At 69.3% G+C, this 55150-nt stretch carries 41 protein-coding genes; 31 read left to right on the top strand and 10 right to left on the bottom strand.

Translation table 11 applies throughout. The features are described from left to right. On the top strand, nt 1–1986 hold a 1986-nt coding region (locus L978_RS08640; RefSeq protein WP_047522388.1), incomplete at its 5' end, for a DEAD/DEAH box helicase. Nucleotides 1987–2124: 138 nt separating this feature from the next. Here L978_RS08640 and L978_RS08645 read toward each other — a convergent pair. Genes L978_RS08645 through L978_RS08655 form a run of 3 tightly spaced genes read right to left on the bottom strand, consistent with a single transcriptional unit; the run spans nt 2125 to nt 4007 of the window. After that, nucleotides 2125–2664, bottom strand: coding sequence for a YaeQ family protein (locus tag L978_RS08645; protein WP_047522390.1), 540 nt, complete (start codon nt 2662–2664; stop codon nt 2125–2127). 59 nt (nt 2665–2723) lie between these two features. Further along, nucleotides 2724–2933, bottom strand: a complete 210-nt coding sequence (locus L978_RS08650) for a hypothetical protein (protein ID WP_047522392.1) — start codon at nt 2931–2933, stop codon at nt 2724–2726. Nucleotides 2934–2960: 27 nt separating this feature from the next. Continuing rightward, nucleotides 2961–4007, bottom strand: coding sequence for an Rv2578c family radical SAM protein (locus tag L978_RS08655; RefSeq protein ID WP_047522394.1), 1047 nt, complete (start codon nt 4005–4007; stop codon nt 2961–2963). A gap of 74 nt (nt 4008–4081) precedes the next feature. Between L978_RS08655 and L978_RS08660 the strand changes: the two genes are divergently transcribed. The 11 genes from L978_RS08660 to L978_RS08710 all read left to right on the top strand — a co-directional run bounded on the left by L978_RS08660 (nt 4082) and on the right by L978_RS08710 (nt 15953). Next, entirely contained in the window at nt 4082–5011 is a 930-nt protein-coding gene (locus L978_RS08660) for a M15 family metallopeptidase (RefSeq protein WP_047522396.1), read from the top strand. A gap of 152 nt (nt 5012–5163) precedes the next feature. Then, on the top strand, nt 5164–6327 hold the full coding sequence (locus L978_RS08665) for an acyl-CoA dehydrogenase family protein (protein WP_047522398.1): 1164 nt from the start codon (nt 5164–5166) through the stop codon (nt 6325–6327). Nucleotides 6328–6670: 343 nt separating this feature from the next. Next, nucleotides 6671–7486, top strand: a complete 816-nt coding sequence (locus L978_RS08670; protein WP_047522400.1) for a GntR family transcriptional regulator — start codon at nt 6671–6673, stop codon at nt 7484–7486. Nucleotides 7487–7524: 38 nt separating this feature from the next. Beyond that, a complete protein-coding gene (locus L978_RS08675; protein WP_047522402.1) occupies nt 7525–8544 on the top strand; it encodes an NAD(P)-dependent oxidoreductase in 1020 nt (339 codons plus the stop codon). After that, a complete protein-coding gene (locus L978_RS08680) occupies nt 8541–10136 on the top strand; it encodes an FGGY family carbohydrate kinase (protein WP_197055636.1) in 1596 nt (531 codons plus the stop codon). The genes L978_RS08675 and L978_RS08680 overlap by 4 nt, the downstream gene beginning before the upstream one ends. A 21-nt stretch (nt 10137–10157) precedes the next feature. Beyond that, nucleotides 10158–11048, top strand: a complete 891-nt coding sequence (lsrF, locus tag L978_RS08685; protein ID WP_047522404.1) for a 3-hydroxy-5-phosphonooxypentane-2,4-dione thiolase — start codon at nt 10158–10160, stop codon at nt 11046–11048. Beyond that, a complete protein-coding gene (locus L978_RS08690; RefSeq protein ID WP_047522407.1) occupies nt 11045–11419 on the top strand; it encodes a cupin domain-containing protein in 375 nt (124 codons plus the stop codon). The genes lsrF and L978_RS08690 overlap by 4 nt, the downstream gene beginning before the upstream one ends. 41 nt (nt 11420–11460) lie before the next feature. Beyond that, nucleotides 11461–12786 (top strand): ABC transporter substrate-binding protein, encoded by a 1326-nt coding sequence (locus tag L978_RS08695; protein WP_047522409.1) that lies wholly within the window; start codon nt 11461–11463, stop codon nt 12784–12786. Between the two features lie 29 nt (nt 12787–12815). Beyond that, nucleotides 12816–13721 (top strand): carbohydrate ABC transporter permease, encoded by a 906-nt coding sequence (locus tag L978_RS08700; protein WP_047522411.1) that lies wholly within the window; start codon nt 12816–12818, stop codon nt 13719–13721. 2 nt (nt 13722–13723) lie between these two features. Next, the gene (locus L978_RS08705) at nt 13724–14662 is read left to right on the top strand and encodes a carbohydrate ABC transporter permease (protein WP_052193445.1); all 939 of its coding nucleotides are present in this window, start codon (nt 13724–13726) and stop codon (nt 14660–14662) included. 142 nt (nt 14663–14804) lie between these two features. After that, entirely contained in the window at nt 14805–15953 is a 1149-nt protein-coding gene (locus tag L978_RS08710; protein ID WP_052193446.1) for a serine hydrolase domain-containing protein, read from the top strand. A gap of 39 nt (nt 15954–15992) precedes the next feature. Here L978_RS08710 and L978_RS08715 read toward each other — a convergent pair whose 3' ends face one another. From L978_RS08715 to L978_RS08730, 4 genes are all read right to left on the bottom strand, one after another. Beyond that, a complete protein-coding gene (locus L978_RS08715; protein WP_047522413.1) occupies nt 15993–16811 on the bottom strand; it encodes a siderophore-interacting protein in 819 nt (272 codons plus the stop codon). A 9-nt stretch (nt 16812–16820) separates the two neighbouring features. Further along, a complete protein-coding gene (locus L978_RS08720; RefSeq protein ID WP_047522470.1) occupies nt 16821–17606 on the bottom strand; it encodes an energy-coupling factor transporter transmembrane component T in 786 nt (261 codons plus the stop codon). 74 nt (nt 17607–17680) lie between these two features. Further along, complete coding sequence (locus L978_RS08725) at nt 17681–19375, bottom strand: ABC transporter ATP-binding protein (RefSeq protein ID WP_047522415.1); 1695 nt, start codon at nt 19373–19375, stop codon at nt 17681–17683. 101 nt (nt 19376–19476) lie between these two features. Beyond that, nucleotides 19477–20022, bottom strand: a complete 546-nt coding sequence (locus tag L978_RS08730) for an ECF transporter S component (protein ID WP_047522418.1) — start codon at nt 20020–20022, stop codon at nt 19477–19479. Nucleotides 20023–20210: 188 nt separating this feature from the next. On the opposite strand from L978_RS08730, the gene L978_RS08735 reads away from it, so the two are divergent. Together L978_RS08735 and L978_RS08740 are read left to right on the top strand one after the other, a co-directional pair. Next, nucleotides 20211–23393 (top strand): S8 family peptidase, encoded by a 3183-nt coding sequence (locus L978_RS08735; protein ID WP_052193447.1) that lies wholly within the window; start codon nt 20211–20213, stop codon nt 23391–23393. A 171-nt stretch (nt 23394–23564) separates the two neighbouring features. Next, nucleotides 23565–25181: an acyl-CoA dehydrogenase family protein gene (locus L978_RS08740; protein ID WP_052193448.1), complete on the top strand. Its 1617-nt coding sequence runs from the start codon at nt 23565–23567 to the stop codon at nt 25179–25181. A gap of 16 nt (nt 25182–25197) precedes the next feature. Here L978_RS08740 and L978_RS08745 read toward each other — a convergent pair whose 3' ends face one another. Beyond that, entirely contained in the window at nt 25198–26115 is a 918-nt protein-coding gene (locus L978_RS08745; RefSeq protein ID WP_047522422.1) for a pirin family protein, read from the bottom strand. After that, nucleotides 26112–26456, bottom strand: a complete 345-nt coding sequence (locus L978_RS08750) for a GNAT family N-acetyltransferase (protein ID WP_047522424.1) — start codon at nt 26454–26456, stop codon at nt 26112–26114. The genes L978_RS08745 and L978_RS08750 overlap by 4 nt, the downstream gene beginning before the upstream one ends. Nucleotides 26457–26543: 87 nt before the next feature. Between L978_RS08750 and recQ the strand changes: the two genes are divergently transcribed. From recQ to L978_RS08780, 6 genes are all read left to right on the top strand, one after another. Next, nucleotides 26544–28586 carry a DNA helicase RecQ gene (gene recQ, locus L978_RS08755; protein WP_052193450.1) on the top strand — a complete coding sequence of 681 codons (2043 nt, stop codon included), beginning with the start codon at nt 26544–26546 and terminating at the stop codon, nt 28584–28586. A gap of 86 nt (nt 28587–28672) precedes the next feature. Next, a complete protein-coding gene (locus L978_RS08760) occupies nt 28673–29014 on the top strand; it encodes an ArsR/SmtB family transcription factor (RefSeq protein ID WP_047522429.1) in 342 nt (113 codons plus the stop codon). Nucleotides 29015–29017: 3 nt separating this feature from the next. Further along, a complete protein-coding gene (locus L978_RS08765) occupies nt 29018–29491 on the top strand; it encodes an SRPBCC family protein (protein ID WP_047522431.1) in 474 nt (157 codons plus the stop codon). Beyond that, nucleotides 29491–30111 (top strand): dihydrofolate reductase family protein, encoded by a 621-nt coding sequence (locus L978_RS08770; protein ID WP_047522433.1) that lies wholly within the window; start codon nt 29491–29493, stop codon nt 30109–30111. The genes L978_RS08765 and L978_RS08770 overlap by 1 nt, the downstream gene beginning before the upstream one ends. Nucleotides 30112–30912: 801 nt before the next feature. After that, the gene (locus tag L978_RS08775; protein WP_047522435.1) at nt 30913–32976 is read left to right on the top strand and encodes an acyl-CoA dehydrogenase family protein; all 2064 of its coding nucleotides are present in this window, start codon (nt 30913–30915) and stop codon (nt 32974–32976) included. 398 nt (nt 32977–33374) lie between these two features. Next, nucleotides 33375–33944 (top strand): DNA-3-methyladenine glycosylase I, encoded by a 570-nt coding sequence (locus L978_RS08780; protein WP_047522437.1) that lies wholly within the window; start codon nt 33375–33377, stop codon nt 33942–33944. Nucleotides 33945–33962: 18 nt separating this feature from the next. Here L978_RS08780 and L978_RS08785 read toward each other — a convergent pair whose 3' ends face one another. Next, nucleotides 33963–34709, bottom strand: coding sequence for a GntR family transcriptional regulator (locus L978_RS08785; protein ID WP_047522439.1), 747 nt, complete (start codon nt 34707–34709; stop codon nt 33963–33965). A gap of 205 nt (nt 34710–34914) precedes the next feature. Here L978_RS08785 and L978_RS08790 point away from each other — a divergent pair, with 205 nt between their 5' ends. The 11 genes from L978_RS08790 to L978_RS08840 all read left to right on the top strand — a co-directional run. Next, nucleotides 34915–37722, top strand: a complete 2808-nt coding sequence (locus L978_RS08790; RefSeq protein WP_047522441.1) for a metallophosphoesterase family protein — start codon at nt 34915–34917, stop codon at nt 37720–37722. A 201-nt stretch (nt 37723–37923) separates the two neighbouring features. Then, nucleotides 37924–43980 carry an Ig-like domain-containing protein gene (locus L978_RS08795; RefSeq protein ID WP_231555031.1) on the top strand — a complete coding sequence of 2019 codons (6057 nt, stop codon included), beginning with the start codon at nt 37924–37926 and terminating at the stop codon, nt 43978–43980. A 36-nt stretch (nt 43981–44016) separates the two neighbouring features. Continuing rightward, on the top strand, nt 44017–44988 hold the full coding sequence (locus L978_RS08800; protein ID WP_047522445.1) for an AAA family ATPase: 972 nt from the start codon (nt 44017–44019) through the stop codon (nt 44986–44988). Beyond that, a complete protein-coding gene (locus tag L978_RS08805; RefSeq protein ID WP_047522447.1) occupies nt 44988–46250 on the top strand; it encodes a DUF58 domain-containing protein in 1263 nt (420 codons plus the stop codon). The genes L978_RS08800 and L978_RS08805 overlap by 1 nt, the downstream gene beginning before the upstream one ends. Beyond that, complete coding sequence (locus tag L978_RS08810; RefSeq protein WP_047522450.1) at nt 46247–48643, top strand: transglutaminase-like domain-containing protein; 2397 nt, start codon at nt 46247–46249, stop codon at nt 48641–48643. Before L978_RS08805 ends, L978_RS08810 begins: the two co-directional genes overlap by 4 nt. Further along, complete coding sequence (locus tag L978_RS08815) at nt 48640–49899, top strand: RDD family protein (RefSeq protein ID WP_047522452.1); 1260 nt, start codon at nt 48640–48642, stop codon at nt 49897–49899. Before L978_RS08810 ends, L978_RS08815 begins: the two co-directional genes overlap by 4 nt. Then, on the top strand, nt 49896–50714 hold the full coding sequence (locus L978_RS08820; protein WP_047522454.1) for a PP2C family protein-serine/threonine phosphatase: 819 nt from the start codon (nt 49896–49898) through the stop codon (nt 50712–50714). The genes L978_RS08815 and L978_RS08820 overlap by 4 nt, the downstream gene beginning before the upstream one ends. Beyond that, complete coding sequence (locus L978_RS08825; protein ID WP_047522456.1) at nt 50714–51910, top strand: FHA domain-containing protein; 1197 nt, start codon at nt 50714–50716, stop codon at nt 51908–51910. Before L978_RS08820 ends, L978_RS08825 begins: the two co-directional genes overlap by 1 nt. Beyond that, on the top strand, nt 51907–53535 hold the full coding sequence (locus L978_RS08830) for a serine/threonine-protein kinase (protein WP_047522459.1): 1629 nt from the start codon (nt 51907–51909) through the stop codon (nt 53533–53535). The genes L978_RS08825 and L978_RS08830 overlap by 4 nt, the downstream gene beginning before the upstream one ends. Nucleotides 53536–53549: 14 nt before the next feature. Further along, a complete protein-coding gene (locus L978_RS08835; protein ID WP_231555032.1) occupies nt 53550–54260 on the top strand; it encodes a hypothetical protein in 711 nt (236 codons plus the stop codon). Next, a partial coding sequence (locus L978_RS08840; protein ID WP_047522463.1) for an RDD family protein occupies nt 54257–55150 on the top strand: 894 nt, incomplete at its 3' end. The genes L978_RS08835 and L978_RS08840, both read left to right, overlap by 4 nt.

The following is a 55150-nucleotide window of genomic DNA, read 5'->3' on the forward strand; positions in this document are numbered from 1 at the left end:
AGCGCCGGCCACCGCGGCTACCGTCCGGCCGAGGCCGAGACGGGTGCGCCCAAGCAGCGCTGGAGCGCATCCGAGCGCGCGGGCCGCGATGAAGCCCGCGGCATCCGCAACCGCGCCGAGTCCGGGCGTCGCGAGGCCCCGCACCACCGCAACGAGCGCCCCCGCTTCGACGAGCGCTCCGACCGCCCGCGGTACAACGACCGCCCCAGCTCCGGCGGACGGTTCGACGACCGTCCGCGGCGTGACGACCGTGGCGGACAGCGCCCCACCGGTCCCGGAACGTACCGCGACGACCGCGGCGGTGACCGTCCGCGCCGTGACGACCGCGCAGGCACTCAGCGTCAGGGCTTCCGTGACAACGACCACCGCGATGGTGGGCGCCCTGGCCGCGACGACCGCCGCGGTGCCGAGCGTCCCCGGTACAACGGCGACCGTGGCGCCGAGCGTCCCCGGTACGACCGTGACGAGCGTCCGCGCCGTGACGACCGTGGAGCCGAGCGCTCCTATGACGCCGACCGCGCACGCCGCGCCTTCGACCGCGACCGCACGCAGCGTTCGTACGAGGGCGGCCGCGATGAGCGGTCGCGTCCGTCGACCGGTGGCGCCTACCGCACCGAGCGTCCGCGCCCGCTGACCTCGGACACGCGGGGGCGTCCGGCGCGCAATGAGCGTCCGAGCCGCAACGACTGGAACGCCACCGGCCGCCCGGCCTCCACCGGAGCCAAGTTCGCGCCGGGTGACGACGTGGTGCATGAGCGCCTCGAGGCGAAGTCCGTCGCGGCGGTCGAGGTCGACGGTGTGACCTTCGGCGACCTCGGTCTCGGCTCGAACATCGTCGAGACCCTCGCCGGCATGGGCGCGGCCACGCCGTTCCCGATCCAGGCGGCCAGCATCCCGGCCGTGCTCGGCGGTCGCGACGTGCTCGCTCGCGGGCGCACCGGTTCGGGCAAGACCATCGCCTTCGGTGCCCCGCTCGTCGAGCGCGTGCTGCAGTCGCAGGCCGGCAAGCGCCGTGAGTTCGGACGGTCGCCGCGCGCGATCATCCTCGCGCCGACGCGCGAGCTCGCGCTGCAGATCGACCGTACGATCCAGCCCATCGCCCGCAGCGTCGGCCTGTTCACCACGCAGATCTACGGTGGTGTGCCGCAGGGCCGCCAGGTGGGCGCGCTCAAGAAGGGCGTCGACATCGTGATCGGTACGCCCGGTCGTATCGAAGACCTCATCAACCAGGGCAAGCTCGACCTCTCGGACTGCCGCATCGCGGTGCTCGACGAGGCCGATCACATGTGCGAACTCGGATTCGTCGAGCCCGTGCAGCGCATCCTGCGTCACACTGCGGACGGCAGCCAGAAGCTCCTGTTCTCGGCCACGCTCGACCGTGAGGTCGCGGCGCTCGTCGACGAGTTCCTCGTGGACCCCGCCGTGTACGAGGTCGCCGGGGAGGACCAGGACTCCAGCACGATCGAGCACCGGGTGCTCGTGATCGAGCACCGTGACAAGGCCGACATCCTCACGTCGCTCGTCGACCGCGCGGGCAAGACCCTCGTCTTCGCTCGCACCCGTGCCTACGCCGACATGCTGGCCGAGCAGTTCGACGATGCCGGCATCCCCGCGGTCTCGCTGCACGGTGACCTGAACCAGGCGAAGCGCACGCGCAACCTGGAGCGTCTGACCTCGGGCCGCGTGAACGTGCTCGTCGCGACGGACGTCGCCGCCCGCGGCATCCACGTCGACGACATCGACCTGGTCGTGCAGGCCGATGCCCCGGACGAGTACAAGACGTACCTGCACCGTTCGGGTCGTACCGGGCGAGCGGGTCGTTCGGGCCGCGTCGTCACGCTGATCACGCGTCAGCGCCAGCGTCGCATGACCGAGCTGCTCGACCGTGCCGAGATCGACGCGCCGTTCGAGAACGCGCGCCTCGACGACGACATCATCGAGGAGATCGCCGGCCGCGTGCCGACCGCGGCCGACCTGACTGCCTGAGTCGGGGCGGTCGCGAGCCGTGGCCGTTCACAACTCCGCAAAAACACGCCGAAAGGCCCCGGGAACACGGTTTCCGGGGCCTTTCGGCTTCATTCTTCCTGAGTTGTGAACGGCCGAGCGGCGAGAGCGACGGCGGAGTCAGGCCAGCTCGTGCACGTGCACGGTCGAGGTGAGGTTCGTGCCGTTGAGGTCGAGGTAGAGGACGCCCTCGGTCACGGTCAGGGTCATCGTGTTCCGGCGCTCGATCAAGGTGGCCGCGGTGTCGATGAAGCCGGGGTCGAAGCTGTGGACGCGGAGGTCTTCTCGGCGGTGGATGCGCTTGTCCGCCCACGGTGCCATCACTTTGGCGGGGTCGCGGTGGGTGTACACGACGGTGCGCTCGGCGAGTCTGCTGCCGTAGTGAAGTCGTTCGGCGTCGGGCGCACCTATCTCGACCCAGGTGGTGATGAGGCCGGTGAGGTCGCGCACGAGAACGGCGGGCTCCTCGGTCGATGAGATGCTGCCGCCGAACGCGATGCCCTCCGCGAACTCGAGCCCGTAGGCGAGCACGCGGGTGAGCATGTACGCGTCGGTCTCGGACGGATGCCGCGCCACGCGCAGGGAGTAGTCCTCGTAGACGCCGCGATCGGTGTCAGCGAGCTGCACCTCGAATGTGTGGACTGTGGAACCGATCGCCATGATCACCGAGCCTACGCGGGTGGGAGCGGGGGCCCGACCGTGACCCCCGGCGAAGGCGGTCAGCGCGAGGCGTCGACCTTCTCGGGATGCCCGGCCCGCTGCTGGTCGCGGTCGCGGAGCAGCACGATGCCGATGAGTACCAACGATGCTCCGAACGCCGCGGCTCCCAGCAGCGACAGAGTGGTGCCTCCGCCGAGCGGGAGGACAGTTCCGACGACCGCGGCTGCCAGACCGCCGACGAACAACAGGGCCACGAATCCACGGAACATGCGTCCACCGTAGCGCGGGTGCCTCCCTCAGAAGAGCATCGGCTGCGGCGCGGGTGCGGCTGTCCTGGCCGGTGACGGTGTGAACGTCGGGCGGTCGCGCCGGGGATAGTCGTCTTCATGACGGCCGTCGAGCCCGTGCATCCGGATGAGTGGACGCGCGCGCTTGGCGAGCCACTGCCGGTACGGCTTCGGCGCCTCGACGGAGGCCCCCGGATAGAGGCCGCGATACGAGGAGACCAGGTCGGGCCGGTGAGTGTCGAGCCACTGGAAGAACCACGGCTTCACGCCCGGGCGCAGGTGCAGGGCGCCGTAGACGACCCTGCGAGCCCCGGCCTCCTTGATGCGCAGGAGCGCGTTGTCGATTGCCTCGAGTGAGTCGGTCATATGCGGCATGATCGGCATCAGGAAGACGGTGACGCGGAAACCGGCCTCCGTCAGCGCACGCACCGTGTCGAGACGGGCCTGCGTGGTCGGGGTTCCGGGTTCGATCGCCTTCTGCAATTCATCGTCGTACATCGCGATGGACATCTGCACGTCGACGGGCACCCGCTCAGCGGCCTTCACGAGCAGGGGGATGTCGCGGCGGATCAACGTGCCTTTGGTGAGGATCGACATCGGCGTACCCGAGGCGGCGAGCGTCTCGATGATGCCCGGCATGAGCTTGTATCGCCCTTCGGCGCGCTGATACGGATCGGTGTTGGTGCCCAGGGCGACGGTCTCGTGCTCCCAGCTCCCCTTTCGCAACTCCTTCTCGAGCACCTCCACCACGTTGACCTTGACGACGATCTGCGAGTCGAAGTCGGAGCCGCCGTCCAGGTCGAGATACTCGTGCGTGCCGCGGGCGAAGCAGTAGACGCAGGCATGACTGCATCCGCGGTAGGGGTTGATCGTCCAGGCGAAGGGCATCCGGGAGGCACCGGGCACGTGGTTCAGGGCCGACTTCGACAGCACCTCGTGAAACGTCATGCCCGCGAACTCGGGAGTCGTCACCGTGCGCAGCACGTTGCTGCGATCTTCCATCCCCGGCAGCGCTGAGGCATCCACCTCTCCGAGTCTCTGTCCCTGCCACCGCATTCCTCTATTCGAACAGAATAACGAATGCAATGCAAGACACTCTGCGACTTATCTTCGAATGAGACAATGGGGTAATGCCCGTTCTGCCGCACGCTCAGCATGCGGCGCCGCGGTCCCCGATCCGGGGTCCTGCACTGCCGATCGGGGTGGCGGTGACCGCGATCGGCGTGCTGCTGTCCATCGGGTCCCTGCCGTCGGCGTCATCGGACGCCGTCCCCATGCCGGAGCCGGTCGCGGTGCTGCAGGTGCCGACCGTGCAGGTGGGGGCGACGACGGCTGCGGACCCGTGTGCGGACCCGACCGTGCAGCAGGCGGTCGCCGACGGTGACGATGTGGCCACGATCGCGGGCTTCGGGGGTGGACGGGCTTTTCGCGATGCGGTCGTCGCGGGCAACGCTCCCTGCGTCTCGCTCACCGACCCGGCACGTCTCTGGGTCGTGGTGAACAAGTCGCTTCCGCTGGACCCACCCGCGTACGAGCCCTCGGATCTCGCCTCCGTGCCGCTGCAGATGACGACGCCGTCCGGTCGGGTGCGCACCGAGGTGGCCGCTGCCGTCGGCGCGATGGCGGAGGCGGCGGTCAAGGCAGGGGTCGGCCGCATCGGCGCGAACAACGGCTACCGCTCGTACGGACTGCAGGTGTCGACGTACGACTCGCACGTGCGTGCGCAGGGTCAGCAGGGTGCGGATGCAGGGTCGGCCCGCCCGGGGCACAGCGAGCATCAGACGGGTCTGGCCATCGACGTGGTGGCCTGCGGTTCCGGCTGCGGGGGCCTGGACGGGTTCGGCGGGACGGCGCAGAGCGACTGGGTCGCCGCGCACGCCTGGGAGTACGGGTTCATCGTCCGCTACGAACAGGTCGGCACGCCGGTGACCGGTTATGCGCCGGAGCCCTGGCATCTCCGCTACGTCGGCGTCGACCTCGCGGCGGCGTATCACGATGGCGGATATCACGCGCTGGAGGAGTTCTTCGGGCTCCCGGCGGCCCCCGATTACGGGCACTGAATCAAGGCCATCCGCGGTCGTTGCGGCATCCGACAACGGCGATACCCAGTGTCACGATATATGGGATGCATTCTCACAACGTGCTGTCTCACCCGCCTGCGGGGACGTAGAATCTCCGGAGCAACGATGCATGAGACGTTCAGGAGGACGGCATGGAACGCGACATCTACGACGAGGATCACGAGGCATTCCGAGACCTGGTCAAGGACTTCGTCAAGCGCCACGTGACGGGCGAAGCGATCGAGCGGTGGGATGCCGCGGGGGAGATCGACCGGGCCACGATGCTGGCTGCCGGCGAGGCGGGTCTGATCGGATTGTCGGTCCCCGAGGAGTTCGGCGGCGCCGGGATGCTGCAGGACTACCGTTTCCGCACGATCGTCATGGAAGAGGTCATCGCCGCCGGTGCGGGTTCGCTGGCAGGGGCCTTCGGCATCCAGGACGACCTGGCCGTGCCTTACCTCGTGCACATGGGGACCCAGGAGCAGAAGGAGAAGTGGCTGCCGCGCATGGCCACGGGCGAAGTGCTCGGTGCGCTCGCCATGACCGATCCCGGAGCGGGTTCGGATCTGCGCGGCATCAAGACGAACGCCAAGAAGGTCGACGGCGGCTACATCCTCAACGGCGCGAAGACGTTCATCTCCTCGGGCACCACGGCCGACGTCGTCGTGACCTTCGTGAAGACCGGCGAGGGCAACCGTCCCGACGCGTTCAGTCTGCTGCTCGTGGAGAAGGGCATGGAGGGCTTCGACCAGGGGAAGAAGCTCAGCAAGATGGGCTTCCACGGCTGGGACACGGCCGAGCTCAGCTTCACCGACGTGTTCATCCCCGAAGAGAACCTCATCAGCGGCAAGGAGGGTCAGGGCTTCATCCAGCTGATGCTCAACCTGCCGCTCGAGCGTCTCTCGATCGGTGTCGCGGCCGCCGCCGCCGCGCAGGCCGCCCTCGACTGGACCGTCGCCTACACGAAGGACCGCGAGGCGTTCGGCGAGCGCATCGCCGACTTCCAGAACACCCGCTTCCGCCTCGCCGACATGTCGGCGACCACCGATGCGATGTGGGCGTACATCGACCGCGCGCTGCTCGCCTACAAGGACGGCACGCTCACCGCCGAGGACGCCGCCAAGGTCAAGTTCTGGGCGACCGAGCGCGAGTGGGAGGTGCTCGACACGGGCGTGCAGCTGCACGGCGGGTACGGCTACATCATGGAGTACCCGATCGCCCGCGCCTTCACCGATGCTCGGGTGCACCGCATCTACGGCGGCACGAACGAGATCATGCGCGATCTCGTCGGCCGTCAGATCGCCGGCAAGCGCTGACACTTCCTCGCGCGGGATCAAAAACGCACCTCCGGAATGCTCCGGGGGTGCGTTTTTGATCCCGCGAGCGCGGTCGGACCGCGCGAAGCGGGGCAACTTGTATCGACGATCGGCCGAGGATGGGCGGTAGCGCGCGCCGCATCCGGCGTGGGCGCGCGGCAGGAGTCGGCGTGAATCCCCGATCAGAGCGCATATCTTCGCAGCGATGAAGCGCGCGGATCATTCTCCTGACTTGTCTCTTCATGGGATACATGTCCTGCACCATGATCGATACATGTCGGATACGAGATGTCCGACTCGGGGAACGACGAAGTCCCCGTACCCGCTCATCGAAGAGGCCGGAATGTCCACGCTCACCATGCCGCTGCTCGACCGTACGTCGACCGCCCCGATCTGGTTCCAGATCATGCGCGCCATCGAGGGCGAGATCGCGCAGGGGACCTGGGCGCCGGGTGACCGGCTGCCGAGCGAGAGCGCGTTGCGCGACCACTTCTCCGCATCTCGCACCTCCGTTCGCGATGCCCTGTCCCGGCTCGAGAGCGCAGGCATCATCTCCCGTCAGCAGGGCAAGGGCGCATTCGTCGAGCGGGCGCAAGGTCCCTCGGCGTGGACCCTGCCCTCGGCGCCGAGCCTCCTCGGCGAGTACAGCGAGGACGGACGCAGCGCACTGAGCTCCGAGATCCTCCGCGCCGGCATCGAACCCCTCCCGTCCTGGGCGGCGGCGGTCGTCGGCCGTGACTCGCCCGACGGTATGGGATTCGTGCTCGAACGCGTGCGCGCCGTGGGAGCCCGGACCGCCGTGCACGTGATCAACTACCTGCCGTCGCGCTTCGCCGGTGTGCTGCCCGATCTCCGCGACCCGCGCGCGAGCCTCTACGCCGCGATCCGGAACGTGGCAGGGGTCCGCATCGCTCGCATGCACCGCACGATCGAAGCCGTCGCCGCGGACCGAGCGTTGGCGAGTCTGCTCGAGGTCGAGCCCGGGCATCCGATCGTCGTGGTCGAAGCCGTCGCCTACGACCAGGCCGGACAGCCCATCGACTTCTCCCGCGCTTCGGTGCGGACCGACCGCCTGCGCGTCAGCGTCGACACCGGTTTCGACGCCGCAGGCATCTCCACCGAGACCGCATCCGGCCGCTATCCGACCGTCCTGCGCTGACCCCGCACACCCATCGAATTCCCCCGGGAGCCCTGCACATGAGCGAACACCGCATCCTCGTCATCGGCGACAGCTACATGACCGCCGAGATCTTCACCCGCGCGTTCGCGCAGCGGGGCATCGACGTCGACGAGGCGACGATGACGATCACGACGCCGACGTGGGACACGTCTTCGATCCGGGAGTACGAGGGCGACCCGGCGGAGGTCGCACGCCTCGGACGCGGCTACGACATCATCGCCTTCCATGCGGCACCGGTCACCGCTGAGGTGCTCGCTGCACTCCCTGACCTGCGTCTGATCGGCTGCGCTCGCGGAGGACCCGTCAACGTCGATGTCGATGCCGCGCGTGAGCGGGGGGTGCGGGTCACCACGACGCCGGGGAAGAACGCGGATGCCGTGGCCGACCTCACCATCGGCTTCCTGATCTCCCTGGTGCGCAACGTGCCGGCGTCTTTGCGTGACGTCGACGAGCGGGTGGCCGATGGACGCCCGCTCGCCGAGTCGACCTTCGAGGGTGCGCGGTGGTTCGGCCGCGAGGTCAAGGGCCTCCGGCTGGGACTGATCGGCTACGGGAACGTCGCGCGGCTCGTCGCCGCCCGCGCCCGGGCCCTCGGGGCGACCATCACCGCCTACGATCCCTTCGTCGATCCGGATTCGGTGACGGATGCCACGATCGTCTCCGATCTCGACGCGCTGCTCGCTTCCAGCGACGTCGTCAGTGTGCACGCCCGGGCCACGGCGGAGAACCGCCACATGATCGGTGCCGCGCAGCTCGCCCGGATGCCCGAAGGATCGTTCCTCATCAACACGGCCCGGGAGTCCCTCGTCGATGAGGGGGCTCTCCTCGATGCCTTGCGCAGCGGCCGACTCTCCGGTGCCGCGCTCGACGTCAACGAGCCGGACGGGCCCTGGCGCGAGCTCGTCGCCGAGCCCTCTCTCATCCTCACCCCGCACCTCGCCGGGGCCACGAACGAGACCCTCGCCCGCGGCGCCGACATGCTCGCCGCCGAGGTCGAGAGCTTCCTGACGGACGGGAGCCTCCGATGGGAACGATGACCGATGTCTTCCTCGCGATCGATGCGGGCACGGGTTCGGCGCGGGCGCTCGCCTTCGACATCGAAGGGCGCCTCGTCGCGCGCGCCGCTCGTGAATGGACGCACACGGCCGTGCCCGGCCACCCCGGCGGCACCGTCTTCGACACGGAAGGCGGATGGAACGCCATCGCGGACGCCGTCACCGAGGTGGTCGCGCGGCTCGGCGATCGACGCGTCGCCGCCGTCGCCGCGTCGAGCATGCGGGAGGGGTTCGTGCTCTACGACGCCGGGGGACGCGAGCTCTGGGCCTGCCCGAACACCGACGGTCGGGCACGGATCGAGGCCGACGAACTGGTCGCCGAAGGGGTCGCCGACGAGGTGTATCGCACCGCAGGCGACTGGGTGTCGATCACGGCGCCCGCCCGGTTGCGCTGGATCGCCCGGCACCAGCCCGACCTGTTCACGCAGGCCCAGCACCTCGGCATGCTGAGCGACTGGGTCACGACGCGCTTGACGGGCGAGTTCGTGACGGAGCCGACCAGCGGCTCGAGCTCGGCGCTGTTCGATCTCCGCGCGCGGAACTGGTCCGACGAGTTGGCAGGCCTGGTCGGGGTGAACCGTCGCATCCTCCCTCCCGTCGTCGAGTGCGGAGACGTCGTCGGTGCGGTCACGCCCGCCGCCGCTGCCGCGACCGGACTCGCCGTCGGGACCCCGGTCGTCGCGGGAGGCGCTGACACCCAGCTCGCCCTGCACGGCATCGCCGCCAGGGAGGGGGTGCCGACCATCGTCGCCGGAACCTTCTGGCAGACGACCGCCGTCGTGTCCGAACCGCTCATCGATCCGGAGCGTCGACTGCGCACGCTCTGCCATGTCGAGCGCGGCAGCTGGATGGTCGAGGGCATCGGCTTCCTCTCCGGGCTCGCCATGCGGTGGTTCCGCGATGCGATGTGCCCCGATGCCGCAGATCTCGGTCGTGCAGCCGGTACGTCGGCGTTCGCGGTGATGGAGGGCTGGGCCGCCGAGGTGCCCGCGGGCTCGAACGGTGTGGTCGCGACCATGGCGAACGTCATGCAGGCGGACGCCTGGCATCATGCGGCGCCCGCCTTCGTGGGCTTCGACATCAATGACGCCGCGCACTCGTCGCGGGGCGCGTTCATCCGGGCGATCGAGGAATCGGCCGCCATCGTCGCGAACGCCCACCTCGGCATCCTCGCTTCGCTCACCGACGGTCGAGCCCTCGCCGAGGGGACCGTGACCTTCACCGGTGGTTCGAGTGCCGGTGCGCTCTGGCCGCGTGTGATCGCGGGGGTCACCGGACTCGACACCCGGGTGACCCCGGCGCCGGAGGCCACCTCCTACGGGGCGGCACGTCTGGCGGCGCGCGGAGTGGGTGCGGACCTGCCCCCGATGGCTGACCCCGATCGTGTCGAGCACGTCGACCCGCAAGAGCACGAGCGGTATCGCGCCGTGACCGAGCGCTGGCATCGCGTCTACCGGGATGTGCTCTCGATCTCGGGGCCCGACCTGCATCCGCTCTTCACCCCTCCCGGGGCCGCCCGCGCCCCACACGACCTTCCTCCCACCCGACTCTCGCACGCCGGCCACGCCGGCTGACGACCACCAGAAGGAGACACCATGGCAGACCTCGAAGGCAACGCCGCAGCGAAGAAGTTCCACGTCGAGACGCCGGCCGCCCGGTTCACCCAGAACATCCGCGGCGCGGCGAACCTCGACTGGGGCATGCAGAACCGCCTCTCACGCATCCTCGACCCCCAGACCGGACGCACGGTCATGCTGGCGTTCGATCACGGGTACTTCCAAGGGCCGACATCCGGCCTCGAGCGCATCGACCTCAACATCGCACCGCTCGCCGAACACGCCGATGCCGTCATGTGCACCCGCGGCGCCCTGCGCACCTCCGTGCCGCCCGCGACCCGGGCCGGGCTCGTGCTGCGAGCCTCGGGCGGACCGTCGATCCTCAAGGACCTCTCCGACGAGTACACGGCGATGGCGATGGCGGATGCCGTGCGCATCAACGCCGATGCCGTGGCCGTGCAGGTCTTCGTCGGAGGCGAGCACGAGAGCCGCAGCATCCGCAACCTGACGACGCTCGTCGACGACGGGTACGCGGCCGGTGTGCCCGTGCTCGGTGTGACCGCGGTCGGCAAGGAGCTGGTGCGCGACGCCCGCTACCTGGGCCTCGCCACCCGCATCATCGCCGAGCTGGGAGCGCAGCTCGTCAAGACCTACTACTGCGAGGAGGGATTCGAGGACGTCGTCGCCGGTTGCCCGGTCCCGGTGATCATGGCGGGCGGGAAGAAGCTGCCCGAGCTCGAAGCCCTCACGATGGCCTCGAACGCGGTGCGTGCGGGGGCCGCCGGTGTCGACATGGGGCGCAACATCTTCCAGAGCGCCGACCCCGCGGCCATGATGCTCGCCGTCCGTGCCGTCGTCCACGACGACGTCGATCCCGCGGATGCCCACGAGCTGTTCCGCGAGGCGACCGAGACACGGGTGCCCGCATGAGCGCCGAGGTGCTGCGGGCCGCGGAGGCCGACCTGCGTTTCGGCGACTGGGGGCCCGGCTACCTGGCGCAGGACGAGGACGCCGCGTTCGGCGTGGTCGTGCTCCGTCCGGGAGACGTGTTCGCCAACCATCTTCACGAACACCACACCGAGTCGTTCGTGGTTCTCGAAGGACGTGCGGAGATCTGGCTCGACCGTCGCACCCGTCGCGTCGTCGAAGCCGGAGACGTGCTGCGGGCCGCACCGCACGAGGAGCACCTCGTGCGGAACCCGTTCGACGAGGTCTTCCGCGCCGTGTTCGTGAAGACGCCGTGGATCGACGGCGACAAGGTCGATCGACCCTGGACCCCTGCCGCACCACCGACCGTCTGACTTTTCCTCCCCCACCCGAAGAACATCGAAAGGACAGCACCATGAGTGTGCAAAGACGCTCCTCATCATCCGCTCGCCTCACTCGGCGCGCTCTGCCCGTCATCGCTCTGGCATCCACGTTGGGCCTCGTGCTCGCCGGATGCGCCGGCGACTCCGGCGGCTCCTCCGGCGACGGCGGCGACAAGACCCTCAAGGTCCTGATCGCCGCCCCGCAGGAAGGCGCGGGCAAGATCCTCGAGGCCGACTTCGAGGCCGAGACCGGCGTCGAGATCGAGGTCGAGGTCGTGCCCTACGACCAGATCCAGACCAAGGCGATCCTGGACGCCCAGTCCGGGACGAACAACTACGACGTCATCCAGTACTGGTACACGTCGGTCGGCGCGCTCGCCGATGCCGGTGCGCTCGCCGACATCACCGACTGGGTCGATTCCGACGAGGACATCGATTCCTCCGACTTCATCGAGGCGATCTTCGGGCCGTACACGCAGTACGAGGGCGCGACCTACGGGCTGCCGATCGACGGCGACACGCACGTGCTGTTCTACAACAAGGCGATCTTCGAGCGGAACGGCGTCGAGGTCCCGACCACGTGGGACGAGTACGTCGAGGTCTCGAAGAAGATCACGGATGCCGAGAAGGCGAACGGCGTGTACGGCAATGCGCTGCTCGGCTCCAAGAGCGCCTTCAACATCGGCTCGACGTTCTTCAACCGTCTCGCCACGATGTCGCCCGATCCGATCGACCCGCAGATGCCGCAGCTCGACACGGAGTACGCGGTCGCGGCCGCGCAGTCGATGCTCGATGCAGCGCCGTCGGCGTTGCCCAGTCCGCTGGAGATCGGCTTCGAGCAGGCCCTCCCGCAGTTCCTCTCCGGCTCCGTCGGCATGATCGAGTTCTGGACCGATCTGGGCGTCTTCGCGCAGGACCCCGAGCAGTCGAAGATCGTCGACGGCTGGGGCGTCGCGCCCCTCCCCGTCGGACCGGAGGGCAAGGTCTCCGGAGCCCTGAACGCGGGGTGGGCGATGGGCATCAGCCCCAATGCCGGCGACGAGGACCTGGCCAAGCAGTTCGTGGCCTTCGCATCGTCGAAGGAGACCAACGAGAAGCTCATCACCACGACGGGCTCCGGCGTCGACCCGACCCGCACCTCCACTCTGGAGAGCGCGAAGTACATCGAGTTCGCCCCTGAAGTGTCGGCCGTCGCGGCGCAGGTGCTTCCCAACGCGCAGTCGTGGCCGACCTCGCCGCAGGCGCCGGAGATGATCCAGTCGTTGAGCGACAACCTGGCGCTCATGCTGCAGGGCGGCCTGACCGCCGAACAGGCGATGCAGCAGACCTGGGACTCCTGGCAGTCCTTGGCCGACTGACCTCTCGTCGAACCCGGAAAGGACCGCTCATGTCGCAACCCGTCGCAAGCCGTCGCGTCGTCCGACGCGGGTCGTGGACGGGGCGCGCCCTGCTCGCGCCCGCCGTCATCGCGATCGTGATCATCGCGATCTACCCGCTCGCGTACATCATCGCTGCCTCCTTCTCGGAGTCGTCGCTGGGGCGGCCGTTCTCGGAGTGGGTCGGGTTCGACAACTTCGCGGCGATGCTGGGGGACGGGGTCACCATCCCGTCCCTCGGCAGGTCGCTCCTGTTCGCCATCCCGTCCGCGGTCATCGCGCTCGTCGCGGGTCTCGCGGTGGCACTCTCGCTCGATGCGGCCGTCAAGGGCGGTCGAATCATCCGGGTGCTCCTGCTGCTCCCGCTGATGACACCGCCCGTCATGGCGGGCGTCATCTGGAAGCTCATGCTCGCGCCCACCGGTGGCCTGCTGAACAACATCGGGCAGTCGTTCGCCCCCGGGTCGGATCCGTTCCTGTTCCTCGGTTCGAGCCCTGCCGCGATGATCTCCGTCATCTTCGTGGATGCGTGGCAGTGGACGCCGTTCTGCGTCCTCCTGGTCTTCGCGGCGCTGCAGACGCTCCCGACGGAGGTCTACGAGGCATCGCAGGTCGACGGCGCCGGTGTGTGGCAGACATTCTGGCGCATCACCTTCCCCCTGGTGCTTCCGAGCCTGATCACGGTGCTGCTGCTGAAGCTCGTGGTCTCCTTCAAGGTGTTCGACCTCGTCTTCATCATGACCAGCGGCGGACCGGGCTTCGACACCACCGTCAGCAGCTTCGAGATCTACCGCACCGGCCTGCAGACGTTCGACGTGGGAGCGGCGGCGGCGCAGACCATCGCCTTCCTCGTGCTCGTCACCATCGTCATCCTGCCGCTCAACGCCGTGCGACAGCGCCTGCACAAGGAGAGCTGATCATGTCCCTCACGCTCCGCGTCCCCGCCCGCACCGAGGAGAGCGCGACGCAAACCCTCGTCGTCCCCGACGCGCGTCGTCGTCGTCGTCCGAAGGTCCGCACCTCGAGCACGTCGCGTCCGGGGCGTCCGTCCGTCGTGGTCACCGCCGTCAAGTGGGTCGTGATCGTCGTCTCGATCTCTCTGGCCCTGTTGCCCGTGCTCTACATGGTCGGAATGTCCTTCAAGAGCCCGGACGACATCCTGTCGACGCGAATCCTCCCCTCTCGCCTCGCCGTCGAGAACTGGGTCGCCGCGTTCGAGAACTGGCCGATCCTGACGTACCTCCGGAACTCGTTCGGCGCCGCGATCGTGGCGGTCCTGGTGGCGCTCCTGGTCTCGATCCCCGCGAACTACGCGATGGCTCGACTCCGCGTCGGAGGGAAGCAGGCTCTCGGGCTCATCGTCTCGGCCTACGTCGCTCCGCCGGTCGTGGCGATCATCCCGCTCTTCGTGCTGGTGCGCTCTGCGGGACTGATGGACTCCGTGCTGGGCCTCGGCATCGTCGAGGGACTGTTGCTCACGCCGGTGGCCGTCTGGTTGCTCGACGGTTTCTTCCGCGCCATCCCCTTCGAGGTCGACGAGGCGGCTCAGATCGACGGCTGTGGCCCGCTCCGCGCACTCTGGTCCGTCATCCTGCCGCTCACCGCACCGGGGATCGTCGCCGTCTCGATCATCGTCTTCATCCTCGCGTACAACGACTTCCTGATCCCGCTGCTGCTGACCCAGAGCATCGACTCCCAGACGCTCCCGGTCGGGATCGCCCTGATGCAGGGCGGCCGTGAGGTGATGTTCGGGCAGATGGCCGCGGCGAGCCTGTCCGGCCTGATCCCGATCTACCTGTTGGCGCTGTTCCTGCAGAAGTGGCTCGTGGGCGGTCTCACTCAGGGCAGCGTGAAGTAACTCGCCGCGTTGCAGCGTCGCCGCGTCGCCGCGTGTGCGGGATCAAAAACGCACCTCCGGGATGCTCTGGGGGTGCGTTTTTGATCCCGCACGCGCGGTCGGACCGTGGACAAGGCCGCCGTCGCCGGGTTGAATCGAGGGCATGACGACCTCGCTCCTGGAGATCCTGGATGAGCACGTCGCGCGCGGCACGGCACCGGGGATCATCGGCGTGCTCGGCGCCCCCGACGGGTCTACCGAGATCGTCACGGCCGGTGATCTCCCGGCGGATGCGATCGTGCGCATCCAGTCCATGACGAAGCCGATCCTCGCCGTTGCGGCACTGCGTCTCGTGCAGGGCGGGCGCCTCCGACTCGACGATCCCGTGGAGCGCTGGCTGCCGGAGCTCGCCGACCGCCGGGTGCTGCGCACGCCGGACGCGCCGATCGACGATGTCCGTCCGGCGACGACGCCCATCACGTTGCGCCATCTGCTCACCAACACCTCCGGGTACGGCGTGCAGGTCGTGCCGTCTCCGCTGGCGATGGCGATGATCGGGAACAGGACGGCCGCGGGGCAGGAGCCGGTGGCGATGGGCGCTCCGGAGTGGATCGACGCGCTGGCCGCACTTCCGCTCGCGTTCGAACCCGGCTCCGGATGGCGCTACCACCACTCCTTCGGCATCCTCGGGGTGCTCCTCTCCCGCGTGGTCGACGGGTCGCTGGAGGCGCACCTTCGGCGGGACCTCTTCGAGCCGTTGGGCATGGTCGACACCGGGTACACGGTTCCGCTCGAGCAGGCCCACCGGCTGCCCGCTGCGAACCGGCACACGGAGGGCGGACTGGTCGAGGTCGAGCCTGCGGGTGGGGGTTTCTCGGTCGCGCCGGCGCCCTTCGACCTCAGTCACTCCGAACTCGTGTCGACCGCTGCCGACCATGCGGCCTTCGCGCGGATGCTGGCGACCGGGGGACGGCATGACGGAAAGGTCGTCCTCGACCCCGAACTGCTGGCGGAGATGCGCACGGACCAGGTGCCTGCGAGCGCGAAGACCGACGACAGCTTCTTCCCGGGGTTCTGGGACGGCACGGGGTGGGGTTTCGGCGTCGCGATGCAGACCTCCGGGGCGAACGCCGGTCGCTACGGATGGTCAGGCGGGCAGGGGACGGACTTCTGGATCCACCCCGACGGTTCGTTCGGCATCGTGCTGAGCCAGGTCGAGATGGGCCCGGAGGTCATGGGCTTGTTCCGAGACGTCCAGCGGGTCGCTGACCCCGCGTGCGGGATCGAAAACGCCCCTGCGGGAAGCACTTGAGGCGCGTTTTTGATCCCGCACGCCGGCCGCGCACGGGATTCAGCGCTTCCAGTAGCCGCAGAAGCTGACCGCGTTCTTGTCGACCCCGCGTTCGCCGACGAGGTGCTTGCGGACCCCGGAGGCCAGCGCCTGCTCCCCCGCCGCATACGCGTGGAACGGAGCGGCGGGTAGCGCCGTACGGCCGAGCGTCTCGAGAGCCAGAACCCCGGGAGCCGTGTCGTGCGGACGCACGAGCCAGACGATCTCGATCCCTGGAGGATGCGGGAACGGCAGGGCGTCCTCGTCGGACGGCACTTCGACGATCACGGTGCCGACGGCGTCCTCCGCCAGCGATGCGCTGATCGAGGCGATCGCGGGGAGGGCGGTCTCATCGCCGACGAGGAGGACGCGTTCGGTGCCGCGCTGCGGGTTGAAGGTGAGCCCCTCGTCGATGATCAGCACGTGCTCGCCAGGCTGGCAGGTCTCGGCCCAGTGCGATGCCGGGCCGGCCGTGGCCTCTGCCGCCGATCCGTGCAGCACGAAGTCCACATCGATCTCCGCACCGGTGTCCGCCGTGGCCGCGCGGTAGGCGCGCACGCTGTAGTTCCGCATCACGGGGCGCTCGTCGTCGGGGATGCGCAGGAACTTCAGGTAGCCGAAGATCTTGTTGGCCTTGGCGGGCACGCGGTCGAGTCCCGCGTCGCCGCCGATCGGCAGGAACAGCCGGAACCACTGATCGAACCCCATCGGGCGGAACTTCTCGATCTCACCATCGCCGAGCGTCACCCGGGACCAGTGCGCCGATAGCCGTTGCGTGCGCAGCACCGTGAGGTGGATGAGTCCGGCGTTCTCGGGCTTGACCATCTTGCTGTATGCCATGGGCGCCTTTCAGGGAAGCTGCCAGGGGAAGAACGCCACGAAGAGCGCGGCGGAGACCAGCAGCATCGCCGCGGTGAAGACGGTGTCCCGTGTGCGGAACGGCACCAGGTGTCGCTCCGTGCGGGTGGGGTGCGCGCCGAAGGCCCGCGAGTCCATCGCCAGGGCCACGCGTTCGGCGTGCCGGATCGCGCCGGCGAGCAGCGGAACGATGTAACCCCAGCCGCGGGCGATGCGGGCGAAGGGTCCGCGTCCGCCGTGGTAGCCGCGCACCCGGTGGGCCGCCCGGATGACGGCGAGCTCGTGTCCGAACCGTGGCACGAAACGGAAGGCTGCGAGCGCCGTATACCCGATCCGGTACGGGACCCTCAGCTGCTGCACGCCGGCACGGACGAGGTCGGGGCCGCTGGTGGTGAGGCCGCCGACGAGGGCGAGGGAGACGATGGCGCCCAGACGCAGGGCCGTGGCGAAGCCGAGCAGCAGGGCACCGCTGTAGAGCGTCCAGTCGCCGATGCGCACGACGGGGGTGGTGTCGGAGACGATTGCGGTGTCGACCCAGACCGAGAAGCCGATACCGATCAGCAGCATCCCGGCGGGGAGGGCGAGCAGCAGGAGGGCCAGGAGGCGTCCGGTCAGCCGCGCGCCGAGCAGGATCAGGGCATATGCGAGCAGGAGGAACGCGGCCGGGGTGGCGAGGTCGCGGACGAACACGAGCAGCAGCATCGCGGGCGCGAACCCGGCCACCTTGGCGAGCGGGTTCAGGGCGTAGAGGAACTGCCGCGGGGAGGACGCCGTCATCCGGGCGTAGGGGTCGAAACCCGGACCGGTGGCGGCCGCGGTGCCGGGGACCACGCGGTCCGTGGCTTCGGCGCTCACGGGTGCACCCCGAGCCCGGCAGACGAAAGGACACGCTGCAGAGCGGGGAGGCGGAGCCCCGCATCGGCGAGCAGCCGCTCATCCCGGAACAGTGTCGACGTCGGGCCGCTCGCTCGCACCCGCCCGCCCGCGAGCACCACGACGTGGGAGGCGTGTTCCGCCACGAGCTGCAGATCGTGCGTGACGATCACGATGGTGGTGCCCTCGGTGCGCAGCTCCTGCAGCAGGTCGAGGAGCTCGGCCGCCCTGGCACGGTCCTGGCCGAAGGTGGGCTCGTCCAGAGCGAGGACCCGCGGCCGGGTGATCAGTGCGGTGCCCACCGACAGGCGCCGCTTCTCGCCGCCGGAGAGCAGGAACGGATGCACGTCCGCCTTGTGCGCGAGCCCGAAGCGCGTGAGCATGTCGTCGACCCGCGCGGTGATCTCGGCGTCCGGAACCTGGCGCAGTCGCAGGCCGTGAGCCAGCTCGTCGAACACCGTGTGCGCGATGAACTGGTGCTCCGGGTTCTGGAACACGAATCCGACGCGTGCGGCGAGGTCGCGTGGTGAGGCGACGCCCGGGTCGATGCCGTCGACCGTGACCTGGCCTCGGGGCGGCGGCACGACGCCGGCGAGCGCCTGGATCAGCGTGGTCTTACCCGCTCCGTTCGCCCCGACGATCGCCGTGAGGCTCCCCGTCTCCAGAGCGAGATCGATCCCGTGCAGGATCTCGGTGCGCCGTTTCTTGACGGAGAGCCCGCGCGCGCGGATTATCGCCTGGCCGGTCTGTGCGCGTGCATCGCGGTCCTCTTCACGCGGTGCGGGGATGGCCGCCGCCGTCGCGGGGGAGTGCGGTGCCTCCTGGGCGAGCGCGTCAGCGAGCTCGTGCGGTGCGAGGGGGAGCGGATCGAGTCTTCGGCCCTCGTCCCGCAGCCGGAGTGCGGCGAGCGTGGCTCCCGGAAGCCACACGCCCATCGACACGAGTTCGTCGGCGTGCTCGCGGATGATCTCCGCCGCGGGGCCGTCGAAGACGACCGTCCCTTCGCGGTCGAGCACCAGCGTGCGGGTGACGAAGTCCATCGCCGCATCGAGGTTGTGCTCGACGAGGAGGATCGCTCGGTCACCGGCGGCGACGACATCCGACAGCGCCGTGTATACGTCGTCGATGCCCAGCGGGTCGAGGTTGGCGGTCGGTTCGTCGAGCACGATCAGCGGGGAACCCATCGCGAGGGCGCAGGCGATCGCGAGTCGCTGCCTCCCTCCACCCGAGAGGTGATCGGGGTTCTCATCGCGGCGATCCCAGAGCCCGACGCGCCGCAGAGCCGCTTCGACCCTGTCGCGGACGACGTCGACGTCGAGGAGCAGGTTCTCGGGTCCGAACGCGACCTCGTCGTAGACCGTGCCCGTGACGATCTGCGTGTCCGGATCCTGGAACACCATCGCCACCTGCGTGCTGAGTGTCGCGGTCTCTGCGCTCGCCGAGTCGATGCCACCGGCCTCGACCGTGCCGACCATGCTCGCGGGCAGCGCATGCGGGATCAGACCGTTGAGCGCGAGGGTCAGTGTCGACTTGCCGGATCCGGACGGTCCGAGCAGCAGGACCACTTCGCCGGGGTGGATGTCGAACGTGACGTCACGGGGGGAGGGGTGCGCGGCATCGGCGTGGGTGAGGGAGAGGTCACGCACGCGGAGCAGAGGCGCGGATGGGCGCACGGCGGGGTCCCGGGTCGTCGGATCGTGGACTTCTAACTTAGCTGAGCCTTACCTGATCCGCCATCGAGCGGGGGCGACGCAGTGCGCCGGATCGAGCCCCGTCAGCGTCGGGCGACTCCGGCCCGGCGCAGCGCCGAACCGATGGCGAGCCCGATCGCGGTCCAGGCGACCGGGCCCAGCACCGAGATCGCGAGGTACAGGATCTGCGCCCACAGCGGCATGACCGAGAGATGGGCGGCGAAGAACACGACGACCGCCACGAAGATCCCGATGATCGCGGCCGAGAGGAAGAAGCGCCACGGACCCCAGGAGCGGTAGCGCGTGAGCGCAGCCACTCCTTCCTGGATCAGGCCGAACAGCAGGGCCGTGCCGATGAACCGCAGGGCCCAGGCCGGGTTGAAGGCGCTCGCGATCAGCGCTGCGAACACATGCGTGATCAGGGCGACGAGGGGAAGGCGCAGCACCTCCTGGGCGATGATCCCCGGGAGCACGTGCGAGCCGAGCACGAGGCCGTAGAGGAACAGCAGGGGGCTCGCCAGCAGGACCGGCGTCACCCATCCGGCGATGCCCGCGAGGATGCCCGTCGCGACGCCGATCGCTGCGCAGACGAGCAGGACGCGAGTCGTCAGGACGGAGGTGCGGGCCACGTCTCCAGCTTACTGTCGACCTATCGGGAGCCCTGCCGTGCAAAATCCTGGCGTATCGGCGAAGCCGGATTCGACCATCGACCAGTTCTGTCTCCGGAGGTGAGGAGCGGGGCTATGTTGGCCGCGGTGCAGCAACGCGGCTGCATCGTGATCATCGGGAGCACCACATGGGTCGAACACCCCTCCGGATGGCAGCAGCCACCACCCTGGCGACGCTGTTCATCGCATCCACGGCAACCACCGGTTTCGCGGCGACCGAGGAGGTGACGCACCCCGTTCCGGTCGCCGGCACCCCAGGGCACTACATCGTGGTCATGAAAGCAGACCCCCTCGCCACCTACGAGGGCGACGTCAAGGGCCTGAAGGCGACGAAACCCGCCGAGGGTGAGCAGCTCGAGACCCAGTCGCAGGACTCGCAGCGGTACGTCAAGCACCTCGAATCCGAGCAGACCGACCTCGTCAGCGACATCGGCGTCACCCCGGACACGACCTACCAGGTCGTGCTCAACGGGTTCAGCGCCGACCTCAGCGGCGAACAGGTCGATGCGCTCCGTGCGTCGAAGGACGTGCTGGGCGTGTACCCCGATGAGATCCGTCACCCGGATGCGCAGACGTCGACCGACTTCCTCGGGCTCGGCGACGACCGCAAGGGCCGTGGCGGCGTGTGGCAGCAGACCGGAGGCGTAGACAAGGCCGGAGAAGGCGTCGTGGTGGGTGTGATCGACACCGGCATCGCCCCGGAGCACCCCTCGTTCGACGGCAAGAAGCTCAAGAAGCAGAAGAAGCAGCACGACCGGCACAAGGGCAAGCAGCCCTACACCGACGGGAAGTACGTCTACTTCGACAAGTCCGACGGCGGCCAGTTCCAGTCCGCGATGGTCGAAGCCCAGGACTGGGACAAGCGCGACTACTCCTCCAAGCTGATCGGCGGCCAGTACTTCTACGCCGGAGCCGAGGCCGCCGGCTTCGACTTCCAGTACGACTACCTCTCGCCGCGTGACGGCGACGGTCACGGATCCCACACCGCGAGCACCGCGGCGGGCAACTTCAAGGTCAAGGCCTCCATCGAGGATGTCGACTTCGGCACGGTGTCCGGCGTCGCGCCGGGCGCGAAGGTCGCCGCCTACAAGGCCTGCTACGTCGGTCCCGACCCTGCGGTCACCACGGATGACATCTGCGCCCTCAGCGACCTCGTCGCCGCGATCGACCAGGCCGTCGCCGACGGTGTCGACGTGATCAACTACTCGATCGGCGGCGGTGCCGCCAGCACCGTGATGGCTCCCGAGGACCTCGCGTTCTTCAACGCCGCGGCCGCGGGTGTCTTCGTCGCGACCAGCGCCGGCAACGACGGTCCGGACCCGGTCACCGCCGACCACGCCTCGCCCTGGTACACGACGGTCGCCGCCTCCACCATCCCCACCTGGGAGGGCACCGTGCAGTTCGACGGGTTCGAGCAGGCCGGAGCGTCGGTGAGCGTGCCGTTCGGCGAGAGTGTCACCGGCCCGTCCATCGCAGCGGTCGACGCCGGGGCGGCAGGAGCGGTCGACGCGCAGCTCTGCCTGCCCGGCACCCTCGACCCGGCCAAGGTCGCCGGACACATCGTCGTGTGCGACCGCGGCAGCAACGCACGTGCCGAGAAGTCGCAGGTCGTGAAGGACGCAGGCGGTATCGGCATGGTTCTCGTGAACGTGCCCGGTGGAGCGGACTCGCTCGACAACGACTTCCACGCCGTGCCGACCGTCCACCTCAACGCCGAGTACCGCGAAGCCGTGCTCGCGTACGTGCAGGGCGGCGTCGATCGGCCGATCACGCTGGTCGGTGAGAACACGACGGGCGTGACCACCCCCACGCCGCAGATCGCGGGCTTCTCGAGCCGCGGACCGATGCTCGCCGACGGCAGTGATGTGCTGAAGCCGGACGTGGCGGCCCCCGGTGTCGCGATCCTCGCGGCGACGAACAACGCCCCCGGAGAGAAGCCGACCTTTGGCATCCTGTCCGGCACGTCGATGGCCTCACCGCACGTGGCCGGCCTCGGAGCGCTCTACCTCGGTGAGCACCCGAAGGCGACGCCGGCGGAGATCCGTTCGGCGATGATGACGACCGCCTATGACACCGTCCTGCCCGACGGATCGAAGAACACGAACCCGTTCGAACAGGGCGCGGGACAGGTCGACGCGACGCGGTACCTGAACCCGGGTCTGCTCTACCTCAACGGAGTGAAGGACTGGGCGGCGTTCCTCGACGGGAAGGGCCTGTCGGACTTCCCCGGCATCGATCCCATCGACGGCAGCGACCTGAACCAGGCATCGATCTCGATCGGCTCGCTGGCCAGCGCGCAGACCGTCACCCGGTCGGTCACATCGACCCAGAAGGGGACGTTCACCGCGAAGGCCTCGGTCCCGGGAGTGCACGTCAAGGTCACGCCCTCGCAGTTGACCTTCGACAAGCCGGGGCAGACGAAGACCTTCACGGTCACGTTCGACAACACCGACGCTCCGGTGGAGCAGTGGGCCACCGGCACGCTGACCTGGACGAGCAAGAAGAACACGGTGCGTTCCCCGATCGCGGTGTTCCCGGTGACGGCGGACGCTCCGGCCGAGGTCACGGGTACCGGAGCGGACGGCAGTACGGCGGTCGAGATCACCCCCGGTCTCGACGGCGACCTGGCGCTGGACCTCTCGGGCCTCACCGCCTTCGACCTGCTCAGCGACCCGGACAACCCGGTCGAGGGGCACTCGGGCGACGAGAACTCCGGTGACGCGAACAAGGACGTGGCGTGGATCGTCGATGTACCGGAGGGGACCACCCTCTCGCGGTTCGACCTCGACTCTTCGGACGACGACGGCAGCGACCTGGACCTCACCGTGTACCGCGTGGTGAGCCCGGACGACCTGCGGTACTACGAGCGGTGGCAGTCGGCGACCGGTTCGGCGGACGAGCAGGTCACGCTCCCCGCACCGACCGCCGGGACCTACCTCGTGGTCGCGAACATGTACTCGACGACGGGTCCGATGACGTGGGACATGACCTACGCCAACGTGCAGCCCGGCGGAGACGGCGCGTTCGCCGCGACCCCGAACCCGATCGCCGCCGTTCGCGGCGAGAAGACGAGCTACGAGCTCAGCTGGACGGGCCTCACGGCCGGTACCCGGTACCTGGGGCTGGTCCGCTACGGCGACTCCGAGGTCCGCACCGTGGTGACGGTCACCGTCCCGGCGGGTGAAGCGCCTGACGCCGAGGTCCCGCCGACCGAAGCGCCCGAGACGGACGCTCCGGAGACGGAGGCTCCGCCGACGGAGGCCCCCGAGACGGACGCGCCGCCGACGGAGGCGCCCGAGACGGAGGCTCCGCCGACGGCCAAGCCGGAGTAGCCCCCACAGCACAGCGCCCCGCGGTCTCCCTTCCGCGGGGCGCTGTGTGCGTCCGGGCCTCGGTTCGGCGGCGCCTTGCAGCGTCGACTGAATCATGATTCAGTCGACTCGAACAGTCGCATCCGGTGGGGAGACGATCACGGCCCTGTGTCTGCGCGCTGTGGGGGAGAGATGAGCACGCACCACGTCACGAATCAGGCGCCGGAGCGCGTCGGCGTGGACGAGTACGGCACGAACACGGCGCTCGTCGAGGGGGTCGAGCGCTATGACGCCGCATGGGCGCACCCGGGACTGCACGAGATCGGCGTCCGTGTGGGCGGCGAGCAGTTCCAGGAGGATGCGCGACGGGCCAACAGGAACAAGCCGGTCCTGCGCACCCACGACCGCTGGGGGCACCGCATCGACGAGGTCGACTACGACCCGTCGTACCACCGCGTGCTCGGCGCGGCCGTCGCGGCGGGGGCGCACACCTCGGCTTTCGCCGCCCCGCGGCCCGGTGCGAACGTCGCTCGTGCCGCATCGTTCATGCTGTTCGCCCAGGTCGAGCCCGGGCACGCCTGCCCGGTGTCGATGACGCATTCCGTCGTGCCGGTCGTCGCCGCGCAGCCGGAACTGGCCGCGCAATGGATGCCGCGACTCCTGTCGACCCGATACGACTCCACCCTCTCCCCGGGAAAGCCGGGCGCGTTGTTCGGCATGGCCATGACCGAGAAGCAGGGCGGTTCGGACGTGCGCTCGAACACGACCGTCGCCGCGCCGCTCGGGGGCGGACGCTACGCGTTGACGGGGCACAAGTGGTTCTGCTCCGCGCCGATGTCGGATGCCTTCCTCGTCCTCGCTCAGGCGCCGGGCGGCCTCTCCTGCTTCCTGCTCCCGCGCCTGCGCGAAGACGGAACGCGCAACGAGATCCGGATCATGCGCCTGAAGGACAAGCTCGGCAACGTCTCCAACGCGTCGAGCGAGGTGGAGTACGAAGGCGCCGTCGCCCACCTCGTCGGGGAGGAGGGGCGCGGTGTGCGCACGATCATCGAGATGGTCACCCACACCCGGCTGGACTGCATCCTGGGCTCGCTGGCAGGCATGCGTCAGGCGACCGCCGAAGCAGCCTGGCACGTGCGTCATCGCTCCGCGTTCGGTCGTACCCTCATCGACCAGCCGGCGATGACCGCCGTGCTCGCCGACCTGCAGCTCGAGACCGAGGGGGCCACCGCTGCGGCGCTCAGACTCGCGCGCGCCTACGACGCCGATGCCGACGAGCAGGAGACCGCTTTTCGTCGTCTCGGCACCGCGGTCATGAAGTACTGGGTCTGCAAGCGCGGGCCCGCGCATGCGGCCGAAGCGCTCGAATGCCTCGGCGGCAACGGGATCACCGAAGACTTCCCGCTCGCCCAGCGCTATCGCGAGCAGCCGGTCATGGCGGTGTGGGAGGGGTCGGGCAACGTCATCGCCCTCGACGTCTTGCGTGCGCTTGCCCGCGAGCCGCAATCCTTCGAGGCGTTCGACGCGGAAGTGGCGCTCGCCGCCGGGCAGGATCCCCGACTCGACGCGCACATCGCCCGCACGCGGGATCGCGTTCGCCGCATCACGGAGGATCCTGCGGCCGAGGCGCGGGCACGGAGGCTGGTCGCCGACCTGGCGCTGTCGTTGGAGGCATCGCTCCTGATCCGTACCGCCCCTTCCGCCGTCGCGGAGGGGTTCCTCGCGGCGCGCCTCGGCGAGGGGATGGGGCGACTGTTCGGCGAACTCCCCGAAGGGGTCGAGGCCGCCGCCATCGCCGCCCGGGCGTGACGATCTCCGTGTCGCGTCAGATCTTGCGGCTGCGCGGCATGAGCCGCACGGGTGGCAGCGGCGGAGCGGGGATGCGCACGTCGTGTCCGGCGACGACACCGAAGCGGTCGGATGCCGCTTCCCAGGCCTCGCGCGCGTCGACGATCTCGTCGTGCGAGCGGCCGGCGAAGTTCCACCACATCACGATGTCGGCCTCGAAGGGCTCGCCGCCGAGGAGGAAAAGCAATGCCCCCTCGCCGCTCGACACCTCGACGCCCTCGCGGGAGTCGCCGAGGTAGAGCAGGCCGTTGCGGTCGAGAGCATGCTCGGCCACGACCGCATCGCCCTCGACGAGCATCAGCGCGTGCTCCCAGTCGGCCCGCAAGGGGAGACGCACGCGGGAGCCGGGGGAGAGGACGATCTCCGCGCCCACGATCGGCGTGTGGACGGTAGCGGGCGAGCGCACGCCGGCGAAGTCACCGAGCACGACGGTGGCTTCGGCTGCTGCCCCCTCGTCGGCGGGGAGTGTGAGCGCGGGCAGTTCGGTGTGCCGTTCGAAGCCGGGGGAACCGTGGCGGGCGGATTCGGGCAGCACCACCCAGAGCTGCAGTGCGTCGAGCGGCACGGGATCGTCGCCGATCGAGTACTCCGAATGCGAGATGCCGTTCCCGGCCGTCATCAGGTTCAGCTGCCCGCGCCGCAGGTCCGCATCGCTGCCGAGTGAGTCGCGGTGGCGGATCTCCCCGACGAGCGGCCAGGTCACGGTCTGCAGTCCGATGTGCGGGTGCGGCTCGACCCGCATCTTCGTGTCGGCGGGACCGAACCGGTCGAGGAAGCACCAGGCGCCGATCGTGGGCAGGTTCCGGTGCGGCAGGGCGCGCAGCACGTTCATCCCGCGCACACCGCCGAGCGGAACCTCCCGCGGCTCCAGGATCAGGCGGTGCTGCCCGATCATTCCGCCCGCCCGGTCGGGTCCTCGCCCGCGGATCCGGCGTGACCTGCGGGAGCCTTGGGCCAGCGGATCTCGGCACCGGGGATCTCATGCGTCTCGAGGTATTTCGCGATGTACGGGCACAGCGGCACGATCGCCTCGCCGCGCCCGGCTGCATCCGTCAGTGCTTCTGAGGCCAGCTTCCCGGCCAACCCCTGTCCCTGGAACGCCGGGTCGATCTCGGTGTGGAGGAAGCGGATGGATCCGGCACGGAGGTCGAAGGCCGCGAAGCCTGCGAGCACGTCGCCCGAGTGGAGTTCGTAGCGCAATTCGCCCTCGTTGCGGGTCACGGTGATGTCGGTCATCGGAGCTCCTTCGAACGGGTTGCCTCCAACCTACGCCCCTGTGGAGAGGGGGGCTCCCGCGTCGGCGGGGGTGGTTACGCTGGAGGAATGCCGCAGACTCCCCGTGACCCGTACGCGGACCTGCCGTACGCCGACGAGCCCTACGACGATGGCTGGGAGCCGTCCGCCCCGCCGGAGCCGATGGATTGGGAGCCACAGGGAGCAGCATACGAGCCGCCTCTCGACTGGGGGTCCGGGCCCGTCACGCCGGTCGCATCGGCCTCGACCCCCGCGTCGGTTGCACGGCGGGCGACCCCGAGCCGGTTCGCGACCGCGCTCGACGCGCTGCACACGGTCTTCGGCTACGACGAGTTCCGTGGCGACCAGGCCGAGATCGTCGAACAGGTCATCGCGGGCGGCGACGCCGTGGTCCTCATGCCGACCGGTGGGGGCAAGAGCATCACGTACCAGGTGCCGGCACTCGTGCGCGAGGGCACGGGGCTCGTGGTCAGCCCGCTCATCGCGCTCATGCACGACCAGGTCGATGCGCTCCGGGCCAACGGCGTCAATGCCGCGTACCTCAACTCGACGCAGGCGATCGACGAGCGCCGAGAGGTCGAGCGGGCCTACGTCGCCGGTGAGCTCGACCTCCTCTACGTCGCCCCCGAGCGGCTCTCTCACGCTCAGACGACGGCGCTGCTGCAACGCGGGACGCTGAGCGTGATCGCGATCGACGAGGCCCACTGCGTGTCTCAGTGGGGTCATGACTTCCGGCCCGACTACCTCGCGCTGGGTGACCTCGGCGAGCGGTTCCCCGGGGTTCCTCGCATGGCTCTCACCGCGACGGCGACCGCGGCCACGCACAAGGAGATCACCGAGCGTCTGCGTCTCGACGGTCGGGACGGACGAGAGGCTGCCACGCACTTCGTCGCGAGCTTCGATCGCCCCAACATCCAGTACCGGATCGTGCCCAAGGTCGACCCCCGTAAGCAACTGGTCGCCTTCATCCGGTCGCAACCGGAAGGTGCGGCGGGTATCGTCTACGCCCTCAGCCGCAAGTCGGTCGAGCAGACGGCGACCTCCCTCGCCGCTCAGGGGATCGACGCGCTTCCGTATCACGCGGGCCTTCCCGCGGAGGTGCGTGCAGCGCATCAGGCCCGCTTCCTCCGGGAAGACGGCGTGGTCATGGTCGCGACCATCGCGTTCGGCATGGGGATCGACAAGCCCGACGTGCGTTTCGTCGCGCACATCGACCTGCCGAAGTCCGTGGAGGGGTATTACCAGGAGACCGGTCGTGGCGGTCGTGACGGCGAGCCGGCGGTGGCGTGGATGGCGTACGGACTCGGCGACGTGGTGCAGCAGCGCCGCCTCATCGATCAGAGCCCCGGCGACCGCACGTTCAAGATGCGGATGGGGCAGCACCTCGACGCGATGCTCGCGCTCTGCGAGACCGTGGAGTGCCGTCGGCAGAACCTGCTCGGCTACTTCGGTCAGCAGTCGCAGCCCTGCGGCAACTGCGACACGTGTCTCGACGACACCGAGACGTTCGACGGGCTCGTTCCGGCGCAGAAGCTGCTGTCGACCATCGTGCGACTCCAGCGCGAGCGCAACCAGGCGTTCGGCGCCGGACACCTGATCGACATCCTCCGCGGCGCCTCGACCGAGCGCATCCGGCAGCAGGGTCACGACAAGCTCGCGACCTACGGCATCGGTCATGATCTGTCCGATCAGGACTGGCGCAGCGTGGTCCGGCAACTCCTGGCCCGCGGCATCCTCGTGGCCCAAGGCGACTACGGCACGCTGGCCCCCGGCGAGCAGGCGGCCGGGGTGCTGCGCGCAGAGACCGCCGTGCCTCTGCGCAAGGACACCATCGGCCGTCCCGTCTCGTCCGGCCGTGCCCGCAAGGCGAGTGCCGCGGATGCGCTGGACGCCGGGGATCGCGGGCTCTTCGAGTCGCTGCGCGCCTGGCGCGCCGAGACCGCACGGGAGCAGGGTGTCCCTGCGTACATCGTCTTCGGCGATGCCACCCTGCGTGCTCTCGCCGAGCATCGTCCGGCGTCGCTCGCAGACCTTGACGGCATCACCGGCATCGGCGCGAAGAAGCGCGAGGCCTACGGAGAGAGCGTGCTCGCGGTCATCGCCGCGGCCTGAGCACCGCGTCCTGTCCGTCGCTCCGGATCACCGGACGAGAGTTCGCGCATCTTGAACACTTTCCCATATGGGTATATGTTTGACGCATGGCACGAGCAGCGACGACTTCGGATGTCTTCAACGCGATCGCCGAGCCGCGGCGCCGCGACATCCTGGCGCTGTTGCGCACCGGCGAGCGGCCCGTCACCGAGCTGTCCGAAGCACTCGGGATGACCCAGCCGGGAGCGTCCAAGCATCTGCGAGTGCTTCGCGAGGTCGGTCTCGTGCAGGATCGCCGGGACGGCAAGCAGCGTGTGTACGGCCTCGACGCCCGCGGGCTGAGGGCCGTCCACGAATGGACCGGCGGGTTCGAGCAGTTCTGGAGCGAGAGCTTCGACCGGCTCGACGCCTACGCGCAGGAACTCGCACAGGAGAGGCGACAGGAGTAAGAGATGGAAACGACGACGGATCGCGAGATCGTGATCTCCCGAATGATCGACGCGCCGCGAGAGCTGGTGTTCGAAGCGTTCACCGAGGTGCGGCACTTGTCGAGGTGGTGGGGGCCGTCCGGATTCACCACCACGACCTCCTCGTTCGACTTCCAGGTCGGGGGTGCGTGGGAGTTCGTGATGCACGGGCCGGACGGCACGGACTACCCCGAGTGGATCACGTGGACCGAGATCCTCGCGCCGGAGCGGATCGCGATGCTCCACGGTGAGTACCGCGATGACCCAGACGCTTTCACGTCGGTGCTGACCTTCGGGGCCGAGGGCGAGCGGACCCGTATCGACATGCGGACGGTGTTCCCGACCGTGGAGCTGCGGGACGAGGCGGTCGAGAAGTACGGCGCGATCGAGGGGGGCCGGCAGACTCTGGCCAACCTGGCGGCATTCGTCGAGGAGTGGGCGGGCGAGGTCGTGCGCTGATGGCCGGTGTCGTGTTCTTCAGCGTTTCGATGTCGCTCGACGGTTTCATCGCCCCCGAGTCTCCTGACGAGCTGATGGGTCAGCAGTGGATGGAACTGCAGAAGTGGGTGTTCCGGCAGCGCTTCTTCCGGGAGAACCTCCAGCTCGGCGAGGGCGGCGAGGAAGGACGCGACAACGACATCGTGCGCGAGACGTTCGAGCGCACCGGCGCGAGCGTCATGGGCAAGCGGATGTTCGATGCGGGAGAGCGCGCCTGGCCGGAGGCTCCGCCGTTCCACACTCCCGTGTTCGTCGTCACCCATGAGCGGCGGGGGCCGTGGGAGCGACAGGGCGGTACCACGTTCCACTTCGTCGACAACGGCATCGAGTCCGCACTCGATCGGGCCCGTGCCGCGGCGGGGGATCGGGACGTGCGCATCGCGGGCGGCGCGGAGACGATCGTGCAGTACCTCGACGCGGGGCTGGTGGACGAGTTCCACATCGCGCTCTCCCCGGTGCTGTTCGGGAGGGGCGTGCGCCTCTTCGGCGGGGTGGACGCCGGTCGCGTGGCGCTGGACTTGGTGTCTGCGGAGCCCTCTCCGCAGACCACGCATCTTCGATACGCCGTGCGTCGGCGCTGACGCGGCGGGGCTCAGCGCGCGGGCAGCGCGTCGGCGAGGTGGGCCCGCAGCTGCTCTGCGATGTCGACCGCGCTCCGGTCGTAGAGCCACTGCGTATCCCAGCATTCTGGGATTCGATTGCTCTTGATCGCCACGCGGTTGGGTCGCCTGTCTAGGGTGAGGGCAAGCGAAGGAAGAAGGAGGGGGACGATGATGTCCAGCCGGTTTGAACGTGCCGCTGCGCGAAGTGCGCGACCGCAAGTCCGATGGCTGCGTTGGGGTGGTGCTGTGGCTGTGGCGGCGGCATTGACGTTCGGTGTCGCGGCGCCGGCATCCGCAGTGCAAGGGGCAGAGGCGAAGTCGGTGGTGGCTGCCGCACCATCGATACGGCCGTTGTTTGTCGATGTTGCTTGGGACTACTACAACCCGAACTGTGCGTGGAAGAAGCTGCACACCCGATACGGGGTGACAGGAATGCAATACACCGTGCACAACTACCTAGGGTCCGGAAAGTTCCGAAGCAACTCCTACATCTGGCAAGCGACCGTAGGGTATCTCCAGTATTCGTCTCGAATCACAACATGCAAGTGAAGGTGCCGATCGGTTCCTGACGTCTCACAGCGCGCCAGCTCTCGAGCCGTCCTCCCGCCGGCGACCCACTCGGAGTCGTGGGCAGGAGGGCGGCTCGGCCGTTCCTGTCGCGAGGCGACAAGCGGCGGCGGGGGCGTCCCGGCAACGCGTTGGAGGATGCTTACAGAGGAGTTCCTCGACGTTTGTCGCAGACCTACCATGGTGGTCTCCCTACTTTCCTGGAGGAACCCCATGGTCGACGCTGCCGTCCGTCCTTCGACGACACCCGATGAATCACACGAGATCGCGGCCCCGCCGCAGATCGACGTCGCCCGAGTGAACGATGCCCTGATGGGCACGTGGGGTGACGTCCGCCGCCAGGCGCGCGAGATGATCAAGGATTCGGCGTTCTGGCGCAAGGACGAGCTTGGCAAGGACGAGCACCGCGAGCGCGTGCTCAGCCAGCTGCACCTGCTGGTCGAGAACAAGGCCGTCCACCGGGCGTTCCCCAAGTCGCTCGGCGGTGAGGAGAACAACGGCGCCAACATCGCCGGCTTCGAGGAGCTCGTGGTCGCCGACCCGAGTCTGCAGATCAAGTCCGGTGTGCAGTGGGGACTCTTCGGCTCCGCGATCCTCCAGCTGGGCACGAAGGAGCACCACGAGAAGTGGCTCCCCGGCGTGATGGACCTGTCGATCCCCGGTGCCTTCGCGATGACGGAGATCGGACACGGCTCCGACGTCGCCGCCGTCGGCACGACCGCGACGTACGACCCGGAGACCGAGGAGTTCGTCATCAACACCCCCTTCCGGGGCGCGACGAAGGAGTACCTGGGCAACGCCGCACTGCATGGCGTCGCGGCGACCGTGTTCGCTCAGCTCATCACGAACGGCGTCAACCACGGTGTGCACTGCTTCTACGTGCCGCTGCGCGGGGAGGACGGCAACGATCTCCCCGGTATCGGTCGCGAGGACGACGGGCTCAAGGGGGGACTCAACGGCATCGACAACGGACGACTGTCGTTCGACCACGTGCGCATCCCGCGCACCAACCTCTTGAACCGCTACGGCGACGTCGCCGCCGACGGGACGTACTCCAGTGCGATCGACAGTCCCGGCCGCCGCTTCTTCACGATGCTCGGCACGCTCGTCCAGGGGCGCGTGTCCCTCGACGGCGCGGCCTCCTGGGCATCGGCGCTCGGCCTGCACATCGCGATCACCTACGCCACGCAGCGTCGTCAGTTCGACGGGGCGGACGGCCAGGAAGTCGTGCTGATGGACTACGGCAAGCACCAGCGCCGTCTGCTCCCGCGCCTGGCGACCACCTACGCGCAGATCTTCGCGCACGACGAGTTCCTGCAGAAGTTCGACGGCGTGTTCTCCGGCCGCACCGACACCCCGGCCGACCGGGAGGACCTCGAGACGCTCGCGGCCGCCCTCAAGCCGCTCTCGACCTGGCATGCGCTCGACACCTTGCAGGAGGCCCGCGAAGCCACCGGTGGGGCCGGCTTCATGTTCGAGAACCGTCTGGTCGGCCTTCGCCAGGACCTCGACATCTACGTCACGTTCGAGGGCGACAACAACGTCCTCCTCCAGCTGGTCGGCAAGCGCCTGCTCACCGACTACGCCAAGCAGTTCCAGGGCAAGGACGCGGCGGCGCTGGCCAAGTTCGCCGTCGGAATGACCGCGGGCAAGGTGTTCCACGGCGCGGGGCTCCGTCAGCTCGGACAGGCCGTCTCCGACTTCGGTCAGGTGAGTCGCTCGGTCGAGCGGGGGCTGCGCGAGGAGCAGCAGCACGATCTGCTCGCCGGGCGCGTGCAGCAGATGGTCGCCGACATCGCGGCTCGGCTGCGTCCGGGGGCGAAGGACAAGGTGCTCGGCGCGCGTCTGTTCAACGAGAACCAGGCGGAACTCATCGAAGCCGCTCGTGCGCACGGAGAGCTGTTGCAGTGGGAGGCGTTCACCGACGCCGTGCATCAGATGGACGACCCCGACACGAAGAAGGTCCTCACGTGGCTGCGTGACCTCTTCGGGCTGCAGCTCATCGAGAAGCACCTCGCCTGGCACCTGATCAACGGACGCTTGTCGACCCAGCGCGCAGCGGCCGTGTCGAGCTACATCGACCGTCTGTGCGCGCGGCTGCGCCCGTACGCCCTCGACCTGGTCAACGCCTTCGGCTATGAGCCGGAGCATGTGCGTGCACCGATCGCGAGCGGCATCGAGAAGCAGCGTCAGGACGAGGCGCGTGCGTACTACGCCGACCTCGCGGCGACCGGGCAGGCTCCGATCCAGGAGAAGGCCCTGAAGAAGAAGCGCTGACCCCGCTCGTCCCCGCCCCCCTCTCCGCGTCGAGACCCCCTCTCCGTGTCGGGACCCCCTCTGAGACACGCGAGTGAGAGGGGGCGTCGACGGTGGGCGGGGGCGTCGGCGTTTGGTCGGGTCGACGGTGGATAGGTGTGTGTGCGGTGGGCGGTCCGCTCGCCTCGTCAGGCCTCTTGCCGTCGAGACCCCCTCTTCGTGTCGAGACCCCCTCTGAGACGCGCGAGCACGAGGGGGCGTCGACGGTGGACGGGGGTGTCGACGGTGGGTGGGGGTGTCGACGGAGACGGGGACGGAGACGGAAACGGGGACGGAGACGCGGAAGCGGGGGCCGGAGCGGCAGGCGGCAGGCGGCAGGCGCCCGTGGCGGTGTCGGTCCTGGCGGATAGCCTGAGCGGATGAGCTCTCTCCTCACCGGACCCGACGCCCGTGACCGCTGCGCCTGGGTGGGTGACGACGCCGAGTACCGCCGCTACCACGACGAGGAGTGGGGCACGCCCCTGCACGGCGACCGCGCGCTGTTCGAGAAGATGGCGCTCGAGGGCTTCCAGGCCGGACTGTCGTGGATCACGATCCTGCGCAAGCGGCCGCGGTTCCGTGAGGTCTTCGCGGGGTTCGAGCCCGAGATCGTCGCGGAGTTCGGCGAAGACGACGTCGAGCGCCTGATGGGAGACGCCGGAATCATCCGGAATCGCCCGAAGATCGAGGCGACCATCGGCAACGCCCAGCTGGTCCGCTCGATGGGAACAGGCGAGCTCGACGAGCTGATGTGGTCGTTCGCGCCGCCGGCATCCGGTACTCGCCCGGCGTCGTTCAGCGATGTCCCCGCTGTCACGCCGGAGTCGACGGCGCTGAGCAAGGAGCTGCGACGACGAGGCTTCCGTTTCGTCGGTCCGACGACGATGTATGCGCTGATGCAGTCGGCGGGCATGGTCGACGACCACATCGCGGGGTGCTGGCGCGCCTGATCATCGGAACCGCGAGGTTCAGCGTTCGCCGGTCTCCCGCGTGAGTGCGGAGCGTACGTCGGAGGTGTTCTCGACCGCGAAACTGGCCATCGTCGGCAGGTAGCGGTCATCGGCGACCTCGACGAGGGAGCCGTCCTCGGCCCACGCCGTTCGCCGCACCCGCAGCAGCGGAGTCGACACCGAGACCGCGAGCGCCGCGGCATCGAGGTCATCCGCGGGGACGGCGTCGAAGACATGGCGTGCGCGGACGGGTGCGCATCCGTGCTCCTGCATCGTCTCGTAGATGCTCCCCGTATCGAGGTCGGCCGCCAACAGCAGCTTTCCGATAGCGAACGGGAATGCCGACCTCTCGAGCATCGCCGGCTCGTCGTCCAGCAGCCGCAACCGCACGATCTCCACGATCGCCGCCCCCGGTTCCACGCCGAGATCGTCGGCGACGGTTTCCGATGCCGGACGCCGGGCGGCCTCGATGACCCGCTGTCCGGGGCGGCGGCCGATCGACCGCGCCCAGTCGGTGAACGAGACGAACGATTGGAAGGACTGCGTCGGCACGAGTCGCCGTACGCGCGGCGGTGCGCCCCGTCCGCCGTCGACGGCGCCCTCTGCGCGCAGGGTCGCCAGTGCCTGCCTGATCGGCCCCCGCGAGGTGCCGAACTCGGCGATCAGGGAGTGCTCGCTCGGCACCCGTTCGCCCTCGGGCCACTCACCGCTCCTGATGCGATCGCGCATCTGTTCGTACAGCTGCTCGTGCAGCGGTCTGCGCATTCGCGTCCTCGCTCCCGTTGTCATGACTTCTCGCTCCTCGACGCTGCCAGCCAGGCCCACTCTGCCTCATGTCGGTGAACACTTCGAGAATACTGCGGCAAAAAGTTGTCATGACTACTTTCGCTCCGCATGCTCGGAAGAGACCCGGAGATTCTCCACCCTGCCTCGGCCGAGATGTGCGGTCGACCAACTCCAAGGAAGAGACATGAGAACCAGACGCGGAATCGGTGCCCTTGCGGTGACGTGCGCCCTCACCCTGCTCGGCGGGACCGCGGCGACGCCCGCGCTCGCCGCGGCCCCGCCGCTCGACGAAGGCTTCACCGATGCCACTGCGACGCAGCCGCCGGCGGGATGGTCGGTCGACAACACCAATGTCGACGGCATGCGCACCGAGTGGCAGGGCTGGTCGTTCCACACGCCGGCCGAGGTCGTGTCGGCGTGGGGGAACAGCGGAGACCGCGGTTCCTTCTCCCGCGCGGAGGGGATGACCGCGGTCGTGCACTCCGACGCGAACCGGCCGACGCAGGGGCGCTTCAGCTCGGTCCTGTGGGCTCCCGAGGTCGACCTCCAGAGCGGCGACGGTGCGGTGCGGGTGGTCTTCGACAGCCACTACAAGCAGGGACAGGCACCGCAGACCGCTCAGCTGGTGGCTCGGTTCGACGACGAAGCGCCCGTCGTGGTCGAGTCGTTCGCGCGGAACCGGCTCGACGAGCAGGTGGATGTCTCGATCCCGGTGCCGGCGGGAGTCGACGCCGTCACGGTGGGCTGGTCGTATGCCGAGAGCAGCAACAACTGGTTCTGGATGATCGACGACGTGCAGATCAGCGAGGCGCCACCGGCCGATTCGACACCGCGAATCCTCTCCGCGTCCAAGCCCGTCGCGACGGCGGGTGCGATAGTGCCGGTCACGATCGGCGGCCTCCGCCCCGGCCAGCAGCTGACCGCGACGTGGGGGGACTCCGCCCCTCCGATCCCGGGTATCCCCGTGGCCGACGCCGCCGGGGAGACCTCGTTCTCCGTCACCCTGCCCGAAGACCTCGCCCCCGGATACGTGGCGCTGTCGCTCGGTGGCGCCGGCATCGTCTCGACGTCGCTCGAGATCACGGTGCTCGCGGCAGGCGATCCGGACTCGGCGACCACCGAACCGCTGCTCTGGTTCGACGGCTTCGAGAAGGACACCTGGACCACGACGGGTGCGTGGTCGCTGTCGACTCTCGACAGCGTGGTCGGGCAGCACGGAACCGACCGCCGACACGCGTTCACCCGGGCTTCGGGACGGATCGCGGTGGCGGAAGCGACGGAGGGGGCGTTCTCGGGCACCCTGACATCGGCACCGATCGCCGTCACGGCGGGGGACACGCTCGAGGTGCGCCTCGACAGCCACTACCGCAAGCGCGGCGGGGGACAGCAGGGATCGGTGACGGCCCTCTTCGACGACGGGACCGAGGCCGTGCTGCGCGAGCTCTCCGACGCGGATGAGGAGTCCGCGCGACTCCGTCTGCCGGTCGCGGTGCCTGCGGGCGCGTCGTCGATGAGCATCCGATTCGGGTTCGAGGCCGCGAGCGCCGCGGGGTCGTGGATGCTCGACGACGTGCAGGTGCTGCGCCCGCTCGCCCCGCTCGCCGAGGGGGTCGAGGCGGACGCGGTCGTCGACATCTTCAGCGACGTGCAGGGAGCGACGACCCGGCTGAGCCAGAACGTGCTTCCCGGCTTCCGTGCGATGCCGCAGGCGGCGGATGTGCTGGTGTCGAACGGCGATCTCGTCAGCACGGGGTCGACCGCCAACTACACCTCCTATCTGTCGGCGCTCGCCGCGGGAGGCGGGGGCGACTACGGCACGGTCGTCTCGACGATCGGCAACCACGAGTACTACGGCAGCGAAGGATCGGCGGTGTATCAGAAGCGCTTCCTCGACTCGACCGGGATGCGTGAGGTCGGCGGGCAGGGCGGTCTGTGGGGAGAGGTCCTCGTCGACGGGCAGCTTCCCCTGATCTGGATCGGGAGCGAGTTCTACGACTACGCGGCGAAGACCGGCTCGGGCCCGTTCATCGACTTCAGCCAGGAGCAGTTCACCTGGCTGCGCGACCGGCTCGCGCACTGGCGTGCCCAGGACAAGCCGGTGCTGCTGTTCTCGCACCACCTGCTGCCCTACTCGGTCTCGGGGTCGTACGCGCGGTTCTACAAGAACGACTACGGCCAGGAAGAGGCTCGCTTCGCCGCGCTCCTCGCGCAGAACCCGAACGTCATCATGTTCAACGGCCACACGCACTGGTCGCCGACGCTGAACGACTGGAGCGCCGAGCTGCGGACGGATCCGAGCCTCGCCCATGCCCCGACGGTCGTGAACACCGGAGCGGTGACCACGATGTACGGGCCGAGCGGCGACTGGGAGGAGAAGGCCGTCGGCGGTGCCGATCCGGTCGGACTGCGCGCCGCGCTGTACGACGATCGCGTGCGGGTCACGGTGTACTCCTTCTCCTCCACCGGCGCGACGGAGATCAAGCACGTCGACGTCCCGCGGCCGACGGCGGCTCCGGTCGATCCCGTCGATCCCGTCGACCCCGTCGACCCGGTCGATCCCACCCTGGAACTGAGCACGCAGAGCGTCGCAGCGGGCGGCCGGGTCACGATCGCGGCCACCGGATTCCCTGCCGACACCGAGGTCGAGATCGAGCTGCGCTCCACACCGGTGCGGGTGGGCGTGGCGACCGCCGACGCCGACGGGGCGTTCCGCACGACCGTCACGATCCCCTCGACGACGCCGGCGGGTGCTCACACGCTGGCGGTGATCCTGCCGGACGGGACCGAGGTCACCGCCCCGCTCACCGTCACGGGCGCGGGTGAGGGACCGGGCGGCGTCGCGCCGGGCTCCGGCGGTGGGGATGCACCGTCGACCGGCGGGGGACTCGCGGCCACCGGCGGTGAGCCGGGCTGGTTCCTCCTCGGTGGCAGCCTGCTGCTCGTGGCGCTCGGCGGATTCCTCCTCGCCCGGAGGCGCCGCGCGGGCAGCTGAGAACGATTCCTTCCCCCATCGCCGGGGTGGCGCCGAGGTCGACTCGACGCCGCTCCGGCGATGGGTACTACTCCCCATCGAGCGGTTCTCGGGCACGCGGTTAGGATGAACGGGTGCGTCGTCGGCCAGACGGGCCCGCGCACGAGTGATCACAGAGTGTCACCCTGGGGGGGGAAACCGGGAATGAAGGCGTTGTCATGGATGCGCGCGCGACCGAAGACGCTGGCGTCCGCGGCGGGTGTCACGGTCGGGGTCATCGCCCTCACCACGATGGCCTTCACGTATGAAGGGTTCCCGACCACCAAGGTCGACCTGAACGACGGCGGCGTCTGGATCACCAAGACCTCGAGCCTGCTCGTCGGGCACTTCAACAACGAGTCCACGGTCCTCGACGGCGGTCTGCGCACCACGAGCGAGAACTACGACATCCTCCAGGCCGCGGCGAACGTGCTCGTCGTCGACGAGAGTGCATCGACCGTGACGGCGATCGACCCGGCACGGGTCTCGCTCGGAGATTCGGCGATCATCCCCTCCACCGCCAAGGTCGCGATGGGGGCGAACACGGCGGCGATCCTGGATGAGAAGTCCGGAGATCTCTGGGTCGTCCCGGTGAAGGGCATCGCGTCGTTCGAGATCGAGGCGGCGGAACCCGTCGCCGAGCTGGGCGAGAACGCCGACGTCACCGTCGCCGACGACGGCACGGTGTTCGCACTCTCCGCCGAGCGCGGCGAGGTCGTGACGGTTCCCGTCGACAACGAAGGTGCGCCGCGGGACACCTCCACGGCTTCGGTCGGCGAGGTCGATGCGGCCGCGAAGCCGACGATCACCGCCGTGGGTCGCACACCCGTGGTGTTCGACGAGGCGGCGGGCGTCGTCACGACCCCGGGCGGCTTCCGCACAGAGGTCCCGGGCGCGAAGGATGCCGTGCTGCAACAGGCGTCTGCCGCGAACGACGCGGTCGCGATCGCCACCCCGTCCGCTCTGGTGCGTGTGCCGCTCGACGGCAGCGACCCCGAAGAGACCTCGGCCGGTAGCGCAGGTACGGCCGCCGCACCGGTCTGGCTCCGCGGCTGCACCTACGGTGCCTGGGCGGGTTCGGCGACCTTCATCCGGGAATGCCCCGGCGATTCCAACGACGTGAACTCCCCGATCGAGGGAGCAGAGGATTCCGCGAGCCTGACCTTCCGCGTGAACCGGGACGTGATCATCCTCAACGATGCCGTCGGCGGTGCCGCCTGGATGGCCAACGAGAGCCTGCAGCGTGTCGACAACTGGAACGACCTGACTCCGCCCGAGGGTGAGACGGAGAACGAGGAGGACTCGACCGAGGAGACCGTCGAGACCACCCTTCCCGAGCGCAGCGAGCAGAACACCCCGCCGATCGCGGAGGACGACTCCTACGGTGTGCGGCCGGGTGCCACGACGCTGCTCCCCGTGCTCGACAACGACAACGACCCCGACGGGGATGTGCTCGTCGCGGCCCTCGCCGAGGCGCAGCCCGCGATCGGCGCCGTCCAGCCGATCAACAACGGCGGCTCGCTCCAGATCGCCGTCGAAGAGAAGGCCTCCGGTACCGCGAGTTTCACCTATGAGGTCGACGACGGACGCGGGGGCAAGGACACGGCCGTCGTGTCGCTCGCCGTGCACGACTGGAACGAGAACGGCGCTCCGACGCCCAAGCGCAAGACCGCGCTCGCCGTGGAGACCGGGGGCACGATCTCGTACAACATCCTCCCCGACTGGATCGATCCCGACGGCGACGACATCTATCTGAAGGAGGTGATCGCGGCTCCCGGCGACGAGGTCGACTTCAGCAAGGACGGTCAGATCACCTACAAGGCCACCGCCAGCCTGCAAGGACGCAAAGACGTGCAGGTGACCGTGGCGGACGCCTTCGGGAAGCTGGGCACGTCGACGATCGCGCTCGATGTCCGGCCGCAGGGCTCGACCAACCCGAAGACCAACGCCGACCATGTCATCACCAAGGTGGGCGAACAGGTCACCATCGCGCCGACGGCGAACGACACGAGCACCTCCCGCGAGCCGCTGCGCCTCAGCCGGGTTCTCGACACCCCGGGCGCGACGATCATCCCGAACACCCCGAACAAGACCTTCTCCTTCATGGCGGAGAAGGCCGGGGTCTACTACGTGCAGTATCAGGTCACCACCGGGCCCAAGAACGGCGAGGGACTCGTCCGCGTCGACGTGATGCCCGAATCGGAGACCGACCTCCCGCCGGTCGCCGTTCGTGACGTCGCGCTCCTGCCCACCGGCGGGGATGTGCTGCTCGGCGTGCTCAACAACGACACCGATCCCGGCGGGGGGATCCTCGTGGTGCAGTCGGTGTCGCTGGAGCCGAACAGCGGCATCTCGGTCTCGGTGCTCAACCACGAGACGCTGCGCATCACCGATCAGGGAGCGCTCGAGGAGCAGGTGCGGATCAAGTACCGGATCTCGAACGGCTCGAAGTCGGCCGAGGGTGAGGTCGTGGTGATCCCCATCCCCGCACCGGACGAACTCCTCCAGCCGATCGCCAACCCGGACACGGCGACCGTGCGCGCCGGAGATGTGGTCACGATCCCGGTGCTCGACAACGACACGCATCCCAGCGACGACGTCATGCACCTCGAGCCGGAGCTCATCGAGCCCTTCGTCGACCCGGAGGACGGCGAGGCGTTCGTCTCGCAGGACGCGGTGCGCTTCAAAGCGGGCCCGGAAGCCAAGACGGTGTACCTCACCTATGAGGTCGTCGACTCGCGCCAGCAGAAGGCCGCCGGCTACGTCACCATCCAGATCCTGCCGATCGACGAGGAGAAGAACGCCGCTCCGCGTCCTCAAGACCTCGTGGCGCGCACGCTCGCCGGCACCGAGGTGAACATCGCCGTCCCGCTGGACGGAATCGACACCGATGGCGACTCCGTGGAGCTGGTCGGCCTCGATTCGAGTCCGAGCAAGGGACGGGTGCTCAACGGGCCGAACTACTTCACGTACGAAGCGTTCGACGGGGCGTCCGGCGTCGACGTGTTCAAGTACCGCGTGCGCGATCGACTCGGCAAGGAGGGCGTCGCCACGATCCGCGTCGGCATCGCCCCCGCGGAGGAGATCAACCAGCCGCCGTATGCGGTGAAGGACGCCGTGGTCGTGCGACCGGGGCGTGAGATCGCCGTGCCCGTCCTCGCGAACGACTCCGATCCCGAGGGCGACAAGGTCTCCCTCGTCAAGGACGGGCTCGAGCTTCCGGAGGGGTTGGATGCGCGGGTCTCCGGTGACCGCGTGCTCGTTCAGGCACCCGACGCGCCCACCGAGACCTCGCTGCAGTACACCGTGTCGGATTCCCGCGGGGCGACGGCGATGGCGACCCTGCAGATCACGGTCGATGAAGACGTTCCCCTGCAAGCTCCCGTCGCACGCGACGACCGATTGCAGCCCGCGGATCTGAAGGACGGCGGACTGACCGCGGACCTCGACATCCTGGCCAATGACGAAGACCCGGACGGCACGACCGACCGGCTCACGGTCGATGTCGGCGAAGGCGGCACACGGCTCGAGAACGGAAAGGTGCGCGTCACCGTCACGGATGAGCTGCAGTTGATCCGGTACACCCTCACCGACCGCGACGACCTGCAGGCGTCGGCGTTCATCTTCGTCCCCTCGCGGGCAGACCTTCGCCCGACGCTCACGTCGACGAAGCCGCTCGAAGTGGTCAGCGGCGAGACCGAGATCCTGCCGCTGTCGAAGTACGTGACGGTGGCGGGCGGCGGCGACGTCGTCATCACCGAGAAGGCGAAGATCAGCGCGAGCCATGCCGACGGCGCAGATCTTCTCCAAGACGCGAAGACGCTGGTCTACACGTCCGCCGACGGCTACTTCGGGCCCGACGCGCTCACGTTCGAGGTCACGGACGGCGATGGGCCCGACGACCCGGAGGGGCGCAAGGCCACGCTCAGCATCCCCATCAACGTGCTGCCCCCGGAGAACCAGCAGCCCACGTTCGTCCAGGGACAGGTCAACGTCGCGCCCGGTGAGTCGGCGGTCGCGCTGGACCTCGCCGCGCTGACCGACGACCCCGACCCCGAAGACAAGGGGAAGCACGACTACGCACTCGTCGGCGGCGAGGGCAAGGGTGTCTCCGCGCGTGTCGACGGCGACGAACTCCGCGTGGAAGCGTCGTCGAACGCCAAGAAGGGGACGACGGTCACGCTGAAGCTCCGCGTGTCGGACGGCACGACCGAGCCGGTGGAGGGCACCGTCACCGTCCTCGTCACGGCATCGACCCGTCCCATGCCCGCGGCCAACACCGACACCATCTCCGAAGCGGATGCAGGCGAGACCATCACGGTCCCCGCTCTCGCCAACGACTTCAACCCGTTCCCCGAGACCCCGCTGAAGATCGTGTCCGCGGTGACCGAGTCCGGTGGCGGCGAGGTCGGCTTCACCGACGACCAGGTGACCATCACCCCGTCGAAGTCGTTCGTGGGCACGCTCGTCGTCCGCTATCGCATCCAGGACGCGACGGAGGACCCCGATCGGGAGGTCAACGGACAGATCGTCGTCACGGTTCAGGACGTTCCGGACGCGCCCGGGGTTCCGGTCATCGCGAGCGTGCAGGACCGCACGGTCGTGGTGTCGTTCTCCGCGCCGTCGAACAACGGCGCCGAGATCACGAAGTACACCGTGAGGTCCGTGGGCGGGAACCCGTACACCAAGGAGTGCCAGTCCACGACGTGCACGCTCGACGGCCTCACCAACAACGTGGAATACACGTTCCAGGTGACCGCGACCAACCGTGTGGGCGAGTCGCAGCCCTCCGCGGCCTCCGCCCCGGCGCGGCCCGATGCGCGTCCCGATACACCGAACCCGCCCACCCTCGTGTTCGGGGACAAGTCCCTCAAGGTGGCCTGGAAGACGCCGAGCACCCCGGGCTCACCGGTCGAGCGGTACACGCTCGAGATCTCACCCGCGCCGCCGTCCGGCGTCACGCAGAAGGAGGTCACGGGCAACTCCACCACGTGGGAAGGGCTCGAGAACGGCTCGGACTACCAGGTGCGGGTGCAGGCGCACAACAGGGCGCCCGACCCCTCCAGCTGGAGCGGCTGGTCTGCATCCGAGATCCCGGCCGGCCCGCCGAAGGCTCCCGCCGCGCCCACGACGACCGAACTCTCCCCGGTCGGCGACCAGGCGCAGATGCAGGTGAACTGGGTCGCGCCCGACAACAACGGTGACGCCATCCGCGGGTACCGTCTCGAGGTCCTTCAGGGCGGCCAGGTCGTGAGCACGCTGACGCCCGGTCCTGAGGCGCGGAGCCAGGCTATCCAGGTCCAGCCCTCCCAGACCCCGTACACGTACCGCATCCAGGCCTACAACAAGGCCGAGTGGGGCGAGATGAGTGCGCCGTCGGCGCCGCGCCGCGGGGTCATCCCGCCGGGAGCCCCGACGGGTCTGAAGGTCACGGACGGGGATCGCAGTCTCACCCTCGCCTTCAACGCCGGTTCCAGCGGTGGGGCGGCGAGCAACGAGATCAGCTACCAGTACCGTCTGAACGGCGGCGGCGGATGGTCGGCCCTTCCCGGAAACCAGAAGATCGGTGGGCTGACCAACGGAACCTCCTACAGTGTCGAGGTGCGCGCCGTCGCGAGCGTCAGCGGCTCCACGTACGCGGGAGCCGCATCGAAGTCGGCCAGCGGCAAGCCGTACGGCAAGCCGCACGCCCCGTCGGTGAGTGCGGATCCGCTCTCGACCCAGGTGCGTCTGAAGTGGAACGCCAACGGTTCCGACAACGGACGACCCATCGAGAACGTGCAGATCAGCATCGATGGCGGCGGCTGGCAGAACGTCAGCAAGACCGGCTCGACCGACGTCGGGAACGGGCACAGCCAGACGCACTCGATCCGCGCCCGCGCGCAGGACTCGACGGGCGCCTGGTCCGATCCCAGCGGGACCGCATCCGCGACCTCCTCGCCCCCGCCGCAGCCCCGTGCCTGGGTGACGAGAGGCACGGCCGGGAACTGGCCAGGGCAGTGCACCGACGGCACCTGCGCGAAGTTCGTCATCAACACCTCGAACTTCCCTGCCGGGAGGTATCAGGTCTGGTGCAACAGCAATGCGCCACTCGCAGGACCGAAGTTCGCGGGCGGCTCGAGCTGGAACATCCCCGCCAACGGTTCCATCGAGATCGGCTGCTTCCACGGCGCGGGTGGCCGTGGCTACGAGGTGTGGGTCACGATCGGCAACACCGACTACGAACGCCGTGCCTGGTAGCGGCGCCCCTTCCATCCGAGAGGAAGCAGTACTCCCATGACAATGACCCCTGAGCAGGCCGCCTGGTTCCAGGGCACCTTCCAGCGCCTCGTCGCGAACATCGACAAGGCGGTGCAGGGCAAGCAGGAGATCGTCGGCCTCGTGCTGGCGTCGATGCTCGCCGAGGGGCATGTGCTCCTCGAGGACGCACCCGGCACCGGCAAGACGAGCCTCGCGAAGGCCCTCGCGGCGACCGTGCAGGGCACCAGCGCGCGCATCCAGTTCACGCCGGACCTGCTGCCCTCCGACGTCACGGGTGTGACCATCTACGACCAGCAGTCCCACCGGTTCGAGTTCCACAAGGGACCGATCTTCGCGTCGATCGTGCTGGCGGATGAGATCAACCGCGCCTCGCCGAAGACCCAGTCGGCGCTCCTGGAGGTCATGGAGGAGTCTCGCGTCACGGTCGACGGCGTCACGCATGAGACCGGTCGCCCGTTCCTCGTGATCGCCACGCAGAACCCCATCGAGCAGGCGGGAACCTACAAGCTTCCCGAGGCGCAGCTGGACCGCTTCCTGATCAAGACCTCGATCGGCTACCCCGACCTCGCGGTCACCGAGAGCATCCTCGCCGGAGCCTCCGACCGCAACCCCTCCGCCGGACTCTCCGCGATCATCACGACCAGTGCGGTCGCCGACATGGCCGACCTCGCCTCCACCGTGCATGTGGAGCCCGCTGTGCTCCGCTACGTGGCCGAGCTCGCCGAAGCCACCCGTGAGGACGACGCGATCCGGCTCGGCGTCTCGGTGCGCGGCGCGATCGCGATGGTCCGCATCGCCAAGGTGTGGGCCGCCGCGCAGGGTCGTCACTTCGTGCTCCCCGACGACATCAAGGCGCTCGCGCGGCCCGTGTGGCAGCACCGTCTGCTGCTCGACGCCGAGGCCGAGTTCGCCGGCACGAGCAGTGACACCGTGATCGCCCGCGTGCTCGACGGCGTCGCGGCTCCCCAGGCACGAGCGGCGGCCTGATGACCGCGGAGGCCCTTCAGGCGTCGACGCCGCCGACGGAACGCGACGCCGGATGGCGTGACATCGCGGCCGTCCTCGGTGCCCGTGCCCTGACGCGCCTCCGGAAGATCACCGCGGCGATCCGTCCGCTCGCGTGGGTGCTGATGTCCCTCGCCATCGTGTTCTGGGTGCTCGGTCAGATCGCCGGCTGGGCCGAGTTCACGGTCGCCGCCGTCGTGATCGCGATCGCCGTCACCCTGTGCGCGCTGTTCCTCATCGGCCGCACCGCCTACGACGTGTCGCTCGACCTCGCCCGCACCCGTGTGGTGGTGGGGGAGCGCGCGGTCGGCGCACTCACCCTCGCCAACCGTGGCAGCAGGGCGATCCTGCCCTCGCGCGTGGTGCTCCCGGTGGGTGCCGGTCGTGGGGAGTTCGGGATCCAGCGCCTGGCCCCCGGAGAGGAGGCGGAGGAGCTCTTCGCCATCCCGACCCAGAAGCGCGGCGTCGTCAAGGTCGGACCCGTGAGCGTCGTGCGCGGAGACCCCCTCGGTCTCTTCGAACGGGCGCACCGCCGGGACGACCCGGTGGACCTGTTCGTGCATCCGCGCACCGTGCTGTTCGACGGACAGTCCCTCGGCTACCTGCGCGACCTGGAGGGGCTTCCGGCCACGGACCTCTCGCGCGACGACGTCTCCTTCCACGCGCTTCTGGAGTATCAGCCGGGCGATGACCTGCGTCATGTGCACTGGCGTTCGACCGCCCGCACCGGCACGATGATGGTCCGCCAGTACGAGGAGACGCGGCGTTCCCACTTCGTGATCGGTCTGTCGCGCTCGCTGTCCGACTACGCCACCCCCGAGGACTTCGAGCTCGGTATCTCGGCCGCGGGGTCGATCGGCCTCCGCGCGCTCCGCGACTCGCAGCGCGTCGACGTGCGCGTGCAGGGGCGTGAGCTCCCGGCCGGCACCGGAAAGCAGCTGTTGGACTCCCTCTCCGCCGTCGAGGGCAGCAAGCCGCGCGAGGGCGGCATCGCCGACCTCGCCGGGATCGTGTCGGTCACGATGCCGCTCGCCAGTGTGGTGGTGCTCGTGTGCGGCTCGCGGGTGCGCTCCGACGATCTGCGCCTCGCGTGCTCGCGGCTGCCCTTCGGCGCGAAGGCGCTGGCCGTCGTCGCCGACACCAGCGTGTCCGCTCCGACGCTTCGGCGGATCGGTGACGCGGACGTGGTCACCGTCGGCGCCCTCGAACAGATTCCGCTCGCTCTGCAGAAGGTGCTCGCATGACCGTGCCCGCCGCCGGCCCCGCGGGTCTCGCCGTGCGCCGATGGATCCTCGATCTGGGAGCGACCGCACTCCTCGTGACGACCGCGTTGATCGGCTTCTGGCCGACGTTCGCCGGTCCGTCCTTCCTCCCGGCCGCCGTCGGCGGCATCCTGATCGGGCTGGCGATCGCGGCGGTCGCGACCTGGCGACGATGGGGCATCCTGATCACGACGGGGCTCACGGTCGCCGCCTACTTCGTCTTCGGCGGGGCCCTCGCGCTCCCACAGACCTCCCTCCTCGGCTTCATCCCGACGATCGAGACGCTGCAGAAGCTCGCGGTGGGGACCGTCACCGCCTGGAAGCAGATGCTCACCACCGTCGCCCCCGTGGCTGCGGTCGACGGACACCTGGTGGTCCCGTTCCTGCTGGCGCTCGTCGTCACCACGCTCACCGCGTCTCTCGCGCTCCGGCTGCCACAGGTCGCCTGGGCACTGCTCCCGGCCGGGGTACTGCTGATGCTCGTCATCGCCCTCGGCACACCGGAGCCCGCCTTCCCTCTGGTGCAGGGGCTCGTCTTCGCCGTGGTGAGCATGTCGTGGCTCGCTCTGCGGCAACTGTGGGCACCACAGAACATGGCCGTCTCCGTCAGCGAGGTCGACCCTTCGCGTGCGACCCAGATGCGCACCCGACGGCTGCTGGCCGGCGTCGCCGTGCTGGCCGTCGCCGCAGGCACCGGCGTCGCCGCGAGCGCCGTCGCGAACCCGGCACAGCCGCGGCACGTGTTCCGCGACGTGATCATCCCGCCGTTCGACATCCGCGACTACCCGAGCCCGTTGCAGGCGTTCCGCAAGAACGTGCGCGACGAGGCCTCCGAGACCCTCTTCACGGTGCAGGGCCTCCCCCAGGGCGCACGTGTCCGCACCGCGGTCATGGATCAGTTCGACGGCATGGTCTACAACGTCACGGACGGCGGCCCGACGTCGTCGAGCGCGTTCGCACCGTTGCGTTCCAACATGGCACCGGATGCCGAGGGCGTCCCGGTCACGCTGAAGTTCGCGATCGACGGCTACGGCGGTGTCTGGATGCCGACCGCCGGAGAGCTGTCCGAGATCCGGTTCGAGGGAGCGCGCGCCGAAGACCTGCGTCGTGGCACGTACGTCAACACCGTGACCGGTACCGCGGTCGCGACGCCGAAGCTCACCCAGGGTGACGAGTACGTCGTCGATGCCGTCGTGCCCGCCGTCCCCGATGACGAACAGCTCGCCGAGGTGCCGTTCGGCAAGGTGGCGCTGCCGACGTCGAGCAACGTGCCGGAAGAGCTCACCTCGCTCGCGGCGGAGACCGTATCGGGTGCGGAGACGCCGATCGAGCAGGTACGGGCGTTGGAGAACTTCCTCTCCGAGGGCGGTTTCTTCAGCCACGGGCTCGAGGGAGAGGTGCTGTCCCGCGCGGGCCACACCGCCGAGCGCATCTCGACGCTGGTCGGTGCTGACCAGATGATCGGTGACGACGAGCAGTATGCCGTGGCGATGGCGCTGCTCGCGGGGCAGCTCGACATCCCGGCGCGCGTCGTCATGGGGTACTACCCCGACGAGGAGCAGGCGGGGGAAGCGGTGTTCACCGCCACGGGCGACAACGTCCACGCCTGGGTCGAGGTGAACTTCGAGGGCATCGGTTGGGTGACCTTCAACCCGACTCCGCCCGAAGACCAGGTGCCGAACGACCAGAACACCAAGCCCCGCGTCGACCCGAAGCCGCAGGTGCTGCAGCCGCCACCCCCGCCGCAGGAACCCGTCGATCTGCCGCCCACCCTTCCCGACGACCGGGAGTCCGAGGACGAGAGCCTGAACCTCGCCGGCATCATCGGTGCGATCCTCGTGATCGGTGGCATCTCGCTCGCGGTGATCGCGCTCCTCGCGTCGCCGTTCATCGTGATCGGCGCGTGGAAGGCCGCGAAGCGTCGGTCGCGCCGCGCCGCCGCGCGCACCGCCGACCGCATCAGTGGCGGGTGGGACGAGCTGACCGATCGCGCGATCGACTACGGTGCGCGGCTCACGCCCGGAGGCACCCGGACCGAGGAAGCCGAGGTCGTGGCCACCGCGCTGACGGTTCCGCAGGTGACCGCGCTCGCCGAGCGGGCCGACGCCGAGGTGTTCGGTCCCACAGAGCCGAGCCCGCAAGACGTGGAGTCCTTCTGGCACGAGGTCGACGGCATCGTCGGCGGTCTCGGCAAGGACGCCGGTTTCTGGAAGCGCGTGAAGGCGCGCTTGAGCGTTCGCTCGCTCGTCGGCGGCACCGCGATCTCGAACGGCCTGCAGAACCTCAAGGACGCCGCGACCGCGCGCGTACGCCGCGAACCTGGCACCATCAAGAACAGCACGACGCCCCCGTCCTCCGAGAGTGAGACCCCATGACGCAGCCTGCGCTCGATCAGATCGCGCCCCTCTCCCGTCGCGCGGTCGCCTATGTCATCGATGCCCTGATCGCCGGGGGCCTCGCGATCGTGCTCGGCGGGGGACTCCTGGTCGCCGCGTCGCTCACCGGCAGTGTCGAGGGGATGGTGGGAGTCCTCCTCGTCGGCGGTCCGGTGGTGAGCCTGGTGCTGCTCGGCTGGTTCGTGGTCTACACCGTCATGCAGGCAGGGGCCGGCTCGATCGGCATGCGCGCCCAGGGCGTGCGGCTCGTCGCCGCTGCGGACGGCGGCCCGCTCGGCTTCGGGCGTGCACTGCTGCGCAACGTGATCTTCGGCCTCGCCGCGGCCGTCGTGGTGGGGTACTTCACTCCGCTCTTCGACGGGTCGGGGCGCTTCCAGGGGTGGCACGACAAGGTCGCAGGCTCTCTGATCCTGGATGCACGGAAGGCGGGTCCCGTCGGATCGGCGTCCGAGGCCGCCTCCTCCTCGTCCGCCTCTGCGCCGGGCCTCGCCACACCGACGACCGGACCGGCGATCCCTGGACTCCCGCAGTCCGTTCCGGCTGCTTCGGCAGCGTCGGCTGCCCCCGTTGCTCCGGCCCCGCCCGCTCCGGCATCCTCATCCCTCCCGCCGCGGCCGGCTGCGCCCCCTGCGCCGGTGGCCGAGAGCGGATCCCTCATCGCCTTCGTCCCGGGCATCACCCAGGATGCGCCGTCGCGGTCGGAGCCTCCCGCGCAGCCCGAGCCTGAACTCGACGCGACCGTCCAGCAGCACCCCGTGGCTCCCGTGACGCCGCCCGCACCTCCGGCGCCGGTCGCTGCTCCGCCGGTCGCTGCTCCACCGGTCCCGCCGCTCCCGGTGGCACCCGTGCCGGCAGTGCCGGAGGTCGTCGAGCAGGATGACGATCTCGAAGAGACCCGGATCAGCGTCCCCGGCCATCGTCTGGTCTTCACGTGGGATGACGGCACACGGGTCTCCGTCTCGCGGCGCACCATCTTCGGCCGCAACCCCGCCCCGGAGGAGGGCGCGACGCTCGTGCCCGTGCGTGACGAGACGCTGTCGCTCTCCAAGACGCATTTCGAGGCGGCCGCCGAGACCTCCGGCGGATGGGTGCGGGATCGCCACTCGACCAACGGGATGACCATCGTCCGCGACGGCCAGCGCATCGCGTGCCCGGCCGGGCAGCGGGTGCCGGTGCGTCTGGGCGACGCGATCGAGATCGGCGACCGCATCGTGACGATCGGCGGATACGCATGAGGCCGGGACTCATCGTCTCCACCGGGTCGGCGACGCATCCGGGGCTCCGGCGCGCGCTGAACGAAGACGCGCATCTGGCTTCGGCTCCGGTGTTCCTGGTCGCCGACGGGATGGGCGGGCACGAGGCCGGTGAGCGCGCGAGTGCCGCCGTCATCGCCGAGTTCGCCCGGTACATCGGCCGACCGGCGCTCGAGCTCGACGACGTCCGGCACGCCCTCTCCGTCTCGCGGACGAGCGTCGAGGATCTGTCGACCTCGGGCAACGGACGCGCCGGGACGACCCTCAGCGGTGTTGTCATCGCCTCGGTCGACGGCATGGGGTACTGGCTCGCGGTCAACATCGGAGACTCCCGGACCTATCGTCTCGCCGACGGCGAGCTGGAGCAGATCAGTGTCGATCACTCCGTGGTGCAGGAGCTGATCGAGTCCGGTGAGCTCTCCGTCGAAGATGCCGTCTCGGATCGCCGCCGGAACATCATCACCCGCGCCATCGGTGCGAGCAGCACGGGCGACGCCGACTACTGGATGTTCCCCGCCGAACTCGGCGATCGCATCCTCGTCTGCTCGGACGGTCTCACCTCCGAAGTGCCGGACACGCGTATCCGCGAGGTGCTGGCCTCGGAATCCGATCCGCAGAAGGCCGCCGACGCCTTGACAGCCGATGCGGTGAGCGCCGGGGGTCGAGACAACATCACCGTGATCGTCGTGGACGCGGTCTCGGTCGCGTCGCGGCCGGGAACGCTGACAGCCACCGACGACGACGACATCGACGCCGACACGCGTCCACGAGAAGCCACAGCAGGAGGGGTTCGCTGATGCAGACCATCTACCGACCGGGACAGTGGTATCTGATCGTCATCCCCGGCGCGCTCGTCGCGCTCCCGCCCGATGTCCCCGGCGATGTCGTCGCCCGGCTGTGGGAACGCCTGCCGGAGGCGAAGACGCTCGCAACGGTCGTCGATCTCCTGACGACGCAGGCGGGCCGGTCCTTCACATCGCTGCCGTCGTTCGTCGCCGCCGTCGCCGAGGGAGGAGACGTGCGCATCGCCCTCCGTGGTGACGTCTCGGCACACGTGACGACCGCGACGGAATCCCTCGAGCTCTCCGGGGCGGACGTCACCACCTGGAACGAGCGGTTCCTCGGTGGCGCGACGACGATCGACATCACGGTCGAGACGACGACCGAGGCTGACGGCCTCCCCGTGCAGAGCGGGATCGTGCGGGCTGCCGCGGTGAGCGCCGACCTGGAGCCGAGCGACGCCGATCCGCTGACCAGTGCGCTCGGACCGTCCCCCGTGCTCGCCGAGCCCGCTGCAGCCGTGCAGGCCCCGGAGCCGGTGGCCGTGGAGCCCGAGCCGGCGCCGGAGCCCGAGCCGACTCCTGCGCCCGAACCCGAGCCGACTCCTGCCCCGGTCATCGAGGATGCGTTCCTCCCACCGACCGAGGTGACGCTCGCACCGCCCGTCGACGACGACTTCGATCAGCTCTGGGGTGCGACCGTGCACTCCGTCGGTGCCGCAGCCGCGGCGCCCACCCCCGCCCCGGTCGAAGGCGATCATGACGGGGCGACCGTCTCCGCGGCCGACCTGCGTGCGCTCCGCCAGCAGCCTCCCGTCGCCGATGATGTCGCGACGGACGTGCTCGACGTGACCCCGGTGCCGTCCATCGCTTCGACGGGCCGCGTGCGTCTCTCCACGGGGCAGGTGGCGGCGCTCGATCGCACGGTCATCATCGGCCGACGCCCGCGATCGACCCGTGCGAGCGGCGCGAACCTCCCGCACCTGATCGCCGTCGAGAGCCCGCAGCAGGACATCTCGCGCAGCCACCTCGAAGTGCGGCCGGAAGGTGACACCGTCGTGGTCATCGACCTGCACACCACGAACGGCTCCACCCTGCTCCGTCCCGGCGCCGACCCGGTGCGGCTGCATCCCGGGGAGCAGACGCTCGTGCTGTCCGGCGATGTCGTGGATCTCGGCGACGGAGTGACCGTCGCGTTCGAGGAGCTGCCGTGACGCGTCGCCCCTCCCCGCCGCCGGATCTGCCGGGCTTCACCTATGTGGAGCCGCTGGGCACCGGCGGTTTCGCCGATGTATTCCTGTACGAGCAGGAGATGCCGCGTCGCCGTGTCGCGGTGAAGGTACTGGTCGCCGACCGCATCTCGAGTGGCGCGGCGCAGGAGTTCGCCGACGAGGCCAACGTGATGGCGATGCTCTCGACGCATCCGGCCATCGTCACGATCTACCAGGCGGGTGTCGCCGGCGACGGTCGCCCCTACCTGGTGATGGAGTACTGCCCGCGGCCGAACCTCCAGATCCGCTCCCGCAAGGAGCCGTTCTCGGTCGCCGAGGCGCTGCGCGTCGGCATCCAGGTCGCCGGAGCCGTCGAGACCGCGCACCGGGCAGGCGTGCTGCATCGCGACATCAAGCCGGCCAACATCCTCGTCACGGAGTACAACCGGCCCGCCCTCACCGACTTCGGCATCGCATCGACGACCGGAGCGACGGGTGAGGCCTCCGGCATGTCCATCCCCTGGTCTCCGCCGGAGTCGTTCGCGGAGCCCCCGCAGAGTGGTCCGCGCACCGACGTCTGGGCGCTCGGTGCCACGCTGTACACGCTGCTGGCGGGTCGTTCGCCCTTCGAGCGGACCGGCGAACGCAACTCGAGCGCCGATCTGATCGAGCGCATCGAGCGCGCCGCTCTCCCCTCGCTGAGGAGGCCGGATTCGCCGGAGAGTCTGCAGAGGCTCCTCGAACGGTCGATGGCGAAGAACCCCGCCGATCGCTTCCCGAGCGCGGTGGCATTCGCGCGGGCACTGCAGAAGGTGCAGATCGAGCTCTCCCACTCGGTGACCCCGATCGACATCGTCGATGACCATCCGCCGGCGGAAGACCTGGAGGACGACGGCGACGGTCTGACCCGGGTGCGGGAGATCGTCAGCATCGACCCCGAACTGGCGTCGTTCACCCGCCCCTCGGCCCAGACGCAGCGGAAGGAACCGCCGGTTCCGCTGTCGGGCATTCCGCGATTCGACGCCCCGACGCCCGAGGAACCGCTCGTCGAGCAGACCCAGTTGCGCCCGCCGACTCCGACGGCTGCGGCTCCACTCGCCCCCTCCGCCGACGACCGCACCATCGCGCGAGCGCCGATGGTGGTCGCCCCGGAAGAGGCGACGCCGCCTCCGGCCGTGTCGGCTGCTCCTGTCGCGGGTCCGGGAGAGCCGCCGGCGCCGCGCAGTCGCAAGGGCCTGTGGATCGTGCTCGCTGCCGCCGCGGTCGTACTCGTGGTCGGCGGGATCGTCGGGATGAACCTCCTGGTGGCGGGTGTCACCCCCGAAGCGCAGGAGACCGAGCAGGCCGTGGAGCCGAAGGATGTCGGTACGGACGTCGTGCCGAAGGTCACCGAGATCTCCGGGACGCGCGAGGGTGATCGGATCGTGTTCACCTGGACCAATCCGAGTCCGCTCGAGGGCGACTCGTTCATCTGGACACCGGTCGCGGTGTCGGGAGAGGTCGATCCGCACCAGACGCCGGATGCGACCGCGACGGTCCCCGCAGCGGCGGGCACCGTCTGCATCGACGTGATGCTGCGGCGCGACGACGGTCGTGCCTCGGAAACCGTGCGGGGGTGTGTGGAGTGACGGGGGCAGGAGGGGTGACCGTCGAGTTCGCGGGGGAGTACTTCCGCGTGAGCCGTGGTGATCGATTCATCGTGGGACGAGAGGGCGACCTCGAGCTCGACGACAATCTGTTCCTGCATCGGCACTTCCTGGAGATCACCGACTCCGACGGGCTGTGGTGGCTGTCGAACGTCGGTACCCGGCTCACCGCGACGGTGACCGACTCGGCGGGTGGCGTGCAGGCGTGGCTGGCGCCGGGTGCTCGGCTCCCACTCGTCTTCGAGAAGACGACGATCGTCTTCAGCGCGGGGCCGACCACCTACGAGCTCACCTTGCATGCAGCCGAGCCGACGTTTCGCGCGACCCGGCGCGAGCACGACGACGACGGGGCGTCCACGATCGGCGACGTTCCGCTGACCCTCAGCCAGAAGCTGCTCATCCTGGCGCTCGCCGAACCCCAGTTGCGCAGGGACGGCACTGGGATGAGTGAGATCCCGACCTCGGCGAAGGCGGCGGAGCGGCTGGGCTGGACCGTCACCCGGTTCAACCGCAAGCTCGACAACGTCTGCGACAAGTTCGACCGGGTCGGTGTGCCCGGCATGCGCGGCGGGCAACGCAGCTTCGCGACCAACAGGCGCGCACGCCTGGTCGAGCATGTGATCGCCTCGCGTCTGGTCGGCAAGAGCGACCTGCCGCTGCTCGACACCGAGCATTCCATCGACGACGTCGAGGGAGAGCAGGAGTGATCTGGGAGATCGACGACCGCGCGCCCGAGGTCGAAGGACTCGACGCGCACGGACGCCCGGACCCCGCGTACGCGGAGGCTCTCGGCCTGCGCCCCGCGGGACGGGGTGCGCGTGTGCTCGCTGCCCTGATCGAGTGGACGGTGGCGGTCGTCATCGCCCTCCCGGCCCTCATCGCTCTGACCCCGGTGCTCGCGCAGGCAGCGTCAGGACGGTTCGACGCGGAGGAGTTCTTCGCGCGGGGGGATCTGGTGTGGCTCATCGTGGCCGCTGCAGTGTCGCAAGGGCTCATGATCGCCTACCTCGTCGTCCAGCTCGTCCTGCATGGCCGCAAGGGGGTGACGCTCGGCAAGGCGATCTGCGGTATCCGTTCCGTGAACGTCCGGACGCTCGAGCGTCCCGGCTTCTGGCGCGGCGCGGTCGTGCGCTACCTCGTCGCGTACGCCTCGCTCCTCGTTCCGCTCATCGGGCCGGTGCTGGTGATCATGCTCTCCCCGCTCTTCGACATCGAGCGGCGAGGACGCGGATGGCTCGACCTCGCCGCCGCGACCTGGTTCGTGGACGTGCGCGGCGGCCTGAACCCCTATGACCAGAAGCGGATGCGTATCGCGCGCAAGCGCGTGAAAACGCCCGAGCACGAGGAGAAGGCGCCCCTCCCGTCGCTCGCCACCCCGGTGCACCGGGATGCTCCGGCCGAGTACGTCCCGAGCGCGCGCCTCTCCGGCGGCGTCATCGGCGCGCACCGGTCCGCCGCGGGCCCTGCCCCTGAGCGTCCGGAGACCTCGGCCCCGGGCTCCCTCGTGTCGTCGACACCGCCCTCCCTGGCCACCGGCACCCCGCCCCCGGCTTCGTTCGCGCCGCCAGCTCCCGCGGCGTCGCCCGCGCCGGCTCCC

The organism is Microbacterium sp. ZOR0019 (assembly GCF_000800925.1).
In the GTDB taxonomy this organism is placed as follows: Bacteria; Actinomycetota; Actinomycetes; order Actinomycetales; family Microbacteriaceae; genus Microbacterium; species Microbacterium aurugineum.

What these genes read in the sequence shown, in the direction of transcription:
- L978_RS08720 (WP_047522470.1), bottom strand. Translation starts at nt 17,606, where the DNA reads ATGACGGCGTCCTCCCCGCGGCAGTTCCTCTACGCCCTGAACCCGCTC.
- L978_RS08795 (WP_231555031.1), top strand. Translation starts at nt 37,924, where the DNA reads ATGCGCGCGCGACCGAAGACGCTGGCGTCCGCGGCGGGTGTCACGGTC.
- L978_RS08760 (WP_047522429.1), top strand. Translation starts at nt 28,673, where the DNA reads ATGGCACGAGCAGCGACGACTTCGGATGTCTTCAACGCGATCGCCGAG.
- L978_RS08660 (WP_047522396.1), top strand. Translation starts at nt 4,082, where the DNA reads ATGCCCGTTCTGCCGCACGCTCAGCATGCGGCGCCGCGGTCCCCGATC.
- L978_RS08675 (WP_047522402.1), top strand. Translation starts at nt 7,525, where the DNA reads ATGAGCGAACACCGCATCCTCGTCATCGGCGACAGCTACATGACCGCC.
- L978_RS08700 (WP_047522411.1), top strand. Translation starts at nt 12,816, where the DNA reads ATGTCGCAACCCGTCGCAAGCCGTCGCGTCGTCCGACGCGGGTCGTGG.
- L978_RS08670 (WP_047522400.1), top strand. Translation starts at nt 6,671, where the DNA reads ATGTCCACGCTCACCATGCCGCTGCTCGACCGTACGTCGACCGCCCCG.
- L978_RS08705 (WP_052193445.1), top strand. Translation starts at nt 13,724, where the DNA reads ATGTCCCTCACGCTCCGCGTCCCCGCCCGCACCGAGGAGAGCGCGACG.
- L978_RS08695 (WP_047522409.1), top strand. Translation starts at nt 11,461, where the DNA reads ATGAGTGTGCAAAGACGCTCCTCATCATCCGCTCGCCTCACTCGGCGC.
- L978_RS08810 (WP_047522450.1), top strand. Translation starts at nt 46,247, where the DNA reads ATGACCGTGCCCGCCGCCGGCCCCGCGGGTCTCGCCGTGCGCCGATGG.
- lsrF (WP_047522404.1), top strand. Translation starts at nt 10,158, where the DNA reads ATGGCAGACCTCGAAGGCAACGCCGCAGCGAAGAAGTTCCACGTCGAG.
- L978_RS08680 (WP_197055636.1), top strand. Translation starts at nt 8,541, where the DNA reads ATGACCGATGTCTTCCTCGCGATCGATGCGGGCACGGGTTCGGCGCGG.
- L978_RS08665 (WP_047522398.1), top strand. Translation starts at nt 5,164, where the DNA reads ATGGAACGCGACATCTACGACGAGGATCACGAGGCATTCCGAGACCTG.
- L978_RS08650 (WP_047522392.1), bottom strand. Translation starts at nt 2,933, where the DNA reads ATGTTCCGTGGATTCGTGGCCCTGTTGTTCGTCGGCGGTCTGGCAGCC.
- L978_RS08815 (WP_047522452.1), top strand. Translation starts at nt 48,640, where the DNA reads ATGACGCAGCCTGCGCTCGATCAGATCGCGCCCCTCTCCCGTCGCGCG.
- L978_RS08800 (WP_047522445.1), top strand. Translation starts at nt 44,017, where the DNA reads ATGACAATGACCCCTGAGCAGGCCGCCTGGTTCCAGGGCACCTTCCAG.
- recQ (WP_052193450.1), top strand. Translation starts at nt 26,544, where the DNA reads ATGCCGCAGACTCCCCGTGACCCGTACGCGGACCTGCCGTACGCCGAC.
- L978_RS08780 (WP_047522437.1), top strand. Translation starts at nt 33,375, where the DNA reads ATGAGCTCTCTCCTCACCGGACCCGACGCCCGTGACCGCTGCGCCTGG.
- L978_RS08645 (WP_047522390.1), bottom strand. Translation starts at nt 2,664, where the DNA reads ATGGCGATCGGTTCCACAGTCCACACATTCGAGGTGCAGCTCGCTGAC.
- L978_RS08745 (WP_047522422.1), bottom strand. Translation starts at nt 26,115, where the DNA reads ATGATCGGGCAGCACCGCCTGATCCTGGAGCCGCGGGAGGTTCCGCTC.
- L978_RS08805 (WP_047522447.1), top strand. Translation starts at nt 44,988, where the DNA reads ATGACCGCGGAGGCCCTTCAGGCGTCGACGCCGCCGACGGAACGCGAC.
- L978_RS08690 (WP_047522407.1), top strand. Translation starts at nt 11,045, where the DNA reads ATGAGCGCCGAGGTGCTGCGGGCCGCGGAGGCCGACCTGCGTTTCGGC.
- L978_RS08785 (WP_047522439.1), bottom strand. Translation starts at nt 34,709, where the DNA reads ATGCGCAGACCGCTGCACGAGCAGCTGTACGAACAGATGCGCGATCGC.
- L978_RS08710 (WP_052193446.1), top strand. Translation starts at nt 14,805, where the DNA reads ATGACGACCTCGCTCCTGGAGATCCTGGATGAGCACGTCGCGCGCGGC.
- L978_RS08790 (WP_047522441.1), top strand. Translation starts at nt 34,915, where the DNA reads ATGAGAACCAGACGCGGAATCGGTGCCCTTGCGGTGACGTGCGCCCTC.
- L978_RS08740 (WP_052193448.1), top strand. Translation starts at nt 23,565, where the DNA reads ATGAGCACGCACCACGTCACGAATCAGGCGCCGGAGCGCGTCGGCGTG.
- L978_RS08715 (WP_047522413.1), bottom strand. Translation starts at nt 16,811, where the DNA reads ATGGCATACAGCAAGATGGTCAAGCCCGAGAACGCCGGACTCATCCAC.
- L978_RS08775 (WP_047522435.1), top strand. Translation starts at nt 30,913, where the DNA reads ATGGTCGACGCTGCCGTCCGTCCTTCGACGACACCCGATGAATCACAC.
- L978_RS08825 (WP_047522456.1), top strand. Translation starts at nt 50,714, where the DNA reads ATGCAGACCATCTACCGACCGGGACAGTGGTATCTGATCGTCATCCCC.
- L978_RS08750 (WP_047522424.1), bottom strand. Translation starts at nt 26,456, where the DNA reads ATGACCGACATCACCGTGACCCGCAACGAGGGCGAATTGCGCTACGAA.
- L978_RS08735 (WP_052193447.1), top strand. Translation starts at nt 20,211, where the DNA reads ATGGCAGCAGCCACCACCCTGGCGACGCTGTTCATCGCATCCACGGCA.
- L978_RS08770 (WP_047522433.1), top strand. Translation starts at nt 29,491, where the DNA reads ATGGCCGGTGTCGTGTTCTTCAGCGTTTCGATGTCGCTCGACGGTTTC.
- L978_RS08765 (WP_047522431.1), top strand. Translation starts at nt 29,018, where the DNA reads ATGGAAACGACGACGGATCGCGAGATCGTGATCTCCCGAATGATCGAC.
- L978_RS08655 (WP_047522394.1), bottom strand. Translation starts at nt 4,007, where the DNA reads ATGCGGTGGCAGGGACAGAGACTCGGAGAGGTGGATGCCTCAGCGCTG.
- L978_RS08820 (WP_047522454.1), top strand. Translation starts at nt 49,896, where the DNA reads ATGAGGCCGGGACTCATCGTCTCCACCGGGTCGGCGACGCATCCGGGG.